At 65.7% G+C, this 55332-nt stretch carries 56 protein-coding genes and 1 tRNA gene (1 of these 57 only partly in view); 17 read left to right on the forward strand and 40 right to left on the reverse strand.

Translation table 11 applies throughout. The features are described 5' to 3' along the window. The first annotated feature begins 116 nt into the window (after positions 1 to 116). Positions 117 to 644, forward strand: a complete 528-nt coding sequence (locus AC07UK_RS33230) for an ureidoglycolate lyase (protein ID WP_494687829.1) — start codon at positions 117 to 119, stop codon at positions 642 to 644. Positions 645 to 693: 49 nt separating this feature from the next. Here the strand turns inward: AC07UK_RS33230 and AC07UK_RS33235 are convergent, their stop codons facing one another. The 8 genes from AC07UK_RS33235 to AC07UK_RS33270 form a co-directional block, all read right to left on the reverse strand. Next, positions 694 to 951, reverse strand: coding sequence for a nuclear transport factor 2-like protein (locus AC07UK_RS33235; RefSeq protein WP_436222653.1), 258 nt, complete (start codon positions 949 to 951; stop codon positions 694 to 696). 167 nt (positions 952 to 1118) lie between these two features. Beyond that, positions 1119 to 1979 (reverse strand): c-type cytochrome, encoded by an 861-nt coding sequence (locus AC07UK_RS33240; protein WP_436222654.1) that lies wholly within the window; start codon positions 1977 to 1979, stop codon positions 1119 to 1121. Positions 1980 to 2267: 288 nt separating this feature from the next. Then, positions 2268 to 2741 (reverse strand): cupin domain-containing protein, encoded by a 474-nt coding sequence (locus tag AC07UK_RS33245; protein ID WP_114133555.1) that lies wholly within the window; start codon positions 2739 to 2741, stop codon positions 2268 to 2270. Between the two features lie 310 nt (positions 2742 to 3051). Further along, positions 3052 to 3867 carry an enoyl-CoA hydratase/isomerase family protein gene (locus AC07UK_RS33250; RefSeq protein WP_436222655.1) on the reverse strand — a complete coding sequence of 272 codons (816 nt, stop codon included), beginning with the start codon at positions 3865 to 3867 and terminating at the stop codon, positions 3052 to 3054. Further along, positions 3864 to 5099: a CaiB/BaiF CoA transferase family protein gene (locus tag AC07UK_RS33255; RefSeq protein WP_436222656.1), complete on the reverse strand. Its 1236-nt coding sequence runs from the start codon at positions 5097 to 5099 to the stop codon at positions 3864 to 3866. Before AC07UK_RS33255 ends, AC07UK_RS33250 begins: the two co-directional genes overlap by 4 nt. Before the next feature lie 76 nt (positions 5100 to 5175). Then, the gene (locus tag AC07UK_RS33260) at positions 5176 to 6141 is read right to left on the reverse strand and encodes a tripartite tricarboxylate transporter substrate binding protein (protein ID WP_494687830.1); all 966 of its coding nucleotides are present in this window, start codon (positions 6139 to 6141) and stop codon (positions 5176 to 5178) included. Positions 6142 to 6203: 62 nt separating this feature from the next. Then, positions 6204 to 7124, reverse strand: coding sequence for a LysR family transcriptional regulator (locus AC07UK_RS33265; RefSeq protein WP_436222658.1), 921 nt, complete (start codon positions 7122 to 7124; stop codon positions 6204 to 6206). A 240-nt stretch (positions 7125 to 7364) separates the two neighbouring features. Further along, entirely contained in the window at positions 7365 to 8210 is an 846-nt protein-coding gene (locus AC07UK_RS33270; protein WP_494687831.1) for a hypothetical protein, read from the reverse strand. 598 nt (positions 8211 to 8808) lie between these two features. On the opposite strand from AC07UK_RS33270, the gene AC07UK_RS33275 reads away from it, so the two are divergent. Next, positions 8809 to 9852, forward strand: a complete 1044-nt coding sequence (locus AC07UK_RS33275; RefSeq protein WP_494687832.1) for an SGNH/GDSL hydrolase family protein — start codon at positions 8809 to 8811, stop codon at positions 9850 to 9852. Between the two features lie 199 nt (positions 9853 to 10051). Here the strand turns inward: AC07UK_RS33275 and AC07UK_RS33280 are convergent, their stop codons facing one another. Further along, positions 10052 to 10228: a hypothetical protein gene (locus tag AC07UK_RS33280; protein WP_494687833.1), complete on the reverse strand. Its 177-nt coding sequence runs from the start codon at positions 10226 to 10228 to the stop codon at positions 10052 to 10054. A gap of 115 nt (positions 10229 to 10343) precedes the next feature. On the opposite strand from AC07UK_RS33280, the gene AC07UK_RS33285 reads away from it, so the two are divergent. Further along, positions 10344 to 10739 carry a hypothetical protein gene (locus AC07UK_RS33285; RefSeq protein ID WP_494687834.1) on the forward strand — a complete coding sequence of 132 codons (396 nt, stop codon included), beginning with the start codon at positions 10344 to 10346 and terminating at the stop codon, positions 10737 to 10739. Positions 10740 to 10893: 154 nt separating this feature from the next. Here AC07UK_RS33285 and AC07UK_RS33290 read toward each other — a convergent pair whose 3' ends face one another. From AC07UK_RS33290 to AC07UK_RS33310, 5 genes are all read right to left on the reverse strand, one after another. After that, complete coding sequence (locus AC07UK_RS33290) at positions 10894 to 11835, reverse strand: SGNH/GDSL hydrolase family protein (protein WP_436222663.1); 942 nt, start codon at positions 11833 to 11835, stop codon at positions 10894 to 10896. 204 nt (positions 11836 to 12039) lie between these two features. Next, on the reverse strand, positions 12040 to 12819 hold the full coding sequence (locus tag AC07UK_RS33295) for an N-acetylmuramoyl-L-alanine amidase family protein (protein WP_494687835.1): 780 nt from the start codon (positions 12817 to 12819) through the stop codon (positions 12040 to 12042). Positions 12820 to 12823: 4 nt separating this feature from the next. Then, positions 12824 to 13285: a lysozyme inhibitor LprI family protein gene (locus tag AC07UK_RS33300; protein ID WP_494687836.1), complete on the reverse strand. Its 462-nt coding sequence runs from the start codon at positions 13283 to 13285 to the stop codon at positions 12824 to 12826. A gap of 149 nt (positions 13286 to 13434) precedes the next feature. Continuing rightward, positions 13435 to 14331, reverse strand: coding sequence for a 4-hydroxy-tetrahydrodipicolinate synthase (gene dapA / locus AC07UK_RS33305; RefSeq protein WP_436222666.1), 897 nt, complete (start codon positions 14329 to 14331; stop codon positions 13435 to 13437). Between the two features lie 320 nt (positions 14332 to 14651). Next, on the reverse strand, positions 14652 to 15626 hold the full coding sequence (locus tag AC07UK_RS33310) for a LysR substrate-binding domain-containing protein (RefSeq protein ID WP_436223111.1): 975 nt from the start codon (positions 15624 to 15626) through the stop codon (positions 14652 to 14654). A 98-nt stretch (positions 15627 to 15724) separates the two neighbouring features. Here AC07UK_RS33310 and dsdA point away from each other — a divergent pair, with 98 nt between their 5' ends. Then, positions 15725 to 17065 (forward strand): D-serine ammonia-lyase, encoded by a 1341-nt coding sequence (dsdA, locus tag AC07UK_RS33315; RefSeq protein ID WP_494687848.1) that lies wholly within the window; start codon positions 15725 to 15727, stop codon positions 17063 to 17065. Positions 17066 to 17254: 189 nt separating this feature from the next. Here dsdA and AC07UK_RS33320 read toward each other — a convergent pair whose 3' ends face one another. The 8 genes from AC07UK_RS33320 to AC07UK_RS33355 all read right to left on the reverse strand — a co-directional run bounded on the left by AC07UK_RS33320 (position 17255) and on the right by AC07UK_RS33355 (position 28262). Continuing rightward, positions 17255 to 17620 carry a hypothetical protein gene (locus tag AC07UK_RS33320; protein ID WP_494687837.1) on the reverse strand — a complete coding sequence of 122 codons (366 nt, stop codon included), beginning with the start codon at positions 17618 to 17620 and terminating at the stop codon, positions 17255 to 17257. Positions 17621 to 17898: 278 nt separating this feature from the next. After that, the gene (locus AC07UK_RS33325; RefSeq protein ID WP_013958036.1) at positions 17899 to 19083 is read right to left on the reverse strand and encodes a ribonucleotide-diphosphate reductase subunit beta; all 1185 of its coding nucleotides are present in this window, start codon (positions 19081 to 19083) and stop codon (positions 17899 to 17901) included. Positions 19084 to 19228: 145 nt separating this feature from the next. Continuing rightward, complete coding sequence (locus tag AC07UK_RS33330) at positions 19229 to 22162, reverse strand: ribonucleoside-diphosphate reductase subunit alpha (RefSeq protein WP_494687838.1); 2934 nt, start codon at positions 22160 to 22162, stop codon at positions 19229 to 19231. Between the two features lie 494 nt (positions 22163 to 22656). Next, a complete protein-coding gene (gene ampD, locus AC07UK_RS33335; RefSeq protein WP_494687839.1) occupies positions 22657 to 23274 on the reverse strand; it encodes a 1,6-anhydro-N-acetylmuramyl-L-alanine amidase AmpD in 618 nt (205 codons plus the stop codon). Continuing rightward, positions 23271 to 24896 carry a sigma-54-dependent transcriptional regulator gene (locus AC07UK_RS33340; protein ID WP_494687840.1) on the reverse strand — a complete coding sequence of 542 codons (1626 nt, stop codon included), beginning with the start codon at positions 24894 to 24896 and terminating at the stop codon, positions 23271 to 23273. Before AC07UK_RS33340 ends, ampD begins: the two co-directional genes overlap by 4 nt. A gap of 25 nt (positions 24897 to 24921) precedes the next feature. Next, entirely contained in the window at positions 24922 to 27027 is a 2106-nt protein-coding gene (locus tag AC07UK_RS33345; protein ID WP_494687841.1) for a sensor histidine kinase, read from the reverse strand. After that, complete coding sequence (locus AC07UK_RS33350; protein WP_436222672.1) at positions 27024 to 27317, reverse strand: PP0621 family protein; 294 nt, start codon at positions 27315 to 27317, stop codon at positions 27024 to 27026. Before AC07UK_RS33350 ends, AC07UK_RS33345 begins: the two co-directional genes overlap by 4 nt. A gap of 6 nt (positions 27318 to 27323) precedes the next feature. After that, positions 27324 to 28262 carry a cytochrome C assembly family protein gene (locus AC07UK_RS33355; protein WP_436222673.1) on the reverse strand — a complete coding sequence of 313 codons (939 nt, stop codon included), beginning with the start codon at positions 28260 to 28262 and terminating at the stop codon, positions 27324 to 27326. Between the two features lie 132 nt (positions 28263 to 28394). Here AC07UK_RS33355 and ffh point away from each other — a divergent pair, with 132 nt between their 5' ends. Both ffh and AC07UK_RS33365 read left to right on the forward strand, forming a co-directional pair. Next, positions 28395 to 29789: a signal recognition particle protein gene (gene ffh, locus AC07UK_RS33360; protein WP_436222674.1), complete on the forward strand. Its 1395-nt coding sequence runs from the start codon at positions 28395 to 28397 to the stop codon at positions 29787 to 29789. Between the two features lie 53 nt (positions 29790 to 29842). Next, positions 29843 to 30385 carry a hypoxanthine-guanine phosphoribosyltransferase gene (locus AC07UK_RS33365; RefSeq protein ID WP_494687842.1) on the forward strand — a complete coding sequence of 181 codons (543 nt, stop codon included), beginning with the start codon at positions 29843 to 29845 and terminating at the stop codon, positions 30383 to 30385. Positions 30386 to 30473: 88 nt separating this feature from the next. Here AC07UK_RS33365 and AC07UK_RS33370 read toward each other — a convergent pair whose 3' ends face one another. The 3 genes from AC07UK_RS33370 to AC07UK_RS33380 all read right to left on the reverse strand — a co-directional run bounded on the left by AC07UK_RS33370 (position 30474) and on the right by AC07UK_RS33380 (position 32087). After that, on the reverse strand, positions 30474 to 31097 hold the full coding sequence (locus tag AC07UK_RS33370) for a LysE family translocator (protein ID WP_436222675.1): 624 nt from the start codon (positions 31095 to 31097) through the stop codon (positions 30474 to 30476). Positions 31098 to 31203: 106 nt separating this feature from the next. After that, entirely contained in the window at positions 31204 to 31665 is a 462-nt protein-coding gene (locus AC07UK_RS33375; protein ID WP_436222676.1) for a type II secretion system protein, read from the reverse strand. Further along, on the reverse strand, positions 31662 to 32087 hold the full coding sequence (locus AC07UK_RS33380; RefSeq protein WP_436222677.1) for a hypothetical protein: 426 nt from the start codon (positions 32085 to 32087) through the stop codon (positions 31662 to 31664). Before AC07UK_RS33380 ends, AC07UK_RS33375 begins: the two co-directional genes overlap by 4 nt. Here AC07UK_RS33380 and AC07UK_RS33385 point away from each other — a divergent pair. Then, a complete protein-coding gene (locus tag AC07UK_RS33385; protein ID WP_436222678.1) occupies positions 32086 to 32610 on the forward strand; it encodes a GbsR/MarR family transcriptional regulator in 525 nt (174 codons plus the stop codon). The two genes, AC07UK_RS33380 and AC07UK_RS33385, sit on opposite strands and share 2 nt — an antisense overlap. Before the next feature lie 52 nt (positions 32611 to 32662). Here the strand turns inward: AC07UK_RS33385 and AC07UK_RS33390 are convergent, their stop codons facing one another. From AC07UK_RS33390 to AC07UK_RS33410, 5 genes are all read right to left on the reverse strand, one after another. Beyond that, a complete protein-coding gene (locus AC07UK_RS33390) occupies positions 32663 to 33325 on the reverse strand; it encodes a LysE family translocator (protein ID WP_436222679.1) in 663 nt (220 codons plus the stop codon). Between the two features lie 83 nt (positions 33326 to 33408). Further along, positions 33409 to 34227 (reverse strand): AraC family transcriptional regulator, encoded by an 819-nt coding sequence (locus tag AC07UK_RS33395; protein ID WP_494693905.1) that lies wholly within the window; start codon positions 34225 to 34227, stop codon positions 33409 to 33411. Between the two features lie 8 nt (positions 34228 to 34235). Further along, complete coding sequence (locus AC07UK_RS33400) at positions 34236 to 35129, reverse strand: 2OG-Fe(II) oxygenase (RefSeq protein ID WP_436222681.1); 894 nt, start codon at positions 35127 to 35129, stop codon at positions 34236 to 34238. Then, positions 35126 to 35869 carry a lytic transglycosylase domain-containing protein gene (locus AC07UK_RS33405; RefSeq protein WP_013958050.1) on the reverse strand — a complete coding sequence of 248 codons (744 nt, stop codon included), beginning with the start codon at positions 35867 to 35869 and terminating at the stop codon, positions 35126 to 35128. Before AC07UK_RS33405 ends, AC07UK_RS33400 begins: the two co-directional genes overlap by 4 nt. A 5-nt stretch (positions 35870 to 35874) precedes the next feature. Further along, positions 35875 to 37596 carry a proline--tRNA ligase gene (locus AC07UK_RS33410; protein ID WP_436222682.1) on the reverse strand — a complete coding sequence of 574 codons (1722 nt, stop codon included), beginning with the start codon at positions 37594 to 37596 and terminating at the stop codon, positions 35875 to 35877. Positions 37597 to 37788: 192 nt separating this feature from the next. On the opposite strand from AC07UK_RS33410, the gene AC07UK_RS33415 reads away from it, so the two are divergent. Continuing rightward, entirely contained in the window at positions 37789 to 38472 is a 684-nt protein-coding gene (locus AC07UK_RS33415; protein ID WP_013958052.1) for an RNA pyrophosphohydrolase, read from the forward strand. Next, entirely contained in the window at positions 38465 to 39046 is a 582-nt protein-coding gene (locus tag AC07UK_RS33420; RefSeq protein WP_436222684.1) for a CNP1-like family protein, read from the forward strand. Before AC07UK_RS33415 ends, AC07UK_RS33420 begins: the two co-directional genes overlap by 8 nt. Positions 39047 to 39136: 90 nt before the next feature. Here the strand turns inward: AC07UK_RS33420 and proB are convergent, their stop codons facing one another. From proB to rplU, 4 genes are all read right to left on the reverse strand, one after another. Beyond that, a complete protein-coding gene (proB, locus tag AC07UK_RS33425) occupies positions 39137 to 40255 on the reverse strand; it encodes a glutamate 5-kinase (RefSeq protein ID WP_013958054.1) in 1119 nt (372 codons plus the stop codon). 97 nt (positions 40256 to 40352) lie between these two features. Then, on the reverse strand, positions 40353 to 41450 hold the full coding sequence (gene obgE / locus AC07UK_RS33430) for a GTPase ObgE (protein ID WP_436222686.1): 1098 nt from the start codon (positions 41448 to 41450) through the stop codon (positions 40353 to 40355). 133 nt (positions 41451 to 41583) lie between these two features. Beyond that, positions 41584 to 41844 carry a 50S ribosomal protein L27 gene (rpmA, locus tag AC07UK_RS33435; RefSeq protein ID WP_010814747.1) on the reverse strand — a complete coding sequence of 87 codons (261 nt, stop codon included), beginning with the start codon at positions 41842 to 41844 and terminating at the stop codon, positions 41584 to 41586. Positions 41845 to 41883: 39 nt separating this feature from the next. Continuing rightward, a complete protein-coding gene (rplU, locus tag AC07UK_RS33440) occupies positions 41884 to 42195 on the reverse strand; it encodes a 50S ribosomal protein L21 (RefSeq protein ID WP_006576525.1) in 312 nt (103 codons plus the stop codon). A 530-nt stretch (positions 42196 to 42725) separates the two neighbouring features. On the opposite strand from rplU, the gene ispB reads away from it, so the two are divergent. Both ispB and AC07UK_RS33450 read left to right on the forward strand, forming a co-directional pair. Then, positions 42726 to 43655, forward strand: coding sequence for an octaprenyl diphosphate synthase (ispB, locus tag AC07UK_RS33445; protein WP_436223113.1), 930 nt, complete (start codon positions 42726 to 42728; stop codon positions 43653 to 43655). Positions 43656 to 43785: 130 nt separating this feature from the next. Continuing rightward, a tRNA-Pro gene (locus tag AC07UK_RS33450) sits at positions 43786 to 43862 on the forward strand. 74 nt (positions 43863 to 43936) lie between these two features. Here AC07UK_RS33450 and AC07UK_RS33455 read toward each other — a convergent pair. Further along, positions 43937 to 44257, reverse strand: a complete 321-nt coding sequence (locus tag AC07UK_RS33455; protein WP_436222696.1) for a helix-turn-helix domain-containing protein — start codon at positions 44255 to 44257, stop codon at positions 43937 to 43939. Further along, positions 44254 to 44580: a type II toxin-antitoxin system RelE/ParE family toxin gene (locus tag AC07UK_RS33460; RefSeq protein WP_494687844.1), complete on the reverse strand. Its 327-nt coding sequence runs from the start codon at positions 44578 to 44580 to the stop codon at positions 44254 to 44256. Before AC07UK_RS33460 ends, AC07UK_RS33455 begins: the two co-directional genes overlap by 4 nt. 329 nt (positions 44581 to 44909) lie before the next feature. Between AC07UK_RS33460 and pilB the strand changes: the two genes are divergently transcribed. The 6 genes from pilB (at position 44910) to AC07UK_RS33490 (ending at position 50761) form a co-directional block, all read left to right on the forward strand. Continuing rightward, on the forward strand, positions 44910 to 46640 hold the full coding sequence (gene pilB / locus AC07UK_RS33465; RefSeq protein ID WP_013958058.1) for a type IV-A pilus assembly ATPase PilB: 1731 nt from the start codon (positions 44910 to 44912) through the stop codon (positions 46638 to 46640). Between the two features lie 79 nt (positions 46641 to 46719). Next, positions 46720 to 47991, forward strand: coding sequence for a type II secretion system F family protein (locus AC07UK_RS33470; protein WP_436222698.1), 1272 nt, complete (start codon positions 46720 to 46722; stop codon positions 47989 to 47991). Between the two features lie 3 nt (positions 47992 to 47994). Further along, positions 47995 to 48897, forward strand: coding sequence for a prepilin peptidase (locus AC07UK_RS33475; RefSeq protein ID WP_494687845.1), 903 nt, complete (start codon positions 47995 to 47997; stop codon positions 48895 to 48897). A 63-nt stretch (positions 48898 to 48960) separates the two neighbouring features. Next, positions 48961 to 49587 (forward strand): dephospho-CoA kinase, encoded by a 627-nt coding sequence (coaE, locus tag AC07UK_RS33480; protein ID WP_035826779.1) that lies wholly within the window; start codon positions 48961 to 48963, stop codon positions 49585 to 49587. A gap of 209 nt (positions 49588 to 49796) precedes the next feature. Continuing rightward, positions 49797 to 50555 (forward strand): cell division protein ZapD, encoded by a 759-nt coding sequence (gene zapD, locus AC07UK_RS33485; protein ID WP_436222700.1) that lies wholly within the window; start codon positions 49797 to 49799, stop codon positions 50553 to 50555. A 17-nt stretch (positions 50556 to 50572) separates the two neighbouring features. Next, positions 50573 to 50761, forward strand: coding sequence for a DNA gyrase inhibitor YacG (locus AC07UK_RS33490; protein WP_035826775.1), 189 nt, complete (start codon positions 50573 to 50575; stop codon positions 50759 to 50761). Between the two features lie 30 nt (positions 50762 to 50791). On the opposite strand, the gene AC07UK_RS33495 is transcribed toward AC07UK_RS33490, so the two are convergent. The 4 genes from AC07UK_RS33495 to argJ all read right to left on the reverse strand — a co-directional run. Further along, positions 50792 to 52831, reverse strand: coding sequence for an OPT family oligopeptide transporter (locus AC07UK_RS33495; protein ID WP_494687846.1), 2040 nt, complete (start codon positions 52829 to 52831; stop codon positions 50792 to 50794). A 93-nt stretch (positions 52832 to 52924) separates the two neighbouring features. Beyond that, the gene (locus tag AC07UK_RS33500) at positions 52925 to 53371 is read right to left on the reverse strand and encodes an NUDIX domain-containing protein (protein WP_013958064.1); all 447 of its coding nucleotides are present in this window, start codon (positions 53369 to 53371) and stop codon (positions 52925 to 52927) included. After that, positions 53368 to 54273 (reverse strand): ATP-binding protein, encoded by a 906-nt coding sequence (locus AC07UK_RS33505; RefSeq protein ID WP_013958065.1) that lies wholly within the window; start codon positions 54271 to 54273, stop codon positions 53368 to 53370. Before AC07UK_RS33505 ends, AC07UK_RS33500 begins: the two co-directional genes overlap by 4 nt. A gap of 81 nt (positions 54274 to 54354) precedes the next feature. Beyond that, positions 54355 to 55332 carry the 3' portion of a bifunctional glutamate N-acetyltransferase/amino-acid acetyltransferase ArgJ gene (argJ, locus tag AC07UK_RS33510; RefSeq protein WP_436222701.1) on the reverse strand. The gene runs 249 nt beyond the window's last position, so only the last 978 of its 1227 coding nucleotides appear in the window; the start codon falls outside the window, past its right edge — the gene reads right to left on this strand; the stop codon is at positions 54355 to 54357.

Here is a 55332-nt window from a genome sequence, read left to right on the forward strand (position 1 = left end):
TGATCGCCGGAAAGCTCGACTTCTCCTCGATCAACCCGCATGCCGCATAACCCACTCATTTTTCAAAAGAGCCAGATTTTATGGAACAGACTTTGATGGATACCACGCCCCCACTCATGGCTTCAGCCTTGGTGCGCCTGCATCCGCTGCCGCTGAGCGCGGCCGCCTTTGCGCCCTTCGGTGACGTGATCGAGGCGCGCCCAGCCGGCGACCCCGGCGCCTTTCCGATCAACGGCGGCATGGTCACGCGGCACCATGACCTGGCTGCCGTAGAACTGGAAGGTGGCCGGGCGCTGATCAACCTGTTCGAGGCCAAGCCCTACGCGTATCCGCTGGAGATCGCAATGCTGGAACGCCATCCGCTCGGCAGCCAGGCCTTTATCCCGCTATCGGAGCAGCCCTTCGTGATCGTGGTGGCGCCAGCTGGCGACGTGCTGGATCCCGCTTCGCTGCGCGCCTTCATCACCAACGGGCGGCAGGGCATCAACTACCGCCGCGGCGTCTGGCACCACATGCTGCTGGCCGTGGGCGCGCCGGCGCGCTTTGCCGTGATCGATCGCGGTGGGGATGGCAACAACTGCGAGGAGCGCACGCTGGCGCAGCCGTTGCTGCTGGAACTCCCGCCGGCGCTACACGCCGCATGAGTGTGTGGAGGCAACCGCGACAGGCCGCGGTTGCACCAGCCCGTCGCGCTTACTTGGCGTCCGGCCAGGAGACCTGCTTCCAGTAGGCCTCATTCGAGCGGATCCTGCCATTCACCACCCGGTAGACCTCCAGCCCGGTCGCGTCCACCTTCTTCTTCCCGCCGCTGGCCGGCACCCGCACGCGGAAGCGCATGATGGCCAAATCACCGCTGTACTCAAGCTTGACGTCCGACAGCACCGGCGCATTGGCCTTGTCTTCAAAGAAGCGCTGCTTCAGGTAGTCCGTGGCGGCAGCCTTGCCGCGCACAACCAGACCATGTGGGTCGAGGGCTTGCCATCATGCGGATCTCCTGCGCGCTGGCAGAATGAGACAGCCAACGGGCCGGTGCGCAATACTTGCCTGGCGCAGCGGTATTGGGAGACGAAGATCCCGCAAGGCAGCGCGCAGAGATTTTGTCGGTGCGGCCGCGCCGGTTACTCCCTGCCGCCGAATGGCTGCGGCTTCAGCGAGCCAAGGTAAGCGACCAGCGCGTTCATGTCGGCACCACTGATGTTCTTGTACCAGTCGAACGCCATGGGCGGCTTGTAATGCATGCCGTTCTTGCCTGTGCCTCGGATGGCCTGGGCGATCTCTTCCTTGCTCCAGCCCTTGAGCCCGCTCTCATGGGGAGTCAGATTGCGTGCCACACTCTCGCCCCAAGGGCCTTTGAACACCTGGCCGCCGGCGCCCAGACGCGTGAGCACCAGCCCTCCCTTTTCATCTCGCGGCGTGTGACATTCCATGCAATGCCCGATATCGGCGAGGTACCGGCCATACGTGATCGTCTCCTTGGGAGAGGGCGCGCTAACGCCTTTCACAGCCGGGCCGTAGCTGGTCGGCAACGGCATGTTGTACTCGGACTTCCTGACGGCGTTCTTCACGGGCGGCTGTACCCTCAGATAGGCGATGATCGCTGCCAGGTCTGCGTCAGACATGCGCCGGTAGAACTCGATAGGCATCGGCGGACCGATGATGGTCCCGTCCGGCCGGATGCCTTCGCGGATCGCCTTGCCGAGCTGTGCATCGGTCCACTTGCCGATCCCTGTCTCAGGGTCTGGCGTAATGTTGGCCGCGTACGCCTTGAACGGCGGGTGATCGAAGACCATGCCACCCGAGAGGCCCCTGGAGAAGACAGGCGCCCCATTTTCCGCTCGGGCAACATGGCAATTGCCGCAAGCGACCACCCCCTCCATCAGGTACTTGCCACGCGCGAAGCGCGCCTGGTCCTGCCCGCTGCTTGCGCCAATTTGAGACATCAGGAACAAGCCTGCGGCCACCCTCTGGAATATCGCCATGGTTACCCCTTGCCTGGATTCCTGGCCAAAGCGCCCGGACTGAATCCATCGAAGTATCGGGAAATCCTGCCTGAATGGAATCCTCCAAACAGTTGAGTACGGCGGTGGAGGGAACCGATGTCCAGCGCTGCGGCAGGAGGCCGGCGATGTCACCGGTCTCCTGGACAGGCAGGCGCGGGAGCACGTCCGTAGCCCCCTGCCCCGCGGCATTTTCCAGCCCGAAAGCTGCCCCGGCCTATCCGGCGCTGTGCCGAATGTTGCCTCGCCCGGATCGCCCGGCACGAGGCATCACTTCTTCTTCCTGGGATCATCAGCCGGGTTGACGAAGTTGAAAGCCCAGGGCCCCGTCGCATTGATCTGGATAATGGTTTCGTCCTTCGTCCAGCCAAAGTGGTGCATCTTGGGTGGCATGACAATCAGGCTGCCGGGGCCGAGCGGCGAGGTCTTTTCCGGGTCGAGCTTGTCGCCCATGCCATAGTTGAAGGTCCCGGAAAGCACGGTCACCCGCTCCACGCCTGGGTGCCAGTGCGCTGCCACCTTAGCATCCGCGGGTAGCTTGATCCGGGCCGTGAACGGCTCTTTCTTGTCCATCTGCCCCTCGAGAACGGCGAGTTTGGCACCCGGTATCAGTGGCAGGTCCGCCCATTTGATCTCGTCGGCGGTGACCTTGATCATGCTGCCCGCGGGGGCAGCCAATGCCGCAGACATCGTCAGGCAGACGCCGAAGGCCAGTGTGGCAATCGGGGGAAGCTTGTTTTTCATGGCGCGCTCCTTCCTGATACGGCAACCAGACAGCCGGAGCGGTGACGGCACAGACCGCATTGATGCCATCTGGCACCCGATTCCGCCACCAGCCGCGCTGGAGACATCCACTGCATGGCACAGGTTCAGGCATGCAGGCTCGAGCGTCTTCATCGCCCAAAGCAATAATCTGATGCATATCGCGGGCCACCCGTGGTGGGAGGCTGACGGGCCGGTGCGTGACGCTTGCCCGGTGTGTCGGTTGCGCGGTAAATCGGCCAGATCGTTTCAGTTGTGAAACACCGGCGGCTAGCGTACGAAGCCCCAACTTTCAACTCCCCTTCCACACCGGCGACCGCCGGCCCACAAACGCATCCACTCCTTCACGAAAGTCGCTACTGCCATAGCACAAACGCACCAGATCATCCGTGTCGGCCACCGACTGCACGGTCTGGCGCCGCAACGCCTCCTTAACGACCGTCTGCGTGACAGGCGCCAGCGCGCCAAGCCGGTCGCATAGCGAAGCGACCTCGGCCTCTAGCGCCTCCGCGGCATATACGCCCTCCAGGAAACCGCAGGCCAGCGCGGCGTCCGCGTCGAGGATCTGCGCCAGCAGCAGCATGCGGCGCACCGGCTGCAGCCCCCAGGCCGCTCGCAGCTTGGCAAGATTCAACGCCGACAGCGTATTGCCCAGCGTGCGCGCAATCGGCACGCCAAAGCGGCCCTTGGGAGTAGCGACACGGAAGTCGCACGCAGTAGCGATAGCCAGGCCGCCGCCCACCGCCCAGCCTTCGATAACCGCCACAGTTGGCATCGGCAGTTGCTCGACAAGGCGGATACCTTCGTCGATACGCGCTTCGTAGGCAATCCCATCGTCGCCGCTTGAGAACTGCTGGAACTGCGCGATGTCAGTACCGGCAACAAAGGCCTCACCGCCCGCACCGCGGAGCACCACCACACGCGCCCCCGCATTGCCTTGCGCCGCAAGCGTGCGGCAATGCGTGGCAAGTTGCTCGTACATGGCCCACGTCATCGCATTGCGCGCGGCCGGTCGGTCGAACGTCAGCGTCGCGACCTGCCCTTGCATCGTGAGCGTGACCTGTCCGTCGTTGCCGGAACCGCCCTCCGGCGGCAGCGCGGCCTTCATGCTCCGAATGCGCCGGCTACCGCCAGCGACTGCTGTTCGTCCTTCGAGATACCCAGTTCGGCCAGGATTTCTTCCGTGTGCTGGCCAAGCAGCGGCGGCGGGCGCCGTACCTGCTGGGGCGTGCCGCCCATCTTCACCGCGAAGCCGATATTGGGCACCTTGCCCTCGATCGGATGATCGATCTCGATGCGCATCTGGCGGTGCCGGCCGTGCTCGCTGTCGAAGGCCTGCGGGTAGGTCAGGATCGGCCCGGCCGGGATGCCGACGCCGAGCAGGCGTTCGATCCAGTAGTCGCTGCTCTCCTTGACGAAGCTCTCCTCCAGCATCGCGATCAGTGCCTGCCGGTTAGCCAGCCGCAGCGCCACGGTGGCAAAGCACTCATCCGCCAGCAGGTCGGGCCGGTCGAGCGTGTTGCACAGCAGCTGCCACAGCTTCTGGTTGGTGGCCCCCATGACGAAGTAGCCGTCGGCGGACTTCATCGCCTGGTAAGGCGCGCTCATGCGGTTGGCGGTGCCCAGCGGCTCGGGCTCGCGGCCCGTGCCCCAGTACTCGCAGGTGTCCCACACCGAGAACGCCAGCGCGGAGTCGAACAGCGATGCATCGACATACTGCCCCTTGCCCGTCTCCCTGGCGCCGATGTAGGCAGACAGCATGCCGTAGGTCGCGAACAGTGCGCAGCCGATATCTGCCACCGGCACGCCCGCCTTCACCGGCGCGCCGCCCGGGTAGCCGGTGACGCTCATCACGCCCGACATCGCCTGCGCCATCAGGTCAAAGCCCGGCCGCCCGGCCCACGGCCCGCTCTGGCCAAAGCCCGAGATGCTGCAGTAGACCAGCTTCGGATTGATCCTGGCGAGGGTCTCGTAGTCGATCCCCAGCCGCTTCATCACACCGGGGCGGTAGTTCTCCACCAGGATGTCGGCCGTTTCCGCCAGGCGATAGAGCACCTGCCGGCCGGATTCGGTCTTCAGATCCAGCGTGACGCTGCGCTTATTGCGGTTCATGTTGAGGAACCCCATGCTGTCCGAGCCCTTCATCTTAAAACCCATGGCGCTGCGCGTTTGGTCGCCTCCCTCAGGCGGTTCGATCTTGATCACATCGGCGCCCAGATCAGCCAGCAGCATGCAGGCGTAGGGCCCGGCCATGACCTGGCTGACGTCGAGCACGCGCACGCCGGCCAGCGGCAAGGTGGAGGCAGGCGCCTGTGCGCCGGAGTCGCGGAAATCTGTCATGGGGTGCTTCTTCCTGGATCAATGGATGGGGCAGCGTGCGCGCGTGCGTCGGTTCTCGGCCATCGGCTTGCGGCGCTCAGCTCTCGGCCTTTACGCCGGCGTCCTTCACGACCTTGGCCCACTTGGTGGACTCAGAGGCGATGAAGGCGGCGAACTGCTGGTTCGATCCGCCGGAGTCCTCGGCGCCAAAGCTCTTGAGCCGCTCGGCAACGTCGGGCATGGCCAGCACGCGGTTGACGTCCGCGTTCATGCGCTGCACCAGCGCCGGCGGCATATTCTTCGGGCCCACCAGGCCGTACCACGACGCCGCGTCCAGCCCGGGGAAGCCGGACTCCGCCAGCGTCGGCACATTGGGATGGCTGGCCGCGCGCTTCAGGCGGGTCTGGGCGATCGCGATCACCTTGCCCTGCTGGATAAAGGGGGTAGCGGCGGTCATGGTGTCGAACGCATAGTCGATCTGGCCGCCGATCAGGTCCGCCACCAGCGGGCCCGAGCCCTTGTAAGGCACGTGCACCACGTCGAGCCTGGCCTGCAACCGGAACATCTCCAGCGCCAGGTGCTGCGCCGAACCAATGCCGGACGAACCAAAGGAGATCTTCCCCGGCTTCTGCCGGCACAGCGCTACGATGTCCGAAACGCTGCGCACCTTCTGTTCCGGACGGCAGGTCAGCATATTGGGCGTGACGCCCACCATTGAAATCGGCGTGAAGTCGGTGCGCGGGTCGTACTTGACGTCCAGCAGCGCCGGCGCGATCGCGTGGCTGTTCACATGCGCCATCAGCAAGGTAGTGCCGTCAGGCGGCTGCTTGGCCACATAGGCGGCGGCGATGGCGCCGGTGGCGCCGGGCTTGTTCTCCACCAGCACGCTGGTGTTCCACATGACCCCCAGCTTCTGCCCGATCACGCGTGCCAGCACATCGGTACCGCCCCCGGGGGCGAAGCCCACCACAATGCGCACCGGGCCGGCGATATCGGCGGCGCGCACCAGGCTGGGTATCGCCAGCCCGGCCGCTGCCGCCAGAATGAATTGTCTGCGCTGCATTGCGTGTCTCCGTCCTGTAGTTATGGAGCCATCATCCGCAATGCATCCGCCGCGGGCTATCGCTATTTGGGGGATTCTGGTTTCGCGTTTTGCGCAAGCACCGCCAGCACGCTGAGCGCTGCCGAGGAAAGTGCCCCATGGGGCCGATGGCACAGCACAAACTGCCGCTGCGCCCAGGGCGCGGCAATGGGCAGCCGCACGAACCGGCTGCCGCCCGCCACCTCACGCGCAATCGCCTCCGGCATCACCCCGCCGCCCAGGTTCTGCGCCACCAGCGCGGCCATGCTATCGAAACCGCCCACGCGCATACGCATGCGCAGCACGCGGCCGGCCTCCTCCGCCACGCGCTCCAGCACGATCGAGATCGCCGAGCTCTCGCTGAGCACGATCAGATCGCAGTCCAGCACGTCGTCCGGCGTGACCTTGCGCCGCCGCGCCAATGCATGGCCGCGCGCCACCACCAGCACCAGTTCGTCGTTCCGATAGGGCGCGGTCGGCAAGTCGATCACGCCCAGGCTGCCGTCGTAAATGCCGATGTCCACGGTGCCGCGGCGCAGCGACTGCTGGACTTCCGCGCTGTTCATTTCCTGCAGGTCGATGCGCACGCCGGGGCAGGCGGTGGCGCAGCGTTGGATGTCGAAGGGGAGGAACTGGATGACGGCGGATTTTGGCGCCGCTACCCGGACCACGCCCAGGTCGCCGCCGACGAAGGAGGCGGCGTCGTCCTGCATGCGCTGGACGGTGTGGGTGATGCCGCGGGCGTGGGCCAGCAGTGCGCGGCCGGCTTCGGTCAGGGCCATGCCGTGGGGAAGGCGTTCGAAGAGGGAGACGCCTAGTTGGGCTTCCAGTTCGAGCACGCGCCGCGACGCCGCAGCGGGGGCCAGATGGAGACGCTCCGCGCCGCGGGTAATGCTGCCGGCGTCGGCCACGGCGATGAAAAGCTGGACGGTGGTGAGGTCAAAGTGCAGGCGGGTGGTGCGCAAGGGGGGTGAGGACGTCACGATGGTCGGCGCTTATGCAGGCGTCGTCGCAGGGGGCGAGCTACGGATTGAGGGAAGAGGAAACCGTTACGGGCGCCTTGGAATGCGGTACCGCGCGCCATCTGATTCTCCACTTATCAAGCGGCGTCAGCAACTGCGGATTTCCCGCGCAACCCTCGCGAGGGTGTCCGGCGTGACTGGCAGACCAGACCACGCGTCGACGGTGGGACTGCGAGCTTTCGCTCAGGGAATATGGAGAACCTCCGCGATCTTGTCGACGAACTTTACCCCGAGCTTTCCGTAGCCGTCCGCAGTCGGGTGAATCTCGTTCTCCCAGTCTGCCGTGGCACCAACATCGCCGGTTCCGGCCGGGACCAGCGTGTCGCGCGTGTCGGCCACATGAAAATTCGGGATACCGGCCTGGCGAATGACGTCATCGGCAAGTCGGTCGGTGAATTCATTGGCCAGGTCAATCCAATTACCCTCGGGAATGCCATAAACCTGCAGCGCCGGAAACAACCATGGCCCACGGCCCAGCCCCGCACCGCTGTCGCGCGGCGTGGCGTAGTCGTAGGTGTGCGTGATAATCGGCGTGTTCTGGTTCTGCGCGCTGATCCGGCGCAAGAAATCCAGGGCTCGGTACTGGTCCAGCATATACCGTGTGAATGCAATCCAGCCCGGTCGGGAGATAAATGTACTGATCGCGTCAGGGCCATCCCATTCATCTTCGGTCAACAGCAGTCTGTCGTTGGGCGGCCTGCGATGGCCGTTGGCATCGTTCGGCGTGGTCTGGATGGCGTCGATCAGGTCATTGCCGCCGCCGGACAGCAGAATGACGCTCCAGGCCTGGTCGTGCGGACCGACGAGGAAACTGTAGAACAGAGGATCCTGGCGGCTGTCGAGCATATGCGCCAGGGTATCGCCAGGATCCGCGCAATCCACGGCGATGGCGCTGCGCGACAGCCACATGTTCATCAGCAGATTTGAGCCGCTAAACGGCCTCAACGTATTAATGGAGAACCAGGAGTCCCCCTGGGCCAGGCATTGCAGGCCGAAGTCGCCGAGCATCGGCGCGCCTTCGCGCATCATCTCAAAGGACTGCACCGGCTTGAGTCGGTTGGGGCGTTCAGCTGATCCCGGCATCGCACATCTCGCTCTACTCTCGACAACTTTCCAAACCCGCCTGGCCGGTCATCAGCCGTCGTTGAAGGAAATCGTAGGCGCTGCCATGGCAATACCAAGTCATCGCGCTTGAAGTCTGGTCTGCACGGAACTAACAATGCTTCAGTCATGAAACATCTCGCACGTGCAGCGAGCATTATTTACACGGCGCATCGAGCGTCCCAAGTGGCAGCCGGGGCTCCACCTGAACACAGCGTTTAGCAGTCGTTGGGCAAACGCCTGCGGCTCGCAACGCCCTGACTGCTGCCTGCTTCTATTCCACTTGCCTTTCCCGTGAAACCCAATAGGTTTGTACTAAACAGAGTTCGATTGCCCCGCTAGTGACAAGGCAACTGTCGAGGCTGCGGTTCCGGGCCTGGGAAGTCGAGCAAGCGTGCGTAAAGACTTTGCTGACTGACAGTAAAAGGGGCGGTTTCTTTGTCTGTTACGTCATACAAGCGCGTTTCACTCCATTGGCGCCTTGATGGGCGCGAACGACTGGGGCACTTACCATTGGACGGTTCCCATGAAAGCACGCCATCAATCCCATTTCGATCTCGTCCGCTCAGGGCTTCTATGTGTCGCTGTGGCACTGTTCGCTGCCTGCGGCGGGGGTGACGACGGCAAACCAGCTACCAATCCGCCTCTGCAATTCCAGGTGGTGTCGTTTGGCGACAGCATTTCTGATGTAGGAACCTATGCGCCAGTTGCGCAACTGGTCGGCGGCGGGCGTTTCACCACCAACCCTGGGCAGGTGTGGACCCAGGATGTTGCGAATTTCTTCGGCGGGACGCTGACCGCGGCGCAAACCGGTGGCTATGGTGCGCCGGTGCGGAATCACGCAGACGGATTGGGTTACGCCCAAGGAGGCGCCCGTGTAACGGATCCCAACGGCATCAACTTCAAGGCGAATGGACTCGGCGCGCTGACGGTACCGATTGCAACGCAGCTACAAAACCACCTTTCAGCGCACGGTAACTTCAATGACGGCCAGCTTGTCCTTGTCCAGGGAGGCGGGAGCGATATCCTGATCCATGCCGACGCGGTTGTGGGAGGAAGTGAGACACTTGGTGATGCGAATCAGGCCGTGACGCTTGCCGCGCAGCAATTGGCGGCAGTCGTCGGAAAGATCCTCCAGTCCGGTGCCAAGCATGTCGTTGTCTCAAACGTTGGCAATATCGGCGTGTCGCCGTTGGGGGTCAGCGACAACAGCCTCGGGTCCCTTCTCACCGGGATGGCGTTAACCTTCAATTCAGCATTGACGAACGCGCTCCAGGCTGCAGGCATCCAGAACCAGGTCATCAACATTGATCAGTTCGGCTTCATCAACGATGTCCTTGCCCATTTCAAGGAGAAGGGATTCCAGGTCAGCAATACCGGGACCGGCTGCAACCTGCAGCTTCTGTCCAAGGAGATCGAAGTGAGTTCGCTGTTCTGCTCACCGAAGACCTACACGGTGCCAGATGCTGATCAGACCTATATGTTTGCTGATGAGGTCCATCCGACCACGCATCTTCATGCGCTGTTTGCGACGCTGGTGGAGCAGGCCGTGCAGGCGGCGGGCAAATAGGGAATCGGGGGGCAAATCGACTGTTGCGCAACGTTGCGCAGGTCTGCCCCCGTCCGCAAGTCGCGGCATTTCCGGACCTCTCTTCAACCGAACAGACCAACGCTTAGCGGCGGATCGGACGACTGGGCTTCGTCCGTCCATCCTTTAAGGCTCCCGCATCTGACGCGAAACGAAACCAAGCCCTTTGGTTCAACTTGAATCAGCCGGCAGAAGGGGGCGTTGCGTAGCTGATCGTGTTGAATGCAATCGGATTGCCAGCCAGCACTTCCAGGCCCAGGTCGGTCAAGGAGCCCCACAGTTCGAGGTTGTCGGGGGCCTTGCCTTGATGTACGGGAAACATTGATGCTGTTCCAAAAATCTGCTCAAAGTTGAGCATTGGATTTATCCGCACTTCGTTGACGCGGCTTGCGCCGCCCAACTGAAGCCACCTGACGCTCAGTTGCGCCGGAGGAGCGCGCGAGCAGAATCTGCTTCACCTGACGGCGAACGGGGTGTCCGCCCCGTTTTCTGTCGCGACAACCATCTTCAGGAATCCCGCGACCTTCGCCGAGATTTCCGAAGACCTTGGTGGCCAGGTCGTCGACTTCCCCGACTACAGCTATCCCTCAATGGCGAAGGCAGGCGATTCGGCCACGCTTGTCACCGGCACAGCATTCTCCAGCAGCGCCCGAACCACCAAGATCGGCACAGTCACCCGCTCGTATAGCGTCGCCGCCGATACTTCGACCAGTCTGCTGGTAACGTTCACCGAAAGCGTTTTCGACAACAATAACGTCAAGACGGCTGATGCACAGACGACGTTCCGAGTCGATACCACGGGCAATATCCAATTTATCTCGACTGGCTTTGCCGTCAACGGGCAGCAGGGTTCAGTGACGTTTCAATAGGGAGTCGGAGCGCTAGCCGGTGTGGGGCACACTTCAGTTGGAGGAAACGAAGCAGCGTACAGTGAAGGGGGACAGATCTATTTCTGATCTTGAAATAGATCTATCCCCTTCTCTCAGTCCCCTTTTCTCATCTGGTGACGAGGGGCGATCTGCACTATTGCGGCCACATCACGCTGATGACTGCGCTGGCACGTCGCGCGATCGCCTGATGACCCGCGACGGTCGGGTGAACGCCATCCCAGAAGAGATACTCCCCTGGTGCATCGCAATAGGGATTCACCGTCGTATTCAGCCTGATGCAAGGCGCCGAAACGATAGAGAATCCGAACGATGCGGGCCCGGCAGCGATGGCATGATGCAGCGCGAAGACATCGACGCGCCCAACAGGCACGCCCAGCCCCGCCTGCAGTCCGGAGAGCATCTGTTCCAGCCCCGCATTGAACTGCTGCGTAATAAAGCTGGCATAGAACTGCACGATCGGCCCCTGCGACTGCGCCTCCGGCGCCAGGCCAAGGTCAGGCAGGTTCGGCACGAGGAAATTGCGCGCGCCTGCACCGTAAAGCAGGAGCAGATTGTTCTGGATGACGCCAATCGCCTGCTGCAGGATCAGGGCGCTCTGCGCGCCGCTTGGGTCTGTCGCTAGCGCAACGACGGCATCGCGCAGATCATCGCCACCGATCCAGACCACATAGACCGCATCCGCGGCCGCCCGCCCGCCGGCGTCGGCCAGATACCGGCTGACCTGCCCGGTCAGGTCGTATGGCCCCGCAAGCCTGGCGCGGGCGCCGCCAACCGCGTAATTGAAGAACACGCCCGGATTGCGCAATGCGGGACCGGCTTTCGCCAGCTGCTCGATCCAGGTCTGGCCGTTGCTGAAGTGATGCCCGCCGCGCGCGTATGGTGCACTGGGGACGAGGCTCTGGAACGGGGGGACTATGTCCGTGCCCAGCAGGACGAAGGCATTGCCGGGGTCCGACAGGCTGTCGCCGAACACGATGAACTGCTTGGGCTGGCCGGCAAATACGGGCGAAGCCAGCGCGAGCACCAGCAGCGCGCCAAGCCAGGTTGCCCTCACCCTGCTCAGGAAGTCTTTCATGGGCGCCACCGGTCTCGCGATTTAACCGAGTCAGTATTTGTAGAGGCCTCCGCAAAAGTCAACCCGGCGGCTGCGGCAAGATGAGGATCGGGGATAACGCTACAACGAAGCTGACAGGTAAGTAGCCGCGGCATGACGCCGCATTTCGGAAGGCGATGACGGAGGCGGGGAGCAAATCTCCTCGCAACCGCCGCCGCTGCATTGTCACTTCTGTGCGTAACCGATCCGAGCCGTCGCTACGTACTGTCGCACCGCCGTGACGATGGCATCAACAATGCGGGCCCGATTTCCCGGATCACTAACGTAACCCTCGTCAGCCGGATCGACAATGACACCCGCTTCCAACAACAATGCAGGCATCGCGGCCTGTCGGAGGACAACCAGATCGTCGAAGCGGTAGATGCCGATATCGGGCGCCAGCAACTCCCGGGACTCGCCTTCGATTGGCTCGGCGTGATGCAGCGTCGGCGGCCGGCCCAGCTTGCGCATTTCCGTCCCTAGCAGCTGCGCGGCAGCGAGGCTTTGCGCGTAGTGCGCGTTGCGTTGCGACACGAAGATCGAATAGCCGGAAATGGACCGTGTGGTCCGATACGCGTCGTGGTCGCCGACTGGGACCTTTTCGAGGTATTGCAACTGCGCCGAGTCGTGGTGAATCGACAGGAACAGGTCGGCCTGCCGAACGTTGGCGAACCGGGCGCGCTCTTCTAGCGACACGTTGTCGCCCGGACCGCGGGTCAGCGCCACGTCGAACCCGGCCTGTGTGAACGCCTGTACCAGCAGCGAAGCGAGGCCGTCGTTGTAGCGAACCTCGCGGATGCCACGAACGCCCAGTGCGCCGCCCTGCGCCGGTGTGTGGCCGGGATCGATGACGATGCGGGCCGGACGCGTGCCGATGGCTGGCGGCGATGCGATGGCGAGGGCAGGCAGGCAAGCTGCCAGCCATGCCAGCACCGCGCGGCGCCTGGCGGAGATCACCGGCGCCATCGGATCAGTTCCAGGTCTTCCTGGCGATCATGTCGTTGCGGCAGGTGCCCGCCTTGCATTCGCGCACCCGGTCGCGCAGGTACTCAGCACGCTCGCGGTTCACGCGGTAGTTGCAATCCACGTCAATCGCGCCGCCCGATTCGCATGACGCGTCGCGGTACTTGATCCAATCCAGTTGAGTGTCCTTCAGCTTCTGTTTCACGCTGTCTCCAACCATGCCGCGCAGTTCGTTGTAGCTCCCGTTCAGTTCCTTGTCGGATTCCAGAAACAGCTTGGCGAAGCAGTAGGTCTTGTCGTAGCTGGTGCGGTACTTGTCGCATTCGTTGGCGGCCTGGGCGGCGACCGGGGCCAGCAGAGCAAGAGTCAGAGCAGAAAGGATGGCTTTCATCGGTTTCGTATGGAGAAAAGGTTGGATTTCCTGCATGCACCCGAGCGGTACCGCCTGGCTGGCTGAACGGGTGCGCATAGTGTATCTGCGGCAACTTGCCCCGGCATCTGGTGCTGTGGTGCCATTCATACGCGCAGCCCTCAACCGAGTCACGCCTCTGCCGAACTGCTGCCTTGAATATGGCAGGCATACGGCAGTGACCGTACGCCTACCTCTAGCCTGCGCAATTACAACGCATTCGCGCGTACCGAGTCCAAGGACTCATACGTCATTGCCAATTGCTCGGCGAGCGCGGTTGAAGCCGACGTCATTGGCAAACGCAGCTCATCAGACAGCCAGCCATGCCTGGCCAGTAATGTCTTGACCGGACCTGGGTTAGGTTCTGCAAACATGAGTCGAATCAGGGGCATTAAGGCATGGAAAAGCTGGCGTGCGACGCTCAGGCGCTGCTCAGCCACAGCGCACCACAACGCCGTGAAGAGATCAGGCCGAATATGCGCTGACGCAACGATTGCACCCTGACCGCCCATGCACAGCGTGGCAAGCAGTTGGTGGTCCTCTCCCGCGAGGACAGCCAGGCGGCCATCGGCGATCAACGCCTGTGTAGTTTCAGCGTTACCGCCGCAGTCCTTGATGCCTCGAATATTGCCGTGATCCGCCAACGAGAGCAGCGTTTCGGTGCTCAGCGTTACACCGGTTCGGTAGGGGATGTCATACAGCACCAGTGGTGCCCGAGATCTATCGGCCAGCGCGCGAAAGTATGCCTTCAATCCTTCTTGCGACGGTCTTATGTAGTACGGTGCTGGCGCCAGGACCCCCGCCAGCGGACGTTCGCCAATCCTGTCCAGGCGGCTCAGCACATGCCGGAGATTGTTGCCAGCCAAGCCCATCATGACCGGCAACTCCCCGGCCTCGGCCAGCACGGTATCCAGGACGGCCAACTGTTCCGCCTCATCAAGCGCGGCGGCTTCACCGGTGCTGCCGCTTACCACCAAGCCCGCCAAGCCGCTACCGCGGTAATGGGCCACTAGCCGCCGCAGTGCGACGTGATCCACCTCATGGTTGCGAAAAGGGGTGACCAGGGGTAGCCAGATACCACGATAGAGATACTCCATTTCTTGCATTGCATGCTCCGGATCGACCGATTCGGAAACCGCACAGGCAGGCGACGGAGCAAGATGCGCTCAAGACGGTAAGGGAGGGATTGGCAGACCGTCTTCTACACTGATGCTGTTCCGTCGCTCAACTGACGGAACAGCGCGCTCCGGTCAGATGAGCGACTGTTTTTTGGATTTGGCGCGCGCGCCCCACTGCGGCTGGTTCGCAGTGAGATCAGGAGAGAGGGAGGCAGGACGGCGGCTCATGGTTGCGTCAATCTATCCGCTTCTCCGCAATCTCGTCAAGCCTGGCCTGGAAGGGCTCTCTCTTCCAAGGGGCTATCGAATCAACGCCCCAACCCGGCTCTTCGCGGTACTCCATCCAGTGAAAGCAACTCCATTCGCGCGCTATCGAAGCGCGCACACTCTGCCTTGAGCCACGCCGAGAAAATGGTCACGCGCCTATCCTCAGGATTACGAGAAAGCAGCATGTAGCGCGCCGGCGCGCGTACGTGCTTGCCGAACACATTCACCAGCCGTCCGCTCCTGATCTCGTCATAGACCAGGGCCGTACGCCCCATCGCCACCCCCTGGTGGTTCAACGCCGCGCTGATGGCAAGGCTCGACAGATTGAATTGCGGCCCCTCCAGATGCGCAATCCATGTCGGGTGAAAGGCCTCAAGCCATGTCCGCCATTCCACAAACTCGGCTGCGCCGACCCACGGCGATGCGTCATGCAGCAACACGACGCCGTCGAGCGAAGCCCCGTCAGATAGCCCAGGATGCTGGGTGAGGTACTCAGGTGTGGCCACCGGAATCAGGTACTCGTCCAGCAAAACGTCAGCTTGCAACTGGCTGTAGCGGACGGGGTCGTAACGCACTGCCACGTCAATGTCTTCCGCCTCCATCGATTGCCTGTCCAGGGCCTGGAACTCGGCTTTCAGGCGCACGGATACGTCCGGCTGCTCGCGGTGGAACTCAGTCAGGCGCGGCATCAGCCATTGCAGCGCATATGACGGCAGGCAATTGACCTGCAAAGGCGCATTTGGCAGGCCGAGTCGCTGGATCGTCTGCTGGATCTCGTGCAGTGCGCGCGTGGTCGTCTCGAACAGAGCCTCACCCTTTGGCGTCAGTTTCAAGTTGCGCGGCTGGCGCACGAAGAGCACGTAGCCGAGACGGTCTTCCAGATGGCGAATCTGCTGGCTCACCGCGCTTTGAGTGAGGCTCAGCGATTCGGCGGCCTTGGTAAAGCTCAGCAAGCGCCCCGCGGCTTCGAAACACCGCAGCGCGCCGAGAACAGAGGAATCGAGCTGCATTCGTATTAGCCTGACTAATGCATGCGTTAGAAACGATCGCTATTTTTGCACGACTACGTCGTCTACGATCACGGTTCATAAGGAATTCCTTGGAGAAGGACGTGATGGCCACCCTGCCGCTCACTCGTGATCTATTAGCAATGCTTCAATCGAGACAACCGCTGCTTTGGCTGAATCCGAGGCTGGGGCAACCCCTGCCGGCTTCCGCCCCATCGACGGAACTGATCGCATCGGCCGAGGCGCGCCTTGCGCGCTGTGCACCGCTCATGGCGACGCTGTTTCCCGAACTGGGTTCAAGCCATGGGCAAGTGGAATCGCAATTGATGCCGGCCACCGCACTCCAACACGCGATCGTCGGCAACGATGGCGCGGTGGGGACATGGTTCATCAAACGGGACGACGAACTGCCGATTGCCGGTTCCATCAAGGCTCGCGGCGGCTTTCATGAAGTGCTGGCGATTGCCGAATCCATCGCGATCGAGCACGGTGTCCTGAAGCCGGAGGGTGATCGCCGCCTGCTGGCGACGGCGGCAGCGCGCGCGCTGTTCTCGCAATACTCGGTGACGGTCGGCAGCACGGGCAACCTCGGCTTGAGCATCGGCGTGATGGCGGCTGCTCTCGGGTTCGATGCGGTTGTACATATGTCCGCGGACGCCAAGGCGTGGAAGAAGGACCGCCTGCGCAAACGCGGCGTACGCGTGGTGGAACATGAAGGCGACTACGCTGAGGCCGTGGCAGCGGGCCGGGAGCTGGCGCTGGCAGCGCCGCGCTGCCATTTTGTTGATGACGAGCGCTCCGCCCTGCTCTTCTTCGGATACGCTGCCGCGGCACGCCACCTGGCGCGCCAGCTGGCCGAAGCCGGCCGCGTCGTGGATGCCGCGCATCCGCTCTTCGTCTATCTGCCCTGCGGTGTCGGCGGCGCACCCGGTGGTATCACTTACGGGCTCAAGGCATTGTTCGGCGAACATGTGCACTGCTTCTTCGCCGAGCCCGTGGCCTCGCCGTGCGTACTGGTGCAGTTGGCCTCAGGTGCGCAAGCTCCCGTATCCGTCTACGACATCGGCCTGGATAACCGGACCGACGCCGATGGCCTCGCCGTCGGCCAGGCATCCCATCTGGTCAGCCCGCTGATGGCTTCCCAACTCGCCGGCGTGTTCACCGTCCCCGACGATCAACTCTACGTTCAGTTGCTCGCGCTCAAGACCTCGATGGGCGTGGAAGTCGAGCCGTCAGCGGCCGCCGGCATCGGAGGCCCGGGCTGGCTGCGCCGCTCGCCCGAGGGCCAGGCGTATGTGCGCGATCATGGATTGCACATGCACGACGCCACGCATGTGATCTGGGCCACCGGCGGCTCGCTCGTCCCGTCCGAGGAGCTTCGCCGGTTCCAGGATTACGCCGCAACGCTGGCCGGCCATGTTTCTGGCGCAATGCAACAGGCAGCCTGACCCTCTTGTCGTCGCGCCCCCCCCCACAATACAAGGAGACACTTTCATGGAGCAGCACGCCAGGCTTTCGCCCGTGTCGGCGTGAAAAGCTCGTCGGAGAGTTTTGGCCCTTGTGGGATGAGGTGCGGTTCGACGGCGGCGCCGATGTCGAATGACGGCGGGATCCAACGGCTGTTGCGACGTGGGGCGCTAGGCTCCCGATCTCGGACAGTAGTGAGGATGCATCGTCGATTGGGCACGGCGGCCATTGCCCAGTGTGGCACCGAATATCTCCGGGCTGCGCTTATGAAAGGCGAAGATTGCGCGATCCAATTCGCGGAGAGTCCACCTGTTCAGCACCACTTGGGTCGAGATGAGGTACTCGCGAAATCGATAGTAGTTGTCCACACTGAAGGATTTCCCGAGGTCGGCGCCAAGATAGCGGAGCGCTTCCAGGGTTCGAATGTAGAAAATCGGGTAGGTGTCCGGATAGATGAATTGCAGAATTATCGATCCAACGCGCTCTCGAACACCCGGCAATTTGCAGATGGCGTCCAGTCGATCATCCTCGTGCATTGAGAGACAGTCCCTCACAGTCTCGATGTAGAGACCGTAGTTCCACCAGTGCATATGGCCCTTGGTGCGGGCGGATTTCCATTCAAGTATCCGCCTGAGGGTCGCTTCCCTTATGGCACCAACAGAATCGACGTCCTTGCGTACTGCTTGGACGAGGGACTGGTATTCCGCTTCATCGTGCGCGATCGCGTCTTGGTTGGCGAAGACTGCCTCGATAGCGAAAAAAAATGGGAGCTAGGTGGCTCCCATTCTTCATCGTTCCGTCAACAACAACAACATCAATCCCAGCTCAACGCCCCACCCGTCTGATACTCAATAACCCGCGTCTCAAAGAAGTTCCGTTCCTTCTTCAGATCAATCATCTCAGACATCCACGGGAACGGATTCTCCTCATTCGCGAACAACTGATCCAACCCAATCTGCTGGCACCGCCGATTGCAAATAAACCGCAGATACCCCTTAAACATCGGCGCATTCAACCCCAACACCCCACGCGGCATCGTATCCTCAGCATAGCGATACTCCAGATCAACCGCCTTCTTGAACAGCTCAGTAATCTCAGCCTTGAACTCCGCCGTCCACAGATGCGGGTTCTCCAGCTTGATCTGGTTGATCAGGTCGATACCAAAATTGCAGTGCAGCGACTCATCGCGCAGGATGTACTGATACTGCTCGGCAGCGCCAGTCATCTTGTTCTGCCGCCCCATCGCCAGGATCTGCGTAAAGCCCACATAGAAGAACAGCCCTTCCATGATGCAGGCGAACACGATCAGGCTCTTCAGCAGCTTCTGGTCATTTTCCGGCGTGCCGGTCTTGAACGACGGGTCGGTCAGCGTGTCGATGAACGGGATCAGGAACTCGTCCTTGTCGCGGATCGACTGCACTTCGTGGTACGCGTTGAAGATCTCGGCTTCGTTCAGGCCGAGGGACTCCACGATGTACTGGTAGGCGTGGGTGTGGATGGCCTCTTCAAAGGCCTGGCGCAGCAGGTACTGGCGGCATTCCGGCGCGGTGATCTGGCGGTAGGTGCCCAGCACGATGTTGTTGGCGGCCAGCGAGTCGGCGGTGACGAAGAAGCCGAGGTTGCGCTTGATGATGCGGCGCTCGTCTTCGGTCAGGCCGTTGGGGTCTTTCCACAGGGCGATGTCGCGGGACATGTTGATTTCCTGCGGCATCCAGTGGTTGGCGCAGCCGGCCAGGTATTTTTCCCACGCCCACTTGTACTTGAACGGCACCAGCTGGTTGACGTCGGTCGAGCCGTTGATCACGCGCTTGTCGGCGGCGTTGACGCGGCGGTTGCTTTGCGCGGCGGCGGCATTGGGGTTGTCGCCCAGGATGCCGGGCTGCGTGGCGGCCGGCGGCAGTACGCCTTGCTGGTCGGCCGTGGCGGCAACAGCGGGTTGCAGGGCAGGCTGCGGTGCGGCCTGCGGGGTGGCTTGAACGTCGTCGTCCCAGCTCAGCATGATGTGGTTCTCCGTGATTCGATTTGGGGGCGGCGGGTGGTCAGGTTTGACTTGTCACTTCGTGGTGGCGCCGGCCCTCTCCCCCGGCCCCTCTCCCGCGGGCGGGAGAGGGGAGCAAACCCCGGGGCAGTTGGTTACTTCGTGATTACTGGCAGGCTTCGCACTCTTCAAAGCCAGGGTCGCCCGGGCGCATCGTGCAGACCGCGCCTTCGGCTTCCGGCATGGCCGGGGCCGATGCGGCGGCTGCGTCCAGGGCGGAGCCGCTGTCGCTGCCCGACGACACTGCGTTCAGCGAGCCGCGCGACACGGTGGACTTCTCCACGTGGGTCGCAGCCATGGTGCGCAGGTAGTAGGTGGTCTTCAGGCCGCGCAGCCAGGCCAGCTTGTAGGTGTCGTCCAGCTTCTTGCCCGAAGCGCCGGCCATGTAGATGTTCAGGGACTGGGCCTGGTCGATCCACTTCTGGCGGCGGCTGGCGGCTTCCACCAGCCAGGTCGGTTCCACTTCGAACGCGGTGGCATAGATGTCGCGCAGGTCTTGCGGGATGCGGTCGATGCGCGACAGCGAGCCGTCGAAGTACTTCAGGTCGGCAACCATCACCTCGTCCCACAGGCCGCGTTCCTTCAGGTCACGCACCAGGTAGTCGTTGACCACGGTGAACTCGCCCGACAGGTTGGACTTGACATACAGGTTCTGGAAGGTCGGCTCGATGCAGGCCGACACGCCGATGATGTTCGAAATGGTCGCGGTCGGGGCGATCGCGATGCAGTTCGAGTTGCGCATGCCGTGCTGCTTGATGCGGGCGCGCAGCGCGTCCCAGTCCATGGTGGCGGACATGTCGACATCCAGGTAGCCGCCGCGCTCTTCGGCCAGCAGCTTGAGCGAGTCTTGCGGCAGGATGCCACGGTCCCACAGCGAGCCTTCATAGGTGCTGTAGCGGCCGCGCTCTTCGGCCAGCTCGGTCGAAGCCTTGTAGGCGTAGTAGCACACCGCTTCCATCGAGGTATCGGCAAACTTGACGGCAGCGTCGCTGGAATACGGCGTGCGCAGCACGTGCAGGCAGTCCTGGAAGCCCATGATGCCCATGCCGACCGGACGGTGGCGCAGGTTGGAATTGCGTGCCTTCTCAACTGCGTAGTAGTTGATGTCGATCACGTTGTCGAGCATGCGCATGGCGGTGCGCACGGTCTTCTGCAGCTTGGCGTGATCCAGCGCGTAGGTGCCGTCGGCTTGCCTGGTCATGTGGGCGACCAGGTTGACCGAGCCCAGGTTGCACACGGCGATCTCGCTCTCATTGGTATTGAGCGTGATTTCCGTGCACAGGTTGGAGCTGTGCACCACGCCCACGTGCTGCTGCGGGCTGCGGATGTTGCACGGATCCTTGAAGGTGATCCACGGGTGGCCGGTCTCGAACAGCATGCCCAGCATCTTGCGCCACAGTTGCAGCGCCGGCAGCTTCTTGAACAGCTTCAGTTCGCCGCTGGCGGCCTTGGCTTCATAGGCCAGGTAGGCCTTTTCGAATTCCTTGCCGACCTTGTCGTGCAGGTCCGGGCAGGTGGCGGGCGAGAACAGGGTCCATTCGCCGGCTTCCATCACGCGCTTCATGAACAGGTCCGGAATCCAGTTGGCCGTGTTCATGTCGTGGGTGCGGCGGCGGTCGTCGCCGGTGTTCTTGCGCAGTTCCAGGAATTCTTCGATGTCCAGGTGCCACGTTTCCAGGTAGGCGCAGACGGCGCCCTTGCGCTTGCCGCCCTGGTTCACCGCCACGGCGGTGTCGTTGACCACCTTCAGGAACGGCACCACGCCTTGCGACTTGCCGTTGGTGCCCTTGATGTGCGAGCCCAGCGCGCGCACGTTGGTCCAGTCATTGCCCAGGCCGCCGGCAAACTTGGACAGCAGCGCGTTTTCCTTCAGCGCTTCATAGATGCCTTCCAGGTCGTCGGAGACGGTGGTCAGATAGCACGACGACAGCTGCGAGCGGCGGGTGCCGGAGTTGAACAGGGTCGGCGTGGACGACATGAAGTCGAACGACGACAGCAGCTGGTAGAACTCGATGGCGCGCGCTTCGCGGTCCTTCTCGTTCAGCGCCAGGCCCATGGCCACGCGCATGAAGAAGGCTTGCGGCATTTCGATGCGGGTTTCATCGATATGCAGGAAGTAGCGGTCGTACAGGGTCTGCAGGCCCAGGTAGTTGAACTGGAAGTCGCGGCCAGCGTCCAGCGCCGCGCCCAGGCGGGCCAGGTCGTAGGTGGCCAGTTGTTCGTCCAGCAGTTCGGCTTGAATGCCGCGGGCGATGAACTTGGGGAAGTACTCGGCGTAGCGGCTGGACATCTCGGACTGGGTCACTTCGGTGCCCAGGATTTCCTTGCGGATGGTGTGCAGCAGGATACGGGCGGTGACCTGGCTGTAGTCCGGGTCCTTTTCGATCAGGGTACGCGCGGCCAGGATGGCGGAGTCGTACACCTGCGTCATCGGCACGCCGTCGTACAGGTTCTTCAGGGTTTCCTTCAGGATCGGCTCGGCGCTCACTGCGTTGCCAAGGCCGCTGCAGGCGTTGTCGATCAGGGCGTGCAGCGCGGCGATGTCCAGCACGTGCGTGACGCCGCCATCGGTCACGTTGACCGAGATGCCGCCTTCCTGCACGCGGGCCACGGCCTGGGCGTTGGCCTGGGCGCGCTCGTCCTTGCGCTTCTCGCGGTACAGCACGTAGGCGCGGGCCACTTCATGTTCGCCCGAGCGCATCAGCGCCAGTTCCACGTGGTCCTGCACGTCTTCAATATGGATGGCGCCGCCGTTGGGGCGGCTGCGCACCAGTGCGCGCACGACGTTGTCAGTCAGTTGCTCGACGATCTCGCGCACACGCGCGGACGCCGCGCCCTGCCCGCCGTTCACGGCGAGGAAGGCCTTGGTCATGGCAACGGCGATCTTGGACGGCTCGAAAGCCACCACGGCGCCGTTGCGTCGAATGATCTTGTGATCCGGGTAGTTCGTATTGGCGGCGTTGGCGGGGGTCTGCTGCGCGGTCGGTGCAATACCGGCGGCGGCGCCACCCGTGGTGATTTCGTTCTGGGCCGTTTGCATGAGAACTCCTGTTTTTACCCTGGAAATAAGAGACAAAAGAGTCCCTGGCGAAATGCGGCGAAAAGAACATCCCTCCCGGCGTGAAGTCGGGGCGGACAGACTGCCTTTACGTGAACATTTCGCCAGGGACTCTTGTGATTCGCTGGCCTTAGCGGGCGGTTTCGAGACGATGCACGAAACTTCGTGATCCCTGACTCGCCCTTGGGCCGGCTCCCCGGTTTGACTACTAGATATAGTGTGTGACGCGTGAAACTGGGCTAAGTATAGTGAAACGAATCCGAATGACCAGTCTTGACAAGCGCTATTTCGGGGGCGGTTGCGCCGATGCGGCAGCGCCACATGCCCGCAAGCCTAATACTCGCAAGGGTTTTCGCCAGACCGTTCGCAACTGCACATTTCACAAAAATTTTTTTGATTGTTGCGAGGTTGCGATAGCCCCACCCCGAGGTAGGGCATGTGCGCCGGAACGGGGCGCACGGGGATGGGGAATGAGGTTAAGGATTCGTCACCTGGCCAGCCGCGCCAGGGCACTGGTAGGGGAACATGCCCGGCGCCACGCCTGCCTGCCTGGCGAAGCGCGCCCAGTCGAAATGCGGGCCGGGATCGGTCTTGCGCCCCGGGGCGATGTCGCTGTGGCCGGCTATCGCGCGCACCGGGTAGGCGACCAGCAGCGCGGGCACCAGCGCGGCCACGGTGTCGTACTGGGCCAGGGTGAACGGCAGGTCGTCGCAGCCCTCGATCTCGATGCCGATGGAGAAATCGTTGCAGCGGGCGCGGCCGAAAAAGTCCGACTGCCCGGCGTGCCAGGCCCGTTGCGTGCACGGGACGAACTGCACCAGCTCACCTTCGCGGGTAACCAGGAAGTGCGCGGACACCTGCACCTGGTGGATGGTGGCAAAGAACGGGTGCTTATTGGGATCGAGCCGGTTCTGGAAGAAGGCCTCGATGTCGCCGCTGCCGAACTGGCCGGGCGGCAGGCTGATGTTGTGCAGCACCACCAGGTCCACCGGCATGCCGGCCGGGCGCTCATCGAAATTGGGCGACGGCACGCGGCGCGCGGCGGGGACCCAGCCGTCGGCATCGGGCAAGTAGCGGTGCGCGGGCTTGCTCATGGCGTGCCCTCGCCTTCCACGGCGCCGCGGTCGGCGGCGTCCATGGCTTCGCGAATGCCCAGCTGCTGGATGCGATAGCGCAGCTGGCGCAGGTTCAGGCCCAGCAGCGGCGCGGCCGCGGTGCGGTTGAAGTTGGTCTGCGCCAGCGCCTGCAGGATCAGCTCGCGCTCCACGGCTTCCAGCCTGGCTGGCAGGTCGATCGGGAAGACGATGCCGCGGCAGGCACGTTCGGCGGGGTCGCCGGCGGGCTCGGGTTCGGGCGCGCTGGCCGGGGCCGGTGCCACGGGTGGCTGCTCTGCCAGGGCCGGCGCGGGCGCGGCGGCCGGCGGCACCGGCGCCCACATGCCTGCGGCGCCCCAGGGGGCGTAATAGTTAGTGGGCGCCATCGCCGGCGCGGGGGCATGCAGCAGCCCGGCGCGCTCGGCGCCGGCGTCCAGCGGGCCCAGGTCGGCCAGCTCGATCTCTTCGCTCTCGGCAAAGGCGTAGGCGCGCTCCAGCAGGTTCTCCAGCTCGCGCACGTTGCCGGGGAACGGATAAGCCGCCAGCCGTTGCAGCGCCGCCGGCGACAGCCGCTTGGGGCGCGGGTCGCCGTAGCGCACCGCCAGGTGGTCCAGGATGGCGCGCGCCAGCACCGGAATGTCTTCGCCGCGCTCGCGCAGCGTGGGCATGCGCAGCGCCAGCACGTTCAGCCGGTAATACAAGTCCTGCCGGAACTGCCCGGCCGCCACCATCGCCGCCAGGTCCTTGTGGCTGGCGCACATCACGCGCACGTCGACGGCGTCTTCGCGGCTGGCGCCGATCTTGCGCACGCGGCGCTCCTGCAGCGCGCGCAGCAGCTTGACCTGCATCGGCAGCGGCAGGTCGGCCACCTCGTCGAGCAGCAGGGTGCCGCCGTTGGCGGCCTGGAAGAAGCCGCCGCGCTCCCCGTCGGCACCGGTGAAGGCGCCTTTGACATGGCCGAAGAACTCGGACTCCATCAGGTTCTCGGGGATGGCGCCGCAGTTGACCGCGATAAAGGGATGCGCGGCCCGCCCGCTGGTGGCGTGGATGGCGCGCGCGGCGCGCTCCTTGCCGCTGCCGGATTCGCCGCTGATCACCACCGGCGCCATGCTGCGCGCCAGCCGCGACAGCGAGCGGCGCACCTCCTGCATGGCGGCGGAATGGCCGGGCAGCAGGGCCGCGGCGCGGTCGGCGGCCTGCTCGGCCGCGGCGGCTTCGGCATCGGTGCTGTCGCGCTGCTGGCGGCCCAGCGCGTTCAACACCAGGCTGCGCAGCTGCTCCAGCGATACCGGCTTGGCGATGTAGTCGAAGGCGCCGGCCTTGAGTGCTTCCACGGCGTTGTCGGCGCTGCCGTAGGCGGTGATGACCGCCACCGGGATGCGCTCCGGCGCGGCCGACAGCTGGCGCACGATCTCGATGCCCAGGCCGTCGCCCAGGCGCATATCGGTCAGCACCAGGCTGTAGCGGCCCTGCGCCAGTTTCTCGCGCGCCTCGGCCAGGGAGCCGGCCAGCACCACGTCATGGCCCATGCGGCGGATCGAGATGTCCAGCAGCTCGCGCAGGTCGGCCTCGTCGTCGATGACCAGGATGGGATCGGGCGCTCGGGACATTCGGGGTGGCATGGGGTGGTGGCTGGGTTGGGACAGGTCAGGCGGCGGCCGCATCGGCACTCTCGATGCGCAGCGTCAGCACGAAAGCCTTGGCCGGCAGTGTATCGCGCGCGGCGGGGGTCAGCATGCCGGTGCGCTCGAGCAGCGCCGGCAAGGCGATGGCGCCGTAGCGCACCTGGGCGTCATTGGCGCCGCACAGCTCGCGCGCCATGAACAGGCCCAGCCCGGTGCCCTGGGGGTTGCTGGTGAAGAAGGGTTCGAACAGGCTGCGCTGGTGCTCGCGCGCCACCTCGGCGCCGTCGTTCCAGACGATCAGCTCGGCATGGTGCTGGTCCAGCGCATGCGCCAGCAGCCGGATCGAGCCCGGCAGCCGGCTGCAGTAGCGCCAGGCATTGTCCAGCAGGTTGCCCAGCACCTGCTGCAGCTGCGAGGCGTCGAACACCACCGGCTGGGCCACGTCCACGGTCAGCCGGATGGCATTGGCGTTGATGTCGGCCCGGCCCACCGGGCGGGTCTCGCCGGCGCGCGGGCGGCGAGAGCGCATTTCGGCGCGCCAGCGCTCGACGATCTCGGGCAGCGCCTGCGCCAGGTGCACGGTGCTGCGGCCGGTGCGCGGGCGGCGCGACATCTGCAGCACGTCTGACACCACCTGGTCCAGCCGGCGCACGTTGTCATTGATGATGCGCAGCAGGCGGGCGTCGATATCGACGTCGGCGCCGCCATGGTCCTGCGCGGCAGGGTCGCGCCGGCCGGAGTCTCCCAGCAGCTCGCTGGCCTGGCTGATTGCCGCCAGCGGGTTGCGGATCTGGTGCGCGATGCTGGCCACCAGCCGGCCCATGGCGGCCAGCTTTTCCTGCTGCACCTGCTCGGCGATGCGTTCCCAGCTTTCGATATGGACCAGCACGGTGTCGCGCATCTCGTTGCGCAACAGGGCCTCATCCTCCTGCGACCAGGCCATGGCCTCGTTCTGGGCGATGGCCAGGCGCAGGCGGCCGGCGGCTTCGGGCGACAGTTCGCTCCAGGCGGCCGTATCCAGCGTGGCCGGCACGGTGCGGCCATGCGCCATGGTCGAACGCAATCCTGCCAGCCCCGGCAGCACAAAGCGCAGCCGCAGCCGGGTGTGCTGCATGGTGCCGTCGGCCAGCGCGGTGCCGGACGCCATCGGCAGCAGCTGCAGGATGCGCGGCACGTCGTCCTTGCTGTGCAGCCAGTCGCGCAGCATCTCCATCAGCGGCTGCAGGCGCGGGATGCGGCGCAGGTCGAACAGCACCGCTTCGCCGCCCTGCCCTGCCGCACCACCCAGCCGGCGCGAGTAGATGCGCTCATGCGGCTGCACGCCCAGCAGCACCACCGCCGCGGGGTTGGCCGCCACCACCGCGCCGTTGGCGCGCACCAGCATCACGCCGTCCTGCATGTCGTTGACCATCAGCCGGTTGACCAGCTGCTGCAGGCGCAGCTCCTGCTCGCGCGCCAGCGCCAGGCGCTCCTGCGCGATCTGGCGGTTGGCCAGCATATACATCAGCAGCGCCGCGATCATGAACACCAGCCCGAACAGGCCCGAGCCCAGCAGCCCGGCATCGGCCTGGCGCAGCAGGATGGTGTGCATGAAGGGCCCGCTCATCACCACCAGCGCGGAGATCGCCGCGGCAAACAGCGCGAACAGCAGGCTGGTCAGCGCGCCGGCTTCCAGCGCCGGCAGCAGGAAGATCATGGCCAGGCCCTCGGCCTGCCCGCCCCGCCCCAGCACGCTGAAGACCAGCGCCAGCAGGGCCAGGTCGGCCAGCACCTGCACCCGCACGCGCAGATGGAAGTGCCGGCGCCACAGCGTGCCGGCCAGCATCGCCAGGGCAATGCCGAGATAGGGCACGGCGATGGTCATGGCCGCCGCGTGCTCGATGCCGCCCAGGGCCCCGAGGTCGAACGGCACGTGCGGGATCGTATTGGTGACGGCGGTGACGGATGCCGGCTCGCCGCGCCGCATCAGCGCAAAGCCGACCAGCAGCAGGCCCACGGCCACGCGGGTCCAGCAGAAATAGCGCAGCAGGCGCCAGTGGAAGTCAGGCGGTTCGGGCTGGCGCCACAGCTGGGCCAGGCCGCGCCAGGCGTTCAGCCGCTGCCAGCCCGACGACGCCGGCTCTGTCATGGGCGGGGACCGCTGCTGCCGTCACCGCCCTCGGCCCGGCTTTCGTCAGGCAGATGGCTGCGGCGGCAGTAGTGCAGGCCGCGCCAGGCAATGGCCTCGCCCTGCGGCAGATGCACGCCGCACTGGGCGCACTGGACCATGGGTTCGGCGGTGCCCTCGGCCGGGCCGGCGGCGCCAGTGCGCTCGCTGGCCTGGCGGGCGCGGTGTTCAGCCAGCCGGGCCTCGGCGCGGGCGCGCAGCCACCAGATGACGCCCAGCACCACGGCCAGCAGGATCAGGATACGTGCCATGGGGAATCAGAGACGATGCAGGACGACTTCAATCACGAAACGGCTGCCGACATAGGCCAGCAGCAGGATGCCGAACGAGGCGATGACCCAGCGCAGCGCCACCTTGCCGCGCCAGCCGCGGAAGATGCGCCCGGCCAGGATGCCGCCGAACATGGCCCACGAGATCAGCGCGAACACCGTCTTGTGGTCCAGCCGGAAGGCGCGGCCGAACAGCTCTTCAGAGAACAGCAGGCCCGAGGCAATGGTCAGCGTCAGCAGCACAAAGCCGGCCCCGATCAGCCGGAACAGCAGCTTCTCCAGCGTCAGCAGCGGCGGCAGCAGATCAAGCCAGCGGCCCAGCCATTCGCTGGGTTGCTGCTCCGGCGGCCGCGCCGGCGCGTGCCGGAAGCCATGCAGGCGCCGTTCGGCCAGCAGCATCAGGAAGGCGTGGAACGCCGCCAGCGTGAACAACCCGTAGGCCACGTTGGCGATGATGAAATGCAGCTTGAACAGCGGCCGCGCCGCGTAGCCCAGGATCTGCGAGCCGGGGAAGGCCAGCGGCATCAGGCTGGCCACCAGCGCCACCGGGATCACGATCAGCCCCAGGCCCGCCAGCGAGAAGAAGAAGCTTTCTATCCAGTAGATGCCCACGCCCAGCCACAGCATGGCCGACAGCGCAAAGGCAAAGCCGAACATCATGCGCTCGGCCGGGAAGATGGTTTCATGCAGCAGCATGCCGTGGCTGGCCAGCGCCGCCAGCATCAGCACGTGCCACCAGGCCGGGCGCCCTTCGCCGTGCGCGCCGCCCGCCGGGGGGATGGGGCCGCCGCCGGCCACCAGCACGGCCGAGGTCGCCCCCCCTGCCTGGCCGGCAGCGGTGGCAACGCGTGGATGGCGCGTGGCCCAGCCGTGATAGGCCAGGCCGCAATAGAGAAGTGCCGTCAGGGCATACAGTACAATGACCATTTACGCAGTTTACCTTAGTGCCCACGGACGGTGGCGGCCGGTTGAATCGGTGTTCCAGGTCCGCCCCGTGTGCCGGACTGCCTCCGAATTTCAGCCCCGAGCCCTGCTCCGACTTCTCCCCCGATTCCTGCCATGCTGGACAATCTCACTCAACGCCTGGCGCGTGTGGTCAAGACCATGCGCGGCGAGGCGCGCCTGACCGAGGCCAACACCGCCGAGATGCTGCGCGAAGTGCGCCTTGCCATGCTCGAAGCCGACGTGGCGCTGCCGGTCGTGCGCGAATTCGTTGCCCGCGTGAAGGAAAAGGCCATGGGCGAGGAGGTTGTCAGCAGCCTCACCCCGGGCCAGGCCCTGGTCGGCGTGGTCCAGCGCGAGCTGACCGCCGTGATCGGCGGCGCCGACGCGGCCAGTGGCAACAACAAGGAAGCCGAGCTGAACCTGGCCGTGCAGCCGCCCGCCATCATCCTGATGGCCGGCCTGCAGGGCGCCGGCAAGACCACCACCGTGGGCAAGCTGGCGAAGTGGCTCAAGGAAAACAAAAAGAAGAAGGTGCTGACGGTCTCGTGCGACGTCTACCGCCCCGCCGCTATCGCGCAGCTGAAGACGGTTTCCGAGCAAGTCGGCGCTGACTTCTTCCCGTCGCAGCCCGAGCAGAAGCCGGTGGACATCGCCCGCGCGGCGGTGGACTGGGCGCGCAAGCACTACCACGACGTACTGATCGTCGACACGGCCGGCCGGCTGGGTATCGACGAGCTGATGATGCAGGAAATCGCCGCCCTGCACGCCGAGCTGAAGCCCGCCGAAACCCTGTTCGTGGTCGACGCCATGCTGGGCCAGGACGCGGTCAACACCGCCAAGGCCTTCAACGACACCCTGCCGCTGACCGGCGTGGTGCTGACCAAGCTGGACGGCGATGCGCGCGGCGGCGCGGCACTGTCGGTGCGCCATATCACCGGCCGCCCGATCAAGTTTGTCGGCGTCGGCGAGAAGCTGGACGGCCTGGAGCCCTTCTACCCCGACCGCATGGCCCAGCGCATTTTGGGCATGGGCGACATCCTCGCGCTGGTCGAGGAAGCCCAGCGCGGCGTGGACATGGAAGCGGCCGAGAAGCTGGCCAAGAAGATCAAGAAGACTGGTGACTTCGACCTGGAAGACTTCAAGGCCCAGATCGGCCAGATGAAGAAGATGGGCGGCCTGGGCAGCCTGGTCGACAAGCTGCCGGCGCAGTTCGCCCAGCAGGCGCAGGGCGCCAACATGGACCAGGCGGAAAAGCAGGTGGCCCGCATGGAAGGCATCATCAACAGCATGACGCCCACCGAGCGCGCCAAGCCCGAGCTGATCAAGGCCAGCCGCAAGCGCCGCATTGCCGCGGGCGCCGGCGTGCCGGTGCAGGAAGTGAACCGCCTGCTCAACCAGTTCGACCAGATGCAGTCCATGATGAAAAAGCTCAAGGGCGGCGGCATGATGAAGATGATGCGCCAGATGGGCGCGATGAAGGGCGGCATGAAGGGCCTCTTCAACCGCTAGAATCCGCCTGCGCAACCCGACTTGCCTCCCCGCAAAAGAACAGGAAAGACATCATGATGAGCGCCGTACAGGCCCGCGAGCTGTGGGCCAACTCCGAGGAAATCGTCTCCGCCGCGGAAGTCCAGGCGTCGCTGGACCGCATGGCCGCGGAAATCACCACCAAGATGGGCGATGCCTTCCCGCTGGTGCTGTCGGTGATGGGCGGCGCGGTGGTCTTCACCGGCATGCTGCTGCCCAAGCTGGCCTTCCCGCTGGAGTTCGACTACATCCACCTCTCGCGCTACAACAACAAGACCGTGGGCGGCGAGATGCAATGGCGCGTGGCCCCGCGCGAGTCGGTCAAGGACCGCGTGGTGCTGGTGCTGGACGACATCCTGGATGAAGGCGAGACCATGGCCGCGATCCGCGAGCGCATCATGGACATGGGCGCGAAGGAATTCCACGCCGCGGTGCTGTGCGAGAAGACGCTGACCAAGATCAAGCCCATGCACCCGGACTTCTGCGGCTTTGCCGTGCCGGACCGCTATGTCTTTGGGTGCGGGATGGACGCCAAGGGCTACTGGCGCAACCTGGACTCGATCCGCGCGCTGGTTTGATTTAGGTCGCCTCTCGGTTTGCTCCCCTCTCCCGCTTGCGGGAGAGGGAGTACGCAATCGGTTCATGGAAAGGGATCAGCCCTTTCGCTTACGCTTGGTGCGGCGCCAGGATCGGCCACAGCGAGGCCAGCAGCAGTACGGCCATGCCGATATTGAAGGCGCGCAGCACCCGCGGACGCGCCAGCCAGCGCCGCAGCGCCGAGCCGCACAGCGCCCACATCGCCACGCTGGGCAGGTTGACCACCCCGAAGATCCCCGCCAGCAGCAGCACGTTGAGCCACAGGTTGCCGTGCAGCACATAGGTGCTGCACGCGCCCACCGCCATCACCCACGCCTTGGGATTGACCCACTGGAACGCCGCCGCGGCCCAGAAGCCCATCGGCCGCTTGACCTGCTGGTCCTGCACGCCGCCGGCCGTGGCCAGCTTCCACGCCAGCCATATCAGGTAGACCGTCGCCACCACGCGCAGCACCTGCCAGGTCCACGGGAAGGCGTGGAACAGCGATCCCAGCCCGAGCCCGACCAGCCCCACCATCAGCGCAAAGCCAATGCTGACGCCGAGCAGGTGCGGCACCGTGCGCATGAAACCGAAGTTCACGCCCGAGGCGAGCAGCATCGTGTTGTTGGGACCGGGGGTGATCGACGACACCAGCGCAAAGCCGGCAAACGCGGCAAAAACACCGGTTCCGGCGGCGAGTTGGGATACTTCCATGACTGACTCCAGGGCATTCAGGGAATCAGTCTACGGTCAGCGAACGGTACAGTACCGGTACACTTTGACGAAAATACGCCGATACAGGGATGCCGCCGGCTGCGGGTCAGTTTCCTTCCGGCTGATGGACAAAGATCCACTCCTGGTAGCTGCCCTTGCCGGCAAACCCGGCATTGTCGGGCGCAAAGCCGGCCACGCGCAACGGCGTGCCGGGGGCCTGGCGGTACACGCCGACGATGCCGTTGTCCGGGCCGGGGACGATGCCCCACTCGCCGCCTTTCGGCAGCGGGTCGCGCCAGGCCCGGCGCAGGTAGCGCGCGACCACCGGCTGCCTCGGATCGAGTGCCAGTTCGTCAAGGCGCTTCGGGTACTGCCCGGCCGGGCTGGCATCGTAGTAGGCGCCGATTGCGCGGCAGATCTCGCTGCCGTGCGCGAGCAGGTCAGCCTCGCGCGCGCGCCGGTCCTGCGTGGCCCACAGCACGCCGAACTGGCTCAGCATCACGCCCAGGATGGCCAGCGCGAGCGCCATCACAACCAGCAGGCCCCATGACAGCGGCAGGCCCATCATTGACTCCCCGCGGCCGTGCGCGGCGTCACCGGCACCACGGACACATGCCGCATCGGCAGGTAGGTCAGCGTGACCCCGCTCTGCGCGATCCGGTCGATGCGGTACTCGCGCTCCAGCACCGCGCCTACGCCGTGGTGGCCTAGCACGCCGCAGCGCTCGGACAAGAGGTAGGTGTTGCCGAAGGCCTGCATCGCGATCACCGGTTGCTGGCCCTGGTAGCGCCACATAGCCGACACCTGAAAGGGCATCGGCGGCGGGCCGGGGCGAGCCTTGGGGGTCGGGCTTGCCACCGGTGGTGGCGCCGGCGCTGGCCGCGGTGCCCAGCTGAAGGCGGGGAACAGATTGGGCGGTGCGTCCGGCACGCCGGCCGTGGCGAGCACGGCCAAACCCGGAGCGCTCTCCTGCAGGGCGTCATCGATCATGCGCGCAACATCCGCCAGCCGGGCCGCGCGCGGCGGGCCGCACCACCACACCATGCACCTGTCACCGCTTGCCCAACTTCTGATTGCGCACCTTGGCGACCTGGGCAGCCAGTGCGGCCTGTCCCGCACCGCCAGCCAGATCCTGAGCCTGCTCTATATCGCCTCGCGGCCGCTGAATGCCGACGAGATCGCGCAGGCGCTGAGCCGCTCGCGCTCAAATATCAGCGTGGGGTTAAGGGAACTGGACTCCTGGAACCTGACCCGCCCTTCCCAGGCCGATGTTCCGCGCGACCGGCGCGAATACCTGCGCGTGCCCGCCGATGTCTGGGTCAGCTTCCGCACCCTGGCCGCCGAGCGCAAGCGCCGCGAGATCGACCCGGCGCTGCGGGCCCTGCGCGCGCTGCGGCAGGAAGCCGGCGCGGCCGAGGACGCCCCCCCACCTGCTGGCGCGCATCGATGCACTGCTGGAGTTGCTGACGCTGCTCGGCGGCTGGATGCACGGCATGCAGCGGCTGGACGATGAGGTCCTGCGGCGCGCACTGCGCCACGGCGCCGCGCCGGAGCCGCCGTGACACTCAGCGGGCAGCGTGCCAGGCCACGGCCAGCGCCAGCAGCCACAGCACGGCGCCGGTCAGCCGCTCCACCCACCGCACCGAGCGCCCGAAGCGCGCCGCCACCGCCGGATGCCCGATGCCATGCGCCACCAGTAGGTCCCAGCCCAGCACCACGGCAAACATCCATGCGCCGTAGGCGAGCTGCACCACGGGTGGCGTACGGCTGGCAGCCAGCACCGAAAACAGGCTGGCATAGAACAGCCCGTTCTTGGGATTCAGGACGGCGGAAAGGAACCCGCTGGCCAGCTGGGTGAGCCACGGCGCGGGCGCGGCACGCGCGGCGCCGTCCGCCGCGGGAATGGCCAGTTCGCCGCTGGCGCGCAGCAGCCGCCAGCCCAGCCATGCGAGGTAGGCGCAGCCCGCCCACTGCAATGCCGCGAACAGCAGCGGATAGTCGCGCATCGCGGCAAACCCGGCCAGCGCCAGGCCGATAAAGACGCCATTGCCGAGCGCAATGCCCAGGCATACGCCGCTGGCGCGCCGCGGCCCGTGCACCAGCGCGCTGCGCACCACCAGGAAAAAATCCGGCCCCGGGCTGAGCAGCGCCAGCGCATGCGCGCCGGCCACCATGGCGAACTGCTGCCAGGGCAGCGCGCGCGCGCCGAGATCGAAAGCCATGTCCATGCCGACCCTCCGTGAAGAGCCAGCAGTGTCGTACGCCGGGATGCGATCGGTCTTGAAGAAAGTTGCGGTGGCGGCAGGCCGGGTCAGGCAGCGCGCTGGTAGCCGCGCGGCGTCATTGCCACGCGCTGCTTGAAGGCGCGCTGGAAGTGGCTTTGGTCGGCAAAGCCCAGCAATAGCGCTACCTCGGCCAGCGCCGCGCCCTGCCGCAGAAGGCGGCGCCCGTGCTGGATGCGAAGGTCGAGCTGGTAGGCGTGCGGCGTCATGCCGGTCTCGGCGCGGAAGGCACGGATCAGGTGGTAGCGGCTCAGGCCGCAGGCGTGCGCCAGTTCGGCCAGCGGCAGCCGTTCGGCGTGGCGTGCGCGCAGCAACTCGCACAGCTGCGCCATCCGCGCGGAGACGGCAACGGGCGCCGGCATTGTCTGCGTGGCCGCGCCGGTATCGATGGCGGCATGCAGGTCGCCGATGAAGGCAACCAGCGCGGCCTCCTTCTCGACGCTGTCCGCAGCCGAGAACAGCGCATGGTTCAGCCCGCAGACCAGCCCGTAGACCGGGGGCGATTCCGTCACGCACGCCGGCAGCGCGGTCCGTGCCGCGCCGTCCTCATCCAGCACGGAGGCGACCCATGCCGGATCGAAATGCAGCATCTGGTAGCTCCAGCGCCCGTCCGGCACCGGATTGCAGGCATGCACCTGGCCCGCCGGGATCACCACCACCGCGCCGGGACCGGTCAGCGCCGCATCGTCGCCGCAGGCAAAGCGGCTGGTGCCGCTGTCGACGGCGCCGACCGACAGGGTGGGATGGGTATGCGGCAGGTAGCTGGCGCTGCTGTGGCTGGCGCGCCGGCTTTCGGCAAACGGCAGCGCGGGATCGGCCCACCAGCGGGTGGCGGCAGGCGCGGCCATGGGGTGGCTCACCCCTCGCTGCGGTATGGGCGTTCGCGCAGCCATTTGGTGGCGATCCACTTCTCGCCGGACGCCACCGGCAGGCCGGCGTGCAGCGTGCGTTCGTCCAGCGTGCCGTCGGGCAGCAGGTAGCTGAAGTACACCGCATTGCCCTTGACCGGCGCCACCTCCAGCCCCACGCGCGGGAACGCGGTGGCGCCGCCCGCCTCGGGCGTGTTCAGGTAGATCACCACGGTGGCGATGCGCTGCCCGCCGACGGACAGCTGCCGCGCCTCGCCCGGGCGCCGCGGGTTGAAGTAGTCGAAGTGCGGCTGGTACTCGCCGCCAGGCTTGTAGTTGAGGATCTGCAGCCCTTCGCCGTGCTCGGCGGGCACGCCGGTGACGGCGGCGATGCGCGCCTCGATGCGCGCGATCAGGGCGTGCTCGGCCACCTGGAACATCGCGCCCATGCTGGTGCGGGCGTCGATCAGGTTCTCGTCGCCGGTATCGGGGTTGACCACCGGCGAGCGCGCCAGGCGGCCGCGCGACAGCGCCACCAGGGCATCGCACTCGTCGTCGGTCAGCAGTTGCTGGAACAACTGGACCTGCGGCGACGCCAGTCGGAACAGGATCGGCACCTGGCGGTCGCCGCCATCGGCAGCGTAGACCGCGGGCGTGCCGGCGACGGCGGCAGGGCGGGCCGGCGCGGGCCTGGCCGGCGCGGCACCATCGGCGCCTTGTGCAAAGGCCGCGGCCACGGCCCGGCGCGCAAACGCCTCGTCATAGCCCGAGCGCAGCATCGACAACACCAGCGCATCGGCGGCAAAGCCCTGGGCGATATGCCGGGCCAGCCATTGTTCAAGTTCGGGCGAGGATTCGGTGTAGCCGGTCTTGCCGCCGGCAACGGAGGCTTCGCGGATCATGACGGATTGGCGGCCACGCGTTGCGACGAGAACGGGTTGCGGGCAGGCGGCTCGGACACCGGTGCGCGCGGGCGCGACGGCGCGATCTCGGGATCGCCGGCCACGGTGACCGTGGCTTCGGAATACTGCCAGCGCTTCCACGCCGCCAGCACCGCGTTCGGGTATTCGGGGCGGCCGCGGCTGCCGTTGTAGCGGCCCAGCGCCAGGTACAGGTCGCCCTGCTCGCGATCCAGGTAATAGCGCAGGATGGTGCAGCCGTAGCGCAGGTTGCTCTGCAGGTGAAACAGCTTGCGCGGGTCGCTGTCGCCGATGGCGCGCACCCAGAACGGCATCACCTGCATCAGCCCGCGCGCACCGGCCGAACTGATCGCGTACTTGCGGAAGTTGCTCTCGACCTGGACCAGTCCCAGCACCAGCGCAGGCTCCAGCCCGGCGCGCTTGGCCTCGTAGTAGGCCACCTCGATCAGTTCCACGCGCACCTGCGGCTCGGGGATGCGCGAGGCCAGGCGGGCGGACATCTCGCCCAGCCATTTCAGGTAGGCCAGGCGCTCGCCGCCGGACGCAAATACCGGCCGCGTGGGCCGGTCATCGGCGATGGCGGCGGCCAGCGCGCCGCGCACGGAGTCGGCCAGGTCTTCTTCCTTTTGCGCGCCGGCGTGGGCTGCCATGGCCGCCAGGGCCAGCAGCAACCCGCCCGCGCAGCGGCGGGCGGCGTCAGTCATGCCGCGGGCGGCGCGCATGGGGCTCAGTTCGCCAGCTGGCTGCGCACGTGGCCGACCACATCGGCCACGCTGACGGCGGTGGCCTGCGCGTCGCGCCGGCCCTGGTACTCGACCTTGCCTTCCTTCAGGCCGCGGTCGCCCACCACCACGCGGTGCGGCACGCCGATCAGCTCCCAGTCGGCAAACATCACGCCCGGGCGCTCGCCGCGGTCGTCCAGGATGACGTCCACGCCGGCGGCCAGCAGCTCGGCATGGATGCGGTCGGCCTCGGCCTTGACGGCTTCGGAGCGGTCGTAGCCCACCGGGCAGATCACCACCGCAAACGGCGCGATCGCGGCCGGCCAGATGATGCCGCGCTCATCGAAGTTCTGCTCGATCGCCGCGCCCAGGATACGGGTGACGCCGATGCCATAGCAGCCCATCTGCATCGGCTGGGTCTTGCCGTTCTCGTCCAGGAACGTGGCGTTCATGGACTCGGAATAGCGCGTGCCGAGCATGAACACGTGGCCCACCTCGATGCCGCGGCAGATTTCCAGCGTGCCCTGGCCGTCCGGCGAGGCGTCGCCGGCGACCACGTTGCGCAGGTCGGCCACGATCGGCTCGGGCAGGTCACGGCCCCAGTTGACGCCGGTGTAGTGGTAGTCGCGGTAGTTGGCGCCGCAGACGAAGTCGCTCATGTTGGCGACGGTGCGGTCGGCCACCACCTTGACCGGCTTCTTCATGTCGATCGGGCCCAGGTAGCCCGGCGGCGAGCCGAAGGCGTCGACGATCTCGTTCTCGGTGGCAAAGCGGAAGTCGGCCAGGCCCGGTACCTTGGACGCCTTGACCTCGTTCAGTTCGTGGTCGGCACGGATCAGCAGCAGCCAGACCTCGGCGCCGGCTTCGGTGTCCTTGGCCAGCACGATCGACTTGACGTTGCGCTCCAGCGGGATGTTCAGGAATTCCGCCACCTGCTCGCACTTGACCTTTTCCGGGGTGAAGGTCTTGACCAGGTCTTCCTTGGGCGCGGCGCGCTCGGCCAGCAGGGGCAGCGCCTCGGCGGCCTCCATGTTGGCGGCGTAGTCCGAGGTCGGGCAGTAGACGATGGCGTCTTCGCCGGTGTCGGCAATCACATGGAACTCATGCGAGCCCGAGCCGCCGATGGCGCCGTTGTCGGCCGCCACGGCGCGGAATTCCAGGCCAAAGCGGCGAAAGATGCGCACGTAGGCGTCGTACATGTTCTCGTACGACTTGCGCAGGCCGTCCGTGTCGCGGTCGAAGGAATAGGCATCCTTCATGGTGAACTCGCGCCCGCGCATGATGCCGAAGCGCGGCCGGCGCTCGTCGCGGAACTTGGTCTGGATCTGGTAGAAATTGACCGGCAGCTGCTTGTAGCTGCGGATTTCCGAGCGGGCGATGTCGGTCACCACCTCTTCCGAGGTCGGCTGGACCGCGAAGTCGCGCTCATGGCGGTCCTTCAGGCGCAGCAGCTCGGGGCCCATCTTGTCCCAGCGGCCGGTTTCCTGCCACAGCTCGGCCGGCTGGATCACCGGCATGGACAGCTCCACCGCGCCGGCGCGGTTCATTTCCTCGCGCACGATGTTCTCCACCTTGCGGATCACGCGCAGCCCGATCGGCATGTAGTTGTAGATGCCGGCGCCCAGCTTCTTGATCATGCCGGCGCGCATCATCAGCTTGTGCGAAACGATTTCCGCGTCGGCGGGCGCTTCCTTGAGGGTGGAAATGAAGAATTGCGAGGCTTTCATCCGTAATTTCTCTCTGGGCCGCTAGGTTCGGGAAAATCCGTCCCGGCAAAATCCGGGGGCCGGCGGCACTGAATTGTGTGCACGCGCCTGAAACTGCCCTTCCGCTCGGGGAAAACCAGCATCCCCCGGTCCGGGCCCGGCTGCGCGCTTCCTTTATAATCAGCGTAATTCTAAAGGATTCGAGGTGCAGTCATGCTCGATCGTGAAGGCTTTCGCCCGAACGTCGGCATCATCCTCCTCAACGCACGAAACGAGGTTTTCTGGGGCAAGCGAATCGGCGAACACTCCTGGCAGTTCCCGCAAGGTGGCATCAAGTACGGCGAAACGCCTGAACAGGCCATGTACCGCGAACTGCATGAGGAAATCGGCCTGCTTCCGGAGCACGTCAGGATCGTCGGTCGCACGCGCGACTGGCTGCGTTACGAGGTGCCGGACAAGTTCATCCGCCGCGAGATCCGCGGCCACTACAAGGGCCAGAAACAAATCTGGTTCCTGCTGCGCATGGCCGGCAGGGACTGTGACATCCATCTGCGTGCCACCGAGCACCCTGAATTCGACGCCTGGCGTTGGAGTCATTACTGGGTGCCGCTGGAGGCGGTGATCGAGTTCAAGCGCGATGTCTACCAGCTGGCGCTGACGGAGTTGTCACGCTTCCTGAACCGGCACGCGCGTGTGCCGCTGAGTCCCTATGGCACACACGGGACGCACGGCCCCCACGGCATGCATGGCCGCCACGGCGGACCACGCAGCCAGGCGCTCAGCCGCGCCCAGCAGGCGCAGCAGGCCGACGCCGACTGCAATGCCGAGGCCGAGCACGCGACTGAACACGATTCACCGGCAACGCCGGTTTCCACCTCACGGAGCACTGATGACTAGTTTCACCGGCCTGGGCCGCCGCGGCGGCCTGACCGCTGCCGGAATGCTGATTGCCGCGGCCAGCCTTGCGCTGGCCGGCTGCAAGACCACCGGCAAGGGAATGGCGGAGGAAGAAAGCACCTGGATCAACCCGTTCGGGGCCAAGACCTTTGAAGAGGCCAAGGCCATGCTGCCGGCGCCGCCGCAGGACGCCAACCTGATCCCGTTCACGGTGTCGGGCACCGGCTCGCTGTCGTTCGCGGTGGACGGCAAGTCGGTCTCGGTCGGCAAGGACAACGTGGTGCGCTACACGGTCGTCACCACCAGCCAGAGCGGCGCGCGCAACGTGACCTTCGAAGGCCTGCGCTGCGATGCGTTCGAGCGCAAGCTCTACGCCACGCTGCCCAAGGGCGCGACGGAATGGGTGCCCAACAGCAGCGACTACGGCGAGACCTGGCACCGCATGGAGACTGGCGTGCGCAATGCCTACGCCGCCACGCTGGCGATCGATTTCTTCTGCGAGGGCCGTACCGTGGCCGGCACCGCCGACGCCATGGTGCGCGACCTGCAATCGCGCGCGCCGCGCAAGCGCTGAAGCTCACAGCGTCGACATGAAAAAACGGCGGGACTGCCTGGCAGCCCCGCCGTTTTCATTTGCGCCTGGCCTTTGCGCCGGGATGCCGGATCAGACCAGCACCAGGTTGTCGCGATGGATCAGTTCGGGCTCGTTCAGGTGCCCCAGCACGGACTCGATCTCGGACGAGGGCTTGCGCGCAATCAGCCGCGCCTCGGCGCTGGAATAGTTGGTGATGCCGCGCGCCACCTCCTTGCCCTGGGTGTCGACGCACGCGATCACCTCGCCACGGGCGAACTCGCCCTGCACTTCCGTCACGCCGATCGGCAGCAGCGACTTGCCGCCGCTGGTGAGCTTCTCGACCGCGCCGTTGTCGATCACGACCCGGCCGCGCAGCTGCAGGTGGTCGGCCATCCATTGCTTGCGCGCCGTGAGCCGTCCGGTCGGCGCCAGCAGCTGGGTGCCGATGGCCTCGCCCGCGGCCAGGCGCTCCAGCACGTTGGCCTCGCGTCCAGAGGCGATGGTGGTGTGGGCACCGGACTTGGCCGCGCGCTTGGCCGCCAGGATCTTGGTCAGCATGCCGCCGCGCCCGATCGACGTGCCGGCGCCGCCGGCCATGGCTTCCAGCTCGGGGGTGCCGGCCAGGGCCTCGTCCACGAACTGCGCGGCCGGGTCCTTGCGCGGATCGGCGGTGTACAGGCCGCGCTGGTCGGTCAGGATCACCAGCGCGTCGCCTTCGATCAGGTTGGTCACCAGCGCGCCCAGCGTGTCGTTGTCGCCGAACTTGATTTCGTCGGTGACCACGGTGTCATTCTCGTTGATGATCGGCACCACGCCCAGGGACAGCAGCGTGAGCAGGGTCGAGCGGGCGTTGAGGTAGCGTTCGCGGTCGGCCAGGTCAGCGTGGGTCAGCAGCACCTGCGCGGTGCGGATGCCGTAGCGGCCGAACTGGCTTTCATAGACCTGCGCCAGGCCCATCTGGCCGACGGCGGCGGCGGCCTGCAGCTCATGGATTTCCTTCGGACGGCGCACCCAGCCCAGGCGCTGCATGCCTTCGGCGATGGCGCCGGAGCTGACCAGCACCACTTCCTTGCCAGCCACGCGCAGCTTGGCGATCTGGGCCGCCCAGCGGGCGATGGCGTCGTGATCCAGCCCCTTGCCGTCGTTGGTGACAAGGCTGGAACCGACTTTGACGACGATGCGCTTTGCCTGCGCGATGACCGATTGCATGACGGGAATCCTGTCTCCCGGGCAGCCGGCGGCGGGCGCCGCGCCCGAATTGTCCGTGAGTATTCTTCTGTGGTGGGGCGCCAGTGGCGGCCCCGGCTTACGCCTCGCCCTGCCCCTGGTCGACGTTGTGCAGCCGCTCGTCCAGGCGGATGTCCGGCTCGGCCAGCGCCGCGGCCTCTGCGGCCTTGATCGCCAGCAGGTGATCCTTGATCGCGTAGATCAGCTCGCGGCAGCCTTCGCCGGTCAGCGCCGAAATCTGGAACACCGGCCCCTTCCACTTGTAGCGCTTGATGAAATCCTTCACGCGGGTGGCGCGCTCTTCCCCGGGAACCACGTCGAGCTTGTTCAGCACCAGCCAGCGCGGCTTGTCGTACAGGGTTTCGTCGTACTTCTTCAGCTCGTTGACGATGGCCTTGGCCTCGGCCACCGGGTCGACTGCCTCGTCGAACGGCGCCAGGTCGACGATATGCAGCAGCAGGCCGGTGCGCTGCAGGTGGCGCAGGAACTGGTGGCCCAGGCCCGCGCCCTCGGCGGCGCCTTCGATCAGGCCGGGAATGTCGGCGACCACGAACGATTGCTCATGGTCCACGCGCACCACGCCCAGGTTCGGGTGCAGCGTGGTGAACGGATAGTCCGCCACCTTCGGGCGCGCGTTGGAAATATGCGAGATAAAGGTCGACTTGCCGGCGTTGGGCATGCCCAGCAGGCCGACGTCGGCCAGCACCTTGAGCTCAAGCTTGAGCATGCGGCGCTCGCCCGGCTTGCCGTCCACCTGCTGGCGCGGCGCGCGGTTGGTACTGGACTTGAAATGCAGGTTGCCCCAGCCGCCCATGCCGCCTTCGGCCAGGCACACGCGCTGGCCGTGCTCGGTCAGGTCGGCGATGACTTCGCCGGTGTCCATGTCGGTGATCAGCGTGCCCACCGGCATGCGCAGCGAGATGTCCTCGCCGGCGGCGCCGTAGCAGTCGGAGCCGCGGCCGTTCTCGCCGTTGCGGGCCACGTGCTTCCTGGCGTAGCGGAAGTCGATCAGGGTATTGATGTTGCGGTCCGCCACGGCGAACACGCTGCCGCCGCGGCCGCCATCGCCACCATCCGGGCCGCCGAAGGGCACAAACTTCTCGCGCCGGAACGAGGCGCTGCCATTGCCGCCGTTGCCGGCGATGGCTTCGATTCGGGCTTCGTCTATGAACTTCATGATGATGGGTTTCCGTGATGGATCGGCGGATCAGCGGCTGGAAGCCTCCAACCGGGCTGGCGAACTGACATTGTCGCCAGAAAAGAAAAGGCCCCGCAAGCGTTGCGGGGCCTTCATCCTGCAAAGGCTGTTATCAGGCCGCCGGAACGACGCTGACTTGCTGCTTCTTGGCAGGGCCCTTGACGGCGAACTGCACGTGGCCGTCCACCAGGGCAAACAGCGTGTGGTCCTTGCCCACGCCGACGTTGTCGCCGGCATGCACGCGGGTACCGCGCTGGCGGATGATGATGCCGCCGGCGTTGATGGCCTGGCCACCAAACACCTTCACGCCCAGACGCTTCGATTCGGAATCACGGCCGTTCCGCGTGGAACCGCCGCCTTTTTTCTGTGCCATGTCTTACTCCTGTCGCTTTACCTGGTTACGCTCGATCGATCAGGCAACGATCGCTTCGATGCGCAGTTCGGTGTAATTCTGACGATGGCCTTGACGCTTCTGGTAGTGCTTGCGACGGCGCATCTTGAAGATCTTCACTTTGTCGTGACGACCTTGGGAGATAACGGTAGCCTTGACGGAAGCCCCGCTAACCAGCGGCGTACCAAACTTGATTTGGTCGCCGGCGCCCACTGCGAGCACCTGGTCGAGCGTGATTTCTGCGCCAATGTCTGCCGGTATCTGTTCTACTTTCAGTTTTTCGCCAGCAGCAACCTTGTATTGCTTGCCGCCGGTTTTTACGACCGCGTACATTGTCGAACCTCTCGGATGTGAATAAAACGCCGTATGCCGGCACTGGCGCATCCTGCGCGGCCGGTCAATTGCACGGCCTGGCGCCTGGATGGGCTCACTGCGGCCCGGTTATCTCCCGCCGGCCAGAACCCGCAAAGCGAGCGCAGCTACCGGAGGAAACCGGGAATTGTAAACGAGATCAGGGAAAAGCGCAAAGAAAACAGGCACATAGCCTGTGTGCGGCGGCATCGCCACAATGGAACCGCGTCCTGGCTCAGGTCAGGTCGGCGAGCAGGAATCCCGCCAGCGCCGCAAACGCCACCCAAAGGGCGGTGCGGCGCAGGTGGCGGCGAGGAACGGACTTGTTCATGGCTGCATTATAGATGCGCGCCTTGCGAACACCCTGAGCGCATACCCTGAGCGCGAATCTTTAGAAGCGCCCCATAAGTAGAACGCCACGCGCATCGCATATAATCGTCCGGTTTTGCGTAACGGTGATCATCTTGTCCCAGCCTTCCGCCACTGCCTTGCTTGCCCCGGTCGCTGCAGACATGCGCGCGGTCGATGCTGTCATCCGCCAGCGGCTGTCTTCTGAAGTCCCCCTGATCGAGCAGATCGGCGAATACATCATCGGTGCCGGCGGCAAGCGCCTGCGCCCGGTGATCCTGCTGCTGACAGCGCGCGCGATGGGCTACGACGGCAATCGCCACCATGAGCTGGCCGCCGTGGTGGAGTTCATCCACACCGCCACCCTGCTGCACGACGACGTGGTCGACGAGTCCGAGCTGCGGCGCGGGCGTGATACCGCCAATGCCGTGTTCGGCAACGCCGCCAGCGTGCTGGTGGGCGACTTCCTCTATTCGCGCGCGTTCCAGATGATGGTCGATGCCGGCAGCATGCGCATCATGGAGATCCTGTCCAACGCGACCAACGTGATCGCCGAGGGCGAGGTCCTGCAGCTGCTGAACATGCACGACCCCGACGTCACCGTCGAGCGCTACCTGCAGGTGATCCGCTACAAGACCGCCAAGCTGTTCGAGGCCGCCGCGCAACTCGGCGCCGTGCTGGCCGGCGCCGACGCCCAGATGGAAGAAGCCGCGGCAGAGTATGGCCGCCGCATCGGCACCGCCTTCCAGCTCATCGACGACATGCTGGACTACACCGCCAGCGCCGAGCAGATGGGCAAGAACGCCGGCGACGACCTGCGCGAAGGCAAGCCCACCCTGCCCCTGCTGCACCTGCTGGAACACGGCACGCCCGAGCAGCGCCAGCTGGCGCGCGACGCCATCGTGCAAGGCGGCACCGAGCATTTCGATGCCGTGTTCGCCGCGATCCACGCCAGCGGCGCGCTGGACGTCACCTTCGAAGCGGCGCGGCGCGAGGCTGAAGCCGCCGAACAGGCGGCACGGCAGTTCCCGTCGTCGGAACTGAAGGAAACCCTGATCCAGCTCTGCGCGTTCTCATTGCAACGGCAGTCCTGACGCAACCGCGGGGAAGGCAGCGGAAGCGGGCTGAACGGCGATTTTCCTCGCCCTCTTCCATTCCCCAAAAAACGCTGCTAAACTTACGTTCTTTGCTGCAGACGGTCAGACGTTTACCAGCAAACCAAATCGGGGTGTAGCTTAGCCTGGTAGAGCGCTACGTTCGGGACGTAGAGGCCGGAGGTTCGAATCCTCTCACCCCGACCAGATTTAAAAGGCCGAATCAACGTCAGTTGGTTCGGCCTTTTGTCTTTCTGCCCCCCCTCCCGCCCTCCGGCAACTCATCCCTTGATCGCCTTGCGCTGACGCTTGAATGCCTTCAGGTCGGCCGCGGAGAACAGCTGGCTACGCCCCACTTCCGCATGAGGCGCCAGCTTGCCGTCGCGCACCATCCGCCGGAAGGTGGCAATTGAAACTTCAAGGTATTCGGCCGCCTCCGCAGCGGTGAAGTCTGCTTCAGCGAGGTGGCCAAAGACTTCCTCGTGCGAGATGTTCTCGTCCTTGAAAGCCTGCTCGCCCACCAGCGTGAAGAACTTGACGCGCTCCTGCGCGGGCATCTTGCTGACGGCCTTCATCAGGTCTTCTGCGGTCATGATGGTCATCCCTTTCTCTCTGCCCTCAGGTACTGCTTGAGCTCGTCGTAGGAGTTCTCGTGCGAGCCCACCTTGTAAAAGTCGATCCACAGTATTTCAAGATCCACGCCTGCTGCCTGCTGCCCGGGTCGCGGTAGGCGGTAGGCGATCAGGTATTCCTGCCGGTTGAGCCTGAATTTGTGGACCCGGATTCCGGCCAGATCGCCAACCTTGGCTTCCCCGACGCCAGGATCTGCGCAAACCACCTCCACTTCATCCTCGATCGCCAGCTGCAACGGCTTGTGTGCCTTCTTGACGAACTGCACGAAGGGCTTCTTGTAAATTGGCTTCATGCAATGTTATGCACGCACCTTTGATTCTATATCAGATCAAAACGGCGTGATGTCTTCCGTTGTGAAAAGGCCAATGGAAACACGGGCGGGGACAGGGATTCCTCTCAAAAGGACACCACCCCGCGCGCAAGGCAGCTGCCTGAAGCGCCCCTTCTTCCCCGCGCAAGTAGGGTTGCGCCCGTGTCGCGCAAACGCCAACACCACGCCCGCATTGGCTTTACAAAAAGTGACCCCGGCGGCAAACTGCCCCGATCCGGGGACGTGGGTCCGTCCGCCCCCGCCTGCGTGGCATCCGCCACCGCCTAACCGCACCGCACAGCGCACCTGCCATGACACTCGGTCTTGCCCTGGCCCAGAGCCGGCGTATCGCGCCCGCCCTGCTTGCTCAGCTGGAGCAGGCCGCGCGTGAAAAGCAGTCGCAGCTGATCGACGAGATCGTCGGCAGCGGCACCATGAGCGCGCACGACCTGGCGCTGTTTGCCGCGGACAAGTACCAGCTGCCGCTGCTGGACCTGGCCCAGTACAACCTGACCAAGGTGCCGCCGGCGCTTGCCGGCAACCGTGAATTCCACGCGCACCGGCTGCTGCCGCTGGGCCGGCGCGAGAACCGGCTGGTGCTGGCGATGTCCGACCCGTCCAACCAGGCCGGGCTGGATGCGATCAAGGAAAAGTACAAGCTGCCGGTCGAAGCGGTGGTGGTCGAGCACGACAAGCTGATGAAGCACGTGCGCTCCGCCGGCGAGGCCCTGGGCACGCTGAAGAACATCTCGCCGGTGCAGGCCGAGCGCAAGATGATCGAATACGATCCGGTGGCCGCGGCCGGCAACCAGCGCAACCGCACCACCGCCGACAATATCGACGACGCCCCGGTGGTGCGCTTCCTGCAGAAGCTGCTGACCGAGGCCTTCCACCGCGGCGCGTCCGACCTGCACTTCGAGCCGTTCGAGACTTTCTACCGCGTCCGCTTCCGCGTGGACGGGGTGCTGCAGGAGGTTGCACGCCCGCCGCTGGATATCCGCGACAAGATCGCCACCCGCATCAAGGTGCTGTCGCGCCTGGACATTTCTGAAAAGCGCGTGCCGCAGGACGGCCGCATGAAGCTGCTGATTGCCCTGCCCAAGGACAAGGACGCCAAGGAGACGGTCGAGCGGGCAGTGGATTTCCGCGTGTCGACGCTGCCGACGCTGTTCGGCGAGAAGATCGTGATGCGGATCCTGGAATCTTCGTCCGACAAGCTCGACATCGACCAGCTCGGCTATGAGCCCGAGCAGAAAGCGCTGCTGCTGGACGTGATCAAGCGCCCCTACGGCATGGTGCTGGTGACCGGCCCCACCGGCAGCGGCAAGACGGTGTCGCTGTACACCTTCCTGAACCTGCTGAACCAGGGCGACATCAATATCTCCACCGCGGAAGACCCGGCCGAAATCCAGCTGCCCGGCATCAACCAGGTCAACGTCAACGACAAGGCGGGCCTGACCTTTGCCGCTGCCCTGCGTTCGTTCCTGCGGCAGGACCCGGACATCATCATGGTCGGCGAAATCCGCGACCTGGAAACCGCCGATATCTCGATCAAGGCCGCGCAGACCGGCCACCTGGTGTTGTCGACGCTGCACACCAACGATGCGCCGACCACGCTGACGCGGTTGATGAACATGGGCGTGGCGGCCTTCAATATTGCATCGAGCGTGCTGATGATCACCGCGCAGCGGCTGGCGCGGCGGCTGTGCACCTGCAAGCGCGAGGGCGAGGGCGAGATCCCGCGCGAGGCGCTGCTGGAGGCGGGCTTCCGCGAACAAGACCTGGACGGCAGCTGGCAGCCCTACCACCCGGTCGGCTGCGAGCGCTGCAACGGCACCGGCTACAAGGGCCGCTGCGGCATCTACCAGGTCATGCCGATCACCGAGGCCATGCAGGAGATCATCCTGACGCACGGCACGGCACTGCAGATCGCCGAGCAGGCGCGCAAGGATGGCGTGCTATCGTTGCGCGAAGCGGGGCTGCTGAAGGTGAAGCAGGGCGTCACGTCACTCGAAGAAGTGCTGGCGACAACGAATACTTAGGGAAGCAGGACCGGCGGGGCAAGACACAACGTAAATACAAGACGCAGAACAAGCGTCATTTACATCGGGGGTCAATATCATGGCGACGCGTGCACCAGCGGCGGGCGCCCGGACGGCGGCACCGTCACGGGCGAAATCAGGGAAGGGGCGCAAGGCACCCACCCAGTACATCTTTGAGTGGGAAGGCAAGGACCGCAAGGGCAAGACCTTCACCGGCGAGCTGCGCGCCGAGAACCAGGCGGAGGTCACCGCCACGCTGCGCAAGCAGGGCCTGACCATCGTCAAGCTGAAGAAGCGCAAGGCCGCGCGCGGGCGCAAGATCACCGAGAAGGACATTGCCTACTTCACCCGGCAGCTGTCGACCATGCTCAAGGCCGGCATCCCGCTGCTGCAGTCGATCGACATCATCGCGCGTGGCCACGTGAACCCCAACTTCACCCAGCTGCTGTCCGACATCCGCTTCGACATCGAGGCCGGCAGCAGCATGGCCGCGGCATTCCGGCGCCATCCGAAGTACTTCGATACGCTGTACTGCAACCTGATCGATGCCGGCGAACAGGGCGGTATCCTGGATTCGCTGCTGGAGCGCCTGTCGCTCTACATGGAAAAGACCATCGCGCTGAAAGGCCAGATCAAGTCGGCGATGATCTACCCGATCGCGGTGCTGACGGTGGCCTTTGCCGTGACCGTGATCCTGATGCTGTTCGTGATCCCGGCGTTCAAGGGCGTGTTCTCCAGCTTCGGCGCCAACCTGCCGGCGCCGACGCTGCTGGTGATCGCCATCTCCGACTTCTTTGTCCAGTACTGGTACCTGGTGATCGGGGTGCCGGTGGCCGGCATCTCCTTCTACCTGCGCGCGCTGAAGAAATCGGAGAAGGTGCAGCGCTTCACCGACCGCGCGCTGCTGAAGCTGCCGATCTTCGGCAGCCTGTTCCGCAAGGCCGTGATCGCGCGCTGGACCCGCACGCTGGCCACCATGTTCGCCGCCGGCACGCCGCTGGTGGAGTCGATGGAGTCCGTGGCCGGCGCGGCCGGCAACTGGGTCTACTACGACGCCACGCGCGAGATCGAGCAATCGGTGCGCATCGGCACCAGCCTGACCAACGCGATGCAGGCCACCCATGTGTTCGACAACATGGTGCTGCAGATGACGCAGATCGGTGAGGAGTCCGGCGCGCTGGACAATATGCTGCTGAAGGTGGCGGAGTTCTACGAGCGCGAGGTCGACGATGCCGTGGCCGCGATCTCCAGCCTGATCGAGCCGCTGATCATCGTGGTGCTGGGTGTGCTGATCGGCGGCATGGTGGTGGCGATGTACCTGCCGATCTTCAAGCTGGGACAGGTGGTGTAAGCGATGTTGTCTGCCTGGTCTGCTTCTCCGTATCCGACCAGTGGCGCGCCGCTGGTGGAGGCACTGGCGGCGCTGCCGCCCGCCTTTCTGGTGGCTGCCGCGGCGCTGCTCGGGCTGGTGGTCGGCAGCTTCCTCAACGTGGTCATCCACCGGATGCCGCGCATGATGGAGCGCGACGAGGCCAACTATATCGCCGAGCTGCGCGGCGACCCGCTGCCCCACCCCGGCCGCTACAACCTGATGGTGCCGCGCTCGGCCTGCCCGCATTGCGGCCACGCGATTGCACCCTGGGAGAACGTGCCGGTGCTGAGCTACCTGTTCCTGCGCGGGCGCTGCTCGGCATGCAAGGCGCCGATCAGTGTGCGCTATCCGCTGGTCGAGCTGGCCTGTGGCGTGCTGAGCGCGCTGGTGGCGTGGCGCTTCGGCCCCGGCGGACAGGCCCTGGCCGCGCTGGTGCTGGTGTGGGCGCTGCTGGCGCTGACCATGATCGATGCCGACACGCAACTGTTGCCGGACCAGATCACCCTGCCGCTGCTGTGGCTGGGCCTGCTGCTGAACCTGGGCAGCGTGTTCGTGGCGCTGCCCGACGCCGTGATCGGCGCGGCTGCCGGCTACCTGGTGCTGTGGACGGCCTACTGGCTGTTCCGGCTCGTGCGCGGCAAGGAAGGCATGGGCTTTGGCGACTTCAAGCTGATGGCGGCGCTGGGCGCCTGGTTCGGCTGGCAGGCGCTGCCGGCGCTGGTGCTGCTGTCGTCGGTGGTCGGCGTGCTGTTCGGGCTGGCCAATATTGTGCTGCGCCGCCAGGAACGCGACACGCCCTTCCCGTTCGGGCCCTTCATTGCGCTGGCCGGGGTGGTGGTGCTGCTGTTCGGCCCCGGCGTGCTGCCGCTGTTTGCATGGCCATGACGGTGTCCGACGATATCCGCTGAAGCTGGTATCGTTGCGGCAACATCGTCAACAGAGCCTCACATGCTGGAAATCGGACTGACCGGCGGCATCGGCAGCGGCAAGACCCGCGTGGCCGACATGTTTGCCGCGCGCGGTGCCGCGATCATCGACACCGACCTGCTCGCGCACGAGATCACCGCCCCGGGCGGGCGTGCCATCCCGGCGCTGGTCGAGGCCTTCGGCCCGGCCTGCCTGCGCCCCGATGGCGCCATGGACCGCGACGCGATGCGCGCACTGGTGTTTGCCGACCCCGCAGCCAAGGCACGGCTTGAAGCCATCACCCATCCGCTGATCCGTGCGCTGACCACCGAGCGCGCCCACGCGATCCGCGATGCCGGCGAGCATCCCTACCTGATCTACGTGGTGCCGCTGCTGGTGGAATCGGGCTCATGGCGCGAGCGCGTGGGCCGCGTGCTGGTGGTGGACTGCACCGAGGCCACCCAGGTGGCGCGCGTGATGGCGCGCAACGGCTTCAGCCGCGAGCAGGTGCAGGCCATCATGGCCAGACAGGCCACCCGCGCCGCGCGCCTGGCATGTGCCGACGACGTCATCGACAACGACGGCCCGGTGGAGGCACTGGTGGACCAGGTCGACCGGCTCGACCGCTACTATCGTGAACTGTCGGCGGCGGCCAGGGTCCATCCATAACGCGCAACCCGGCGCGCCAGCGCATGGCATCACGCACGCGACATTGTCCTCGGCCCTTGTCTCGCATAGAATGCGCTGGAATATGCGGGGAAATCACCGCATACTGCCGGTAACCGCCTGCCATATATCGCCCCTTCCGGCATTTCCCGGGCCTCATTCTGCACCGGGCCGCTCCTGAAAGCGCCCGACGCCCTGCACGGACATTGCACTTGATTCTGTACGAATACCCTTTCAACGAACGCATCAGGACACTCCTGCGCCTGGAGGACCTGTTCGATCGGCTGGAATACTTTCTCGGCCAGGATCATGCCCACCAGCATCATGTCGCGCTGACCACGCTGTTCGAGATCATCGACGTGGCCGGCCGCGCCGACCTCAAGACCGACCTGATCAAGGAACTGGAACGCCAGCGCCAGGCACTGGCGCCGCTGCGCGCCAGCCCGCAGATCGACCAGGAGGCACTGGACGCCATCATCGGCGAGATCGAGCAAGGCATCGCCATGCTCAACCAGACCGTGGGCAAGGCCGGCCAGCTGCTGGCCGACAACGAGTGGCTGACCAGCATCCGCAGCCGCGCGATCATCCCCGGCGGCACCTGCGAGTTCGACCTGCCGGCCTACTATGCCTGGCAGCACCGCCCCGCCGAAGACCGCCGCGCCGATATCCTGAAGTGGGTACGTCCGCTGCTGTCGCTGCGCATGGGCACCACCATCGTGCTGCGCCTGCTGCGCGAAGCCGGCCAGAGCGGCAAGGTGATCGCCACCGGCGGCAGCTACCAGCAGATGCTGTCCGGACGCAGCTACCAGCTGATGCAGGTCTGGCTGGATGACTCGCTGCTGGCCTTCATCCCCGAGATGAGCGCCAACAAGTACATGCTGTGGGTGCGCTTTACGCAGCAGGACGGCGACCTGCGTCCGCGCTCGGTCGATGCGGATATCCCGTTCCTGCTGAAACTCTGCAATTTCTGAAGCCTGCGCTGAACGCTATGCCTGCTGTCGTCAAATGCCCCACCTGCGGCACCGAGGTGGCCTGGGTGCCCGACAACAAATTCCGCCCCTTCTGTTCCGAGCGCTGCAAGCAGATCGATCTCGGCGCCTGGGCGTCCGAGAAATACGTGATCGGCGGCAAGCCGGGCGAGACCGCCGCCGACCAGCCTGAAGACGAGGACGACTGAAGCGCCCTCGCCTTCAGCGCCCCCTCTGGTTCAGTGCGCCGCCGCCAGCACGCGGCGGTAGAAGCCCACGCACACCAGTGCGAACACCGCCAGGCCCAGCCACTGCGCGGTCGCTTCAAACCCGGCCCCGACCAGCGCCAGCGGCGCATCCTTGCCCGACAGGCCGATCACCGCGGCCAGCATCACGCCGACCAGGCTTTCCCCCACGATCAGGCCCGAGGCCAGCAGCGTGCCGCGCCGCTCGGCATGTTCCAGCGCCAGCTTGACGTCGTCGCCGCGCGCGGTGGCGCGGCGGCGCTCGCTGCGCAGCAGGAGCCACGACAGCACCGCGCCCACCACCAGCGCCGAGCTGATGGTCGGCGGCAGGTAGATGCCGATGCCCACCGCCAGCACCGGCAGCCGCGCCGCGCCGCGGCGGCGGCGCAGCACCTCGTCGATGGCGATCAGCACCACGCCCAGCCCGATGCCGATCAGGATCATGGTCCAGTTGAGCTGGTGGGTGAAGATGCCGGTGGCGATCGCGGTCATCAGCGTCGCCTGCGGCGCGGCCAGCGCCTGGTTGGGGTCCATGCCCGCACGCGGCAGCGCGCCGGCGAAGCCATAGGCGCTGTAGAGCAGTTCCAGCACCGGCGGGATCACCGCGGCGCCGACCACGCAGCCGATCAGCAGCGCCACCTGCTGGCGCCACGGCGTGGCGCCGACCAGCCAGCCGGTCTTCAGGTCCTGCAGGTTGTCATTGGCGATGGACGCGACCGCCACCACCGCCGAGGTGGTGAAGATCGCCAGCGCAATCGCGAACTTGCTGCCCTCGGGCGTGACCAGCAGCCCGTCGGCCTTGCCCGCCAGCAGGATCAGCAGCGACACCAGGATCACTGCGATGATGCCGATGCCCGAGATCGGGCTGGCCGACGAGCCCACCAGCCCCGCCATATAGCCGCACGCCGCCGCCACCAGGAAGCCGAAGATAAAGGCGAACACCACCGCGTAGATCACCAGGCGCCAGCGTGCGCCGCCATCGAGCGGAGCCGGCGCGAGGAACCAGGCGAACACCGTCACCAGCACCGCCAGCAGCCCCAGCATCACCAGCCCGATCCATTTGGCCGGCATATCCTGCTGCGTGCGCGGCATCTTGCCCTGCCCCGCCGGCCCGCCCTGCAGCGCGCCGAAGGAGGCGCGGATGCCGTACAGCATCGGCCCGGCCAGCGACAGCAGCGTCCAGATCGCGGCGATGCCGATGGTGCCGGCACCGATAAAGCGCGCCTGCTGGCTCCAGATCATGGTGCCGAAGGCCGACAGCGTGGCGCCGTCCGGGCGCGGCGTGATGGCCGTCAGCCACGGCACCGCGACGCCCCAGGTCAGCACCAGCCCGAGCAGCATGGCCAGCCCGCCGACGATGCCGACCAGGTAGCCCGCGCCCACCAGCGCCAGCGAGAAGCCCATAGACAGCCGCACCACCGAGGCCCCGGCCGACAGCCAGAAGTTGGCGCCCTCGGCCAGCAGGCGCAGCCCGCCGGCGGCAAAGCTGAACAGCCCCGCCACCAGGCCGCCGGCCATCAGGTCGGCCAGGCCGGTCGCCTGGGGCTTCTGGCCCGGCGCGGCCTGGTCCGGCGCGGCGCTGCCCACGCGCAGGATTTCCGCCGCGGCCACACCCTCCGGGTAGGGCAGCTCGCTCTGCACCACCATCGCGTGGCGCAGCGGGATGCTGAACACCACGCCCAGCATGCCGCCGGCCGCGCAGATCGCCAGCGTCTGCCAGAACGGGAAGCCCTGCCAGTGGCCCAGCATCACCAGGCCCGGCAGGATAAAGATGATCGACGACAGGGTGCCCGCGGCCGAGGCCTGCGTCTGCACCATGTTGTTTTCCAGGATGTTGGCGCCGGGGAAGAGCCGCAGCACGGCCATCGAGATCACGGCCGCCGGGATCGCCGACGAGAAGGTCAGGCCGACCTTCAGGCCCAGGTAGATGTTGGAGGCGGTGAACACGACCGTGATCAGCGCACCGAGGATGATGCCGCGCAGGGTCAGTTCGGGCAGGGAAACGTCGTCGGCGATACGATCGACACGTAGCATGCAGGTTCCTTTCCTGTGGATCAGGGCCTGGTCAGGCCCTGGCGGCGCGCAAGCGGGCGCCGCGGCCGCTTGCCCGACAGCGGGAAGGCAGGGTCAGCCGTTGCCCGATTCCTCGGCCAGCCACTCCACCACGGGAATGGTGGCCGGCAGCAGCGGCCCCACCGTCACCGGCGTGCGCTGCCACGAGAAGGCCTGGCCTTCGCGGCCGACGGGGTCGCCCCGCCAGTCGGTGACCTTGCAGAAATACAGCCGCACATAGGCGTGCGGGTAGTCATGTTCCAGGATGTGCCAACGCTCGCATTGCGTGACATCAAGACCCAGCTCTTCATGCAGCTCGCGGGCGAGTGCCGCCTCTACCGACTCGCCCGGCTCCAGCTTGCCGCCGGGGAATTCCCAATACCCCTCGTAGGGCTTGCCGGCCGGGCGCTGCGCCAGCAGGAAGCGTCCGTCGGGCTGCACCAGCACGCCGACCGCCACCTCCGTCACCTTGCGCGGCGGGTTGCCACCGGTCTGCGCGGGGTTCTGCGTGGCCGCGCTCATGCCTTGGCGTCTCCGGCGACATCGGCAATATAGGGCTTGCCATGCTTGCCGCCCCAGTCGCGCGCAAACTGCCAGGCCACGCGGCCCGAGCGCGAGCCGCGCTCCAGTGCCCACACCAGCGCGTCGCCGCGCGCCGCGGCGATGTCCTCGTCGGTGCAGCCGAAGTGCCTGAGCCAGTGGCCGACGATGGCCAGGTACTCGTCCTGCTTGGGCGGGTAGAACGACAGCCACAGCCCGAAGCGCTCGGACAGCGAGATCTTCTCTTCCACCACTTCGCCGGGATGGATCTCGCCGTCGTCGGTGTGGCGGTAGGTCTCGTTGTCCTTCATGTACTCCGGCAGCAGGTGCCGGCGGTTGGAGGTGGCGTAGATCAGCACGTTGTCCGACTGCGCCGCCACCGAGCCGTCCAGCGCCGACTTGAGCGACTTGTAGCCCGACTCGCCCTCTTCGAACGACAGGTCGTCGCAGAAGATCACGAAGCGCTCGGGGCGCTGCGCAACCAGCTCGACGATATCGCCGAGGTCGCCCAGGTCATCCTTGTCCACCTCAACCAGCCGCAGCCCGTCCTTGACGAAGGCGTTGAGGCAGGCCTTGATCAGCGACGACTTGCCGGTGCCGCGCGCGCCGGTCAGCAGCACGTTGTTCGCCGGCAGCTTGCCCACGAACTGGCGCGTATTGCCGACGATGGCATCCTTCTGGCGCTCGATATTCTTCAGGTCGTCCAGGTGGATCGGCGGCAGCTGGCGCACCGGCTGCAGGTAGCCGATATTGCCGAACAGGCTCTGCCGCTTGCGCCAGCGGAACGCCACGGCCTCCTGCCAGTCGGCGTCGCTCAGTTGCGGCGGCAGCCATTGTTCGAGTCGGGCGAGGAAGTTGTCGAGGCGGGCGGCAAGATCAGACATGGCAGGGGCGCGCTGGGGGCGCGGTATCGGCTGGCAGGGAAATCGATGTCCTTCCCGCATGCACGGGAAGGACGAAAAGGCTCAGGAGCGGTAGTCGGCGTTGATCGACACGTAGTCGTGCGACAGGTCGCAGGTCCAGACCGTCGCTTCGGCCTTGCCGCGTCCGAGCGCGATGCGCACGGTGATCTCGGCCTGCTTCATCACGCGCTGGCCGTCTTCTTCGCGGTAGTCGGGGTTGCGGCCGCCGTCGCGGGCCACCCAGACATCGTCCAGCCACAGGTTGACGCGGTCGACGTCGAGGTCGTTCACGCCGGCGTAGCCGACCGCGGCCAGGATGCGGCCCAGGTTGGGGTCCGATGCATAGAACGCGGTCTTGACCAGCGGCGAGTGGGCCACCGCATAGGCGATCTGGCGGCACTCGGCCACGTCCTTGCCGCCTTCGACGCGGATGGTCATCAGCTTGGTGGCGCCCTCGCCGTCGCGCACGATCATCTGCGCCAGCTCCTGCGCCAGCGCGGTCACCGCGTCGCGCAGCGCCTCGAAGGCCGGGCCTTCGGCGCGCTCGACCACGGCGCCGGACTTGCCCGTCGCGATCAGCACGAACGAGTCGTTGGTCGAGGTATCGCCGTCGATGGTGATGCTGTTGAACGAATGGTCGGCAGCGTAAGAGACCAGCGCCTGCAGCACTGGCTGGGCCACGGCGGCGTCCATGGCGATAAAGCCGAGCATGGTCGCCATGTTCGGGCGGATCATGCCGGCGCCCTTGCTGATGCCCGACAGCGTCACAGTCTTGCCGTCGATCTGCACCGTGCGCGACGCGGCCTTGGGCTGCGTGTCGGTGGTCATGATGGCTTCGGCGGCGGCCAGCCAGTTGTCCGGCTTCGCGTTGGCGATGGCGGCGGGCAGGCCGGACACCAGGCGATCCACCGGCAGCGGCTCCAGGATCACGCCGGTCGAGAACGGCAGCACCTGCTCGGGGGCGATGCCCAGTTGCGCGGCCAGCGCGTCGCAGCTGGCGCGGGCATTGGCCAGGCCCGGCTCGCCGGTGCCGGCGTTGGC

This window comes from Cupriavidus sp. GW821-FHT07C08, from assembly GCF_059419025.1.

Coding starts and splice junctions, on each gene's coding strand:
- AC07UK_RS33405 (WP_013958050.1), bottom strand. CDS start 35,869: ATGCGCGCCGCCCGCGGCATGACTGACGCCGCCCGCCGCTGCGCGGGC.
- AC07UK_RS33415 (WP_013958052.1), top strand. CDS start 37,789: ATGCTCGATCGTGAAGGCTTTCGCCCGAACGTCGGCATCATCCTCCTC.
- AC07UK_RS33280 (WP_494687833.1), bottom strand. CDS start 10,228: ATGCTCAACTTTGAGCAGATTTTTGGAACAGCATCAATGTTTCCCGTA.
- AC07UK_RS33500 (WP_013958064.1), bottom strand. CDS start 53,371: ATGAGCGCGGCCACGCAGAACCCCGCGCAGACCGGTGGCAACCCGCCG.
- proB (WP_013958054.1), bottom strand. CDS start 40,255: ATGCAATCGGTCATCGCGCAGGCAAAGCGCATCGTCGTCAAAGTCGGT.
- AC07UK_RS33250 (WP_436222655.1), bottom strand. CDS start 3,867: ATGAAGGCCGCGCTGCCGCCGGAGGGCGGTTCCGGCAACGACGGACAG.
- AC07UK_RS33300 (WP_494687836.1), bottom strand. CDS start 13,285: ATGCGCACCCGTTCAGCCAGCCAGGCGGTACCGCTCGGGTGCATGCAG.
- dapA (WP_436222666.1), bottom strand. CDS start 14,331: ATGCAAGAAATGGAGTATCTCTATCGTGGTATCTGGCTACCCCTGGTC.
- rpmA (WP_010814747.1), bottom strand. CDS start 41,844: ATGGCACAGAAAAAAGGCGGCGGTTCCACGCGGAACGGCCGTGATTCC.
- AC07UK_RS33340 (WP_494687840.1), bottom strand. CDS start 24,896: ATGCCACCCCGAATGTCCCGAGCGCCCGATCCCATCCTGGTCATCGAC.
- AC07UK_RS33505 (WP_013958065.1), bottom strand. CDS start 54,273: ATGTCTGATCTTGCCGCCCGCCTCGACAACTTCCTCGCCCGACTCGAA.
- AC07UK_RS33325 (WP_013958036.1), bottom strand. CDS start 19,083: ATGCTGAGCTGGGACGACGACGTTCAAGCCACCCCGCAGGCCGCACCG.
- AC07UK_RS33255 (WP_436222656.1), bottom strand. CDS start 5,099: ATGACAGATTTCCGCGACTCCGGCGCACAGGCGCCTGCCTCCACCTTG.
- ispB (WP_436223113.1), top strand. CDS start 42,726: ATGCGCGCGGTCGATGCTGTCATCCGCCAGCGGCTGTCTTCTGAAGTC.
- AC07UK_RS33290 (WP_436222663.1), bottom strand. CDS start 11,835: ATGAAAGACTTCCTGAGCAGGGTGAGGGCAACCTGGCTTGGCGCGCTG.
- AC07UK_RS33460 (WP_494687844.1), bottom strand. CDS start 44,580: ATGAAGCCAATTTACAAGAAGCCCTTCGTGCAGTTCGTCAAGAAGGCA.
- AC07UK_RS33375 (WP_436222676.1), bottom strand. CDS start 31,665: ATGATGGGCCTGCCGCTGTCATGGGGCCTGCTGGTTGTGATGGCGCTC.
- AC07UK_RS33470 (WP_436222698.1), top strand. CDS start 46,720: ATGGCGACGCGTGCACCAGCGGCGGGCGCCCGGACGGCGGCACCGTCA.
- AC07UK_RS33330 (WP_494687838.1), bottom strand. CDS start 22,162: ATGCAAACGGCCCAGAACGAAATCACCACGGGTGGCGCCGCCGCCGGT.
- AC07UK_RS33260 (WP_494687830.1), bottom strand. CDS start 6,141: ATGCAGCGCAGACAATTCATTCTGGCGGCAGCGGCCGGGCTGGCGATA.
- AC07UK_RS33490 (WP_035826775.1), top strand. CDS start 50,573: ATGCCTGCTGTCGTCAAATGCCCCACCTGCGGCACCGAGGTGGCCTGG.
- AC07UK_RS33365 (WP_494687842.1), top strand. CDS start 29,843: ATGATGAGCGCCGTACAGGCCCGCGAGCTGTGGGCCAACTCCGAGGAA.
- AC07UK_RS33245 (WP_114133555.1), bottom strand. CDS start 2,741: ATGAAAAACAAGCTTCCCCCGATTGCCACACTGGCCTTCGGCGTCTGC.
- ffh (WP_436222674.1), top strand. CDS start 28,395: ATGCTGGACAATCTCACTCAACGCCTGGCGCGTGTGGTCAAGACCATG.
- AC07UK_RS33275 (WP_494687832.1), top strand. CDS start 8,809: ATGAAAGCACGCCATCAATCCCATTTCGATCTCGTCCGCTCAGGGCTT.
- AC07UK_RS33395 (WP_494693905.1), bottom strand. CDS start 34,227: ATGGCCGCGCCTGCCGCCACCCGCTGGTGGGCCGATCCCGCGCTGCCG.
- coaE (WP_035826779.1), top strand. CDS start 48,961: ATGCTGGAAATCGGACTGACCGGCGGCATCGGCAGCGGCAAGACCCGC.
- obgE (WP_436222686.1), bottom strand. CDS start 41,450: ATGAAGTTCATAGACGAAGCCCGAATCGAAGCCATCGCCGGCAACGGC.
- AC07UK_RS33355 (WP_436222673.1), bottom strand. CDS start 28,262: ATGGTCATTGTACTGTATGCCCTGACGGCACTTCTCTATTGCGGCCTG.
- AC07UK_RS33410 (WP_436222682.1), bottom strand. CDS start 37,596: ATGAAAGCCTCGCAATTCTTCATTTCCACCCTCAAGGAAGCGCCCGCC.
- AC07UK_RS33345 (WP_494687841.1), bottom strand. CDS start 27,027: ATGACAGAGCCGGCGTCGTCGGGCTGGCAGCGGCTGAACGCCTGGCGC.
- AC07UK_RS33475 (WP_494687845.1), top strand. CDS start 47,995: ATGTTGTCTGCCTGGTCTGCTTCTCCGTATCCGACCAGTGGCGCGCCG.
- dsdA (WP_494687848.1), top strand. CDS start 15,725: ATGGCCACCCTGCCGCTCACTCGTGATCTATTAGCAATGCTTCAATCG.
- AC07UK_RS33350 (WP_436222672.1), bottom strand. CDS start 27,317: ATGGCACGTATCCTGATCCTGCTGGCCGTGGTGCTGGGCGTCATCTGG.
- AC07UK_RS33400 (WP_436222681.1), bottom strand. CDS start 35,129: ATGATCCGCGAAGCCTCCGTTGCCGGCGGCAAGACCGGCTACACCGAA.
- AC07UK_RS33390 (WP_436222679.1), bottom strand. CDS start 33,325: ATGGACATGGCTTTCGATCTCGGCGCGCGCGCGCTGCCCTGGCAGCAG.
- AC07UK_RS33270 (WP_494687831.1), bottom strand. CDS start 8,210: ATGATGCGCGAAGGCGCGCCGATGCTCGGCGACTTCGGCCTGCAATGC.
- ampD (WP_494687839.1), bottom strand. CDS start 23,274: ATGAGCAAGCCCGCGCACCGCTACTTGCCCGATGCCGACGGCTGGGTC.
- rplU (WP_006576525.1), bottom strand. CDS start 42,195: ATGTACGCGGTCGTAAAAACCGGCGGCAAGCAATACAAGGTTGCTGCT.
- AC07UK_RS33380 (WP_436222677.1), bottom strand. CDS start 32,087: ATGATCGATGACGCCCTGCAGGAGAGCGCTCCGGGTTTGGCCGTGCTC.
- AC07UK_RS33495 (WP_494687846.1), bottom strand. CDS start 52,831: ATGCTACGTGTCGATCGTATCGCCGACGACGTTTCCCTGCCCGAACTG.
- AC07UK_RS33295 (WP_494687835.1), bottom strand. CDS start 12,819: ATGGCGCCGGTGATCTCCGCCAGGCGCCGCGCGGTGCTGGCATGGCTG.
- AC07UK_RS33240 (WP_436222654.1), bottom strand. CDS start 1,979: ATGGCGATATTCCAGAGGGTGGCCGCAGGCTTGTTCCTGATGTCTCAA.
- AC07UK_RS33420 (WP_436222684.1), top strand. CDS start 38,465: ATGACTAGTTTCACCGGCCTGGGCCGCCGCGGCGGCCTGACCGCTGCC.
- AC07UK_RS33370 (WP_436222675.1), bottom strand. CDS start 31,097: ATGGAAGTATCCCAACTCGCCGCCGGAACCGGTGTTTTTGCCGCGTTT.
- AC07UK_RS33455 (WP_436222696.1), bottom strand. CDS start 44,257: ATGACCATCATGACCGCAGAAGACCTGATGAAGGCCGTCAGCAAGATG.
- AC07UK_RS33385 (WP_436222678.1), top strand. CDS start 32,086: ATGCGCGCAACATCCGCCAGCCGGGCCGCGCGCGGCGGGCCGCACCAC.
- AC07UK_RS33230 (WP_494687829.1), top strand. CDS start 117: ATGGCTTCAGCCTTGGTGCGCCTGCATCCGCTGCCGCTGAGCGCGGCC.
- pilB (WP_013958058.1), top strand. CDS start 44,910: ATGACACTCGGTCTTGCCCTGGCCCAGAGCCGGCGTATCGCGCCCGCC.
- AC07UK_RS33320 (WP_494687837.1), bottom strand. CDS start 17,620: ATGCACGAGGATGATCGACTGGACGCCATCTGCAAATTGCCGGGTGTT.